Source organism: Adhaeribacter sp. (assembly GCF_057359045.1).
This window is the reverse complement of the sequence record NZ_JBMQUD010000083.1, coordinates 1-57,671: the sequence shown is the minus strand read 5'-3', so window position 1 is coordinate 57,671 and position 57,671 is coordinate 1. Positions and strand designations below refer to the sequence as shown.

Sequence of the window (57,671 nt, the reverse complement as noted above, 5' to 3'; positions counted from 1 at the left end):
TAAATTATCCTGGGGCGTGAGCAAAGTCAGGAAATCTTTGGTAGGGTCCATGTGGCGTAAACCGGTTGCGGTAATAATTACCGGGTAATTTACTTTGCCTTCCCGGAAATTTACCCGCGCCGCAGCGGGACCTTGCTGGGCATAAGCCGTATTAAGCGCGTTGGCCTGAATGGCCGTTAAACTAAATGGGATAGGTGCATTAGCCCCACCAGCGGTAAGCCCGGCATTTACTACCTGAAAAAAAGGCAATCTGGCTACATTCGGAATATTGGCAATAGCCCCTTTTGTATTATTACCCGTAGAGAGCAAGGCATCGATTGATGATTTAAGCGTAGCGGCAAATACGGCGGTGGGCGTAATATCATTGGTACCGTACAGCAACGGGTTTGTTCCAGGATTAGGGTTGCCGCTGCCCCCGGAAATGGCATAAGCTAATATATCGTTATTACCCAGCCAGTAGGTAAAAAAAGTACCTTTAGCGGCTACCGCATCGGAGAGCATACTGGCCGTAGTACCCGAAGCAAAACGGCCAAAAAATGGATTGAGTTGCCCGTACCCGGCTACTAGGGCATGGAAACTTTTGGCTCCGGTAACCCCAAAATTATTTAGCTCGGCTTTATTGCCACCAAATGCCGCCAGGGCTTCGCCGGGAATGGTGGGCCCGGGTGTCATGCCCAGCTTTTTGGTTTGAGCCGGGTCGGTAGCACAGGTGGGTAAAATAAATTTATACCGGCCAAGAGGAATTCCCGCTACCACAGTACCACTATACCCATTGCCACCGGCGGTACCAAATGCCGGAATATTAAAAGGCGCATTGTTGTTTACAAATTTCATCCGCTCGCCCAATATAACCGGGTAGGCATTTTGCTGCCCTTCCAGGTACAAGGCGTTGTCCATAAAGCCAGCCGTAATAGAGTTACCTACCGCTACGTATTTCGAGAAATCGGCATTGCCGGCCACGGGCGGTGTACGCGGATTGGTTGGGTCTTCGGGCGGTTCGGGAGGTGTATAAGTACAGGCATTTAAGGTTCCGGCAATGGCTAAAGCCGATAATATTAACCTAATATTTTTCATGGAGATATTCTTATGGGCAACTATCATGATTATTGTGGTTCCGGCTTGTTATAATAATTCATCGAAGGTAAGCGACACGTAGTAAATGGCCCCCACGGTAGGCCCGCCGTAAATTTGCCGGTACCGCTGGTTGGTAATATTAGAGCCACCTACTTTTAACATAGATTTAAGCTTCGGCATTTTAAGGCTTACCTGGGCATCAAGGGTAGAGAAGGATGGTACAATTGCATCGTTAATACCCGAAATAAAAGATTGCTGCCAATTATAATCATCGGACCAGCGGTAGGCAACGCTAAAGCCTAGGTTATGGTAAACATTGCGGTTACCGGCGGTTAAGTTAAACTTCCATTCGGGCGTATTAAACGCGGCAATCTGGTCGGGCTCGCTTACATCTTCCAAGGCTAATTTATTCCAGTTGGCATTGCCCCCCACGGTAAAACCTTTGGGCAAAGAGTAAGTTAAACCCAGACTGGCGCCTTGTGCCGATACTTCTTCGGTTGCGTTGGAGTAAAGCTGGTACGGCTGAAAGCGGCTGGTGGCGATATCAAAGGCAGCCCCTGGTAAATTAGTACGGGCATCGCTGGGGGTTTGCACTACGGTAGCATTTAAAATAAAATTTTTGTAGGTGCTGTAGTAATAATTGGCATCAAATAATAATTTTTTATCGGCAGTAAGGCCGCGGTAGCCTATTTCGTAAGACTTTACCTGCTCTGGTTTTACGTAAGCAACATTGCCGGCTTTTAATAAACCGGCGTTTTCAACTACCGCCCGCGACGAATTGGTACCAGTGGCCACATCGGCCGCTACTTTGGCGCCAAAAGCCTGCACCGACGACAACAACAGCGTATTAGATTCCGGTCCGTAGAGCCTTAAGCCGCGGCTGTTTTCGGGTACCCCGCCCACCAAAATAGCTTGCCCAATATTCAGAAAAATAAATTGGTCCTGTGTGGCCGGGTTACGGAAGCCAGTTTGGAAAGAAGCCCGCAAGTGGTGGTTTTCGGCAACGGTAAATACCGCCGAAGCCCGGGGCGTAATCCTGCCTTTAAAATTCTCGTTTTTATCGTAGCGCAACGAACCTGTAATTTTTAACCGCTCGTCCATCAGGTTTTTAATGGCCTGCACATAAGCCCCGTATTCGTAAATGGTAATATCGTTGCCGGTGGTATCGCTAAAAATAGTACCGTTAGAATTTAAATCGTATAAACGGTAGTTACCACCCACCTGCACATCTACCCATTTGCCCGTCCATTTGCTAAAATCGTACTGGCCCTCGGTATGGTACATTTTGGTTTCATCTACAAAAAGGGCGCCTCTCCTGGAAATAGGAACAGCTGTTATCGAATCTTTTGCCCTGTCGAAAGCAGCACTGCCGGGTAAAAACCGGTTGCGGTCGGCAAAGGTACGGGCTACACTGTGGTTACCCCCGTTAACGCCAGGCACCTGCCCCGTGTAAGCACCGGCATACTCCTGAAACCACTGGGCATCGCTTTTCCAGGTCCGGTTCAGGTTAAGTCCCAGAAAGCGCGAATCGTAAGATTCGCCGGCATCTTCGAGGGTTGCGTACGCGCGCAGGAAAAAGTTGGCTCCTCTTAGCTCTGCTTTATGCTGCTGCAACACAAAATCTTTAAGCGAATACCGGTTGCCAGCCTGGTAAACCGCCGTGCCCTGGCCGTATTTGTAGTGGTAAATGGCCTCTATGCCTTCGGTTATCCGGTAATGCAGGGCTACATCGCCTTTAACGCTATAAGTATTGTAGTCCACAAGATCTTTTTCGAGGTAACCGGTGCGGGCTACCCGTACCGGGGCACCGCCTGCGCCAATGGGTAAGCTGGTTACAGCCTCATCGCCGTATATATTCAGGGCATTGTAAGCCGGGTTGTTGGGGTCGTTGCGCAAAGATGCGTAGGTTAAGGGATCCACGTTTTCGGTGCTCGAAGCATGCCAATCCAACGCTTTGGTATAAGCCAGGTTTACTTTAAAAGCAAACCGGTTCCGGAAAGCTTTGGCGTAACGGACCTGGAAATCATACATGGGGCTAACATCTGCATCCGAACTGTTAATGTGGTTTACACCTATTTTGGCCATGGCACTTAATCCCTGAAACTCAAACGGACTTTTGCTGGTCATGGAAATAACGCCGTTAAACGCATTGGGGCCATACAATGCCGATGCTGCCCCCGGCACTATTTCTACACTATGGGCATCTAAATCTGATAAGCCAGTCATGTTACCGGTCGGGAAATTTAGCCCCGGAGCCTGGTTATCTACACCATCGATAAACTGCACCATGCGCGGATTGTTGGTACCGTTAAAACCGCGGGTATTAATCACTTTAAAACCCATGCTGCTGGCTACCACGTCTACTTGTTTCAGGTTCTGTAAACCATCGTAAAAACTAGCCGAAGGCGTTTCCCGGATTGCCAGAATATCCATTTTTTCAATACTTACCGGCGACCGCATAATATTTTCTTCTACCCGCGAGGCGGTTACCACTACTTCCTGCCCCAAAGCCGATATTTCGCTTATGGTTACATTCAGGTCGGAGCGGCTGCCGGTTATGTTAAATTCCTGCGTTTGGAAACCCACGTAAGAAAATACCAGGTTAAACGGTGGGGCAGTAACTGTGGTAAGCGAATAATTTCCGCGGTTGTCGGTCGTGGTGCCAATTACCTTGCCCTTAACGTAAATATTTACGCCGGTTAATGGCTCATTGGTTTGGGCATCTATTACCCGACCAGCAACGGTAACGCCGGTTTGGGCAAAACCCGGTAAACCCGCTAACAGTAACCAGGCAAATAAAAGGTAAAAAATTTGTGGTGGTTTTGGTAATTTTTTCAACATAAAAGCCTAATCATTAAATTTAATTTTTTCCGGAATCAGTTTTACTAATTTAAGGATAAAGATAAAGAAAAGATAATCCTGCACCATTTTATTTTATTTAAGTCTGCTTGGTATATCCGGCTTTCTGACTTTAAATAAATATTTCTGTTTGCCAATATTGCTGCTCTTTAAAAAAATGAAAGCTAAATATATAATTTAGAACTATACCGTGAATAGACAAATAAAATATCAGTTCTGTTAAGTCAAAAAAGATATTCTTCTCATAGATGTATTTTAGCCCGCGTGCCGGCGGTTAAAAACTTGCCCCAAAACTGCCGCCTTTATTAAGACTCAATCTTAAAAGCCTGCTTCCCTCATAGCCTCGCCAACCGGGCTCAACCACTAATTAAATGTTTAATATACAACAGTTTACATACGCACATTTATTTACATTAAGTTTGTTCTTACCTAAAGGCTTTGTGCACCCCGCTGTAAAAAATCATTATTCTGCTGGTTACTGCACATCCAATACAAAACCCAGCGAACCACATACCAGCCCATTAAAGGCAAAAGTGCCGAGATTATTAAAAATTATTTTATCAAAATCCGGAGAATAACGTTAAGTCATAGCATTAATTTAGAAGACAATGTACGACGTAACGATAGTGGGTGGCGGCCCGGCCGGTTTAAGTGCAGCTTTACTGCTGGGCCGGTGCATGCGCAAAATTCTTTTATTCGATAGTGGTGTTTACCGCAATGCCTGGTCCGATGCCATGCACGCTTACTTATCGCGCGATGGGGTAAACCCCCGCGAATTTATTAAGCTGGCGCACCAGGATTTAGAAAAGTATGATTTTGAACTAAAGCAAAAAGAAGTGGTGAGTGCCCGCTGTAGCGGTAGTTTTTTTGAAGTAACCGACAGCGACAACCAGGTTTATTTATCGCGAAAGTTACTTTTGGCTACGGGTATAAAAGATCGCTGGCCTCAGATTCCGGGGGCCGAGGCTTTTAACGGCAAAAGCATACACCATTGCCCCTACTGCGACGGCTGGGAACATAAAAATACCGCTTTGGGCGCGTACGGCAAAAACCGCGATGCGGTAGGCTCGTCGTTATCTTTAAAAACCTGGAGCAGCAATGTTACCTTGTTTACCGATGGTACCCGGCGCTTACGCCCCGCCGACGTGCAGTTACTCGAACGAAATAAAATTAAAATTGTAACCGCCCCTATCGAAAAGTTAGAAGGTGAGGGTTCCCGGCTGCAGCGGGTAATATTGGCTGGCGGTGCCAGTGTAGCCTGCGATGCTATTTTCTTTACCACCGGCCAAGACCAGAAAACCGATTTGGGTAAGCAACTGGCCTGTGATTTTACCAGCAAAGGCGTAATCCGGACGTATAACCAGCAACAAACCAATATTAAAGGCTTGTACGTAGCCGGCGATGCTGCCCGCGATATGCAATTGGTAATTGTGGCCGCCGCCGAAGGAACCAAAGCCGGCGTAATGATTAACAAAGAGTTGCAGGAAGAATTCAGGTTGTAAAAGCAATTCAGGTTTAGCAGAGGTTTATACTAAAGAGCTTGTAAATATTACCTAATAGTATTAACGGCTGGTCAGGCTGTGTTTATAAATATTTATCCAAAATAAAGTAGAAAAGAGAAGGCGAAAAACAGTACTGGTATGGTAAAGCGCTCCGGCTTTTTATTCCTGTTGCTTTTACTTATACCGGTAAATGTTTTTTCGTGGGGCTTTTTTGCGCACCAGCGCATAAACCGGTTGGCGGTATTTACGTTACCGCCCGAAATGATCCGTTTCTACAAACAACACCTGATTTATATAACCGAAAATGCGGTAAACCCCGACAAGCGTCGCTACGTGGTTAAAGCCGAAGGGCCGCGCCATTTTATTGATTTAGATGTTTACGGCGACAGCGTTAAATTCAAATTACCCCGCACGTGGCCTGCAGCAGTAGCCCAATACGGCGAAGACTCTCTTGCTAAGCACGGTGTGTTGCCCTGGCACCTAAGTTTGGTAAAATACCAGCTAACCGAAGCTTTTAAGCAACACAACTTACCGGCTATTTTGCGCCTTTCTGCCGACTTGGGCCATTACCTCGCCGATGCCACCGTACCGCTGCACACCACCCGCAACTATAACGGGCAGTTTAGCAATCAACACGGTATTCACGGTTTCTGGGAGTCGCGGGTGCCGGAGTTACTATCCGGAAATTACGATTTTTTTGTGGGACCAGCCGCCTATATTGCCCAACCGCAGCAAAAAGCCTGGGAAATAGTATTCCGGTCGCATGCTGCCCTTGATTCGGTGTTCCGGTTCGAGCAAGAAGTAGCGGCCCAACTCCCCGAAGACAAAAAATATACCTATGAAGAACGCAATAATATTACCATTAAAACATATTCCCGCGCCTACACCACGGCGTATCATCAGAAATTAAAAGGCCAGGTAGAACGACAAATGCGGTACGCCATCTGGCTGGTGGGCTCTTTCTGGTACACCTGCTGGGTAGATGCCGGCCAGCCAGATTTAAATAACCTGCAACCCCTTACCCCAGAACAAAAGCTGCAACTGGCAGAAGAGAAAAAACAGCTAAAACAAATCGTAACCCCCGATCGGCCCCATGAAACTGAAGACAATTAAATTGCCCTTTTCGTGGCCCATTTATTACATTAACCTATTTTATTCGTCACATCTTTTGCGGCATTCATCACATTTAGTTTTAGGTTTTAAGGCATAGCCGTAACATTGCCTTAAAATTTACTTTATGCACTACAAAAGAATAGAATTTTGGGTAGTAACTGCCGTTACAATTTTTATTATTTTCCATTTTGTACAAGAAGCTGCCAGCGTATTAAACCGGTACAGCAGCGAAGATATTTTGCAGTATTATGGTGGCCGCTTTCAGGAAAAAGGCCTTTCTTACGGCTTTTTGCAACGGCACACCTACCCTTTACTGGTGTATTACCTAACAATATATTTCTCGTTTCTGCTCGTTAATTTCTACATCTACCCCAAGCTTTATCTTAAAAAAGATTATACCGTAACGGTACTGCTCAGTTTAGTAGTGTACCTGGGCGTAGTGCTCTCTTTCTCAGTTACCGATACTTGGTTTAAAGGTTATTTGCTCGTAGGTTTTAATTACTTTTTTATGAAAAACCTGGTACTGGTAATTTTACTTTTTGGCGGCTATGTACTTTACATCATTATAAAAGAAGCGGCCATATGTACGCTTACCACCCAAAACGCCTATTTTTCCGCTTATACGCCCCAGATTAAACGCGAACTGCAGGTAATTGGCGGCATCTGGCTGGGCATATTATTAATATTTGCTTTTTCTTACGATAATGGCGGGCTGCGCGAACTTGGGGCCTTTTGGTTTACCATGATTCCTTACGCCTACTGCTTGTACGCCTTAAACCGGTATTGGCTCCTGCCCGAATACGACCAGAACGGTCAACAGTTTTGGCCCTACTTTATTAAACTACTCTCCAACTCGCTGCTACTGGCTATTCCGTTTGTGTTGGTATTTAGCGCCCTCCTGAATAATTATGAACCCGGCATTTTTCTCGCGATATGGTTAGGCCAGTTGGTGGTAGTGGGTAGTTTTTCGGCGTTGGTGTACCGGTCGGTTAAAAAAAGAACCAACCAACTGGTAACGTTAAAGCAAGAATTGGGGCAAACCACCGCTAACCTAGATTTTCTTCGCTCCCAAATTAATCCGCACTTTTTATTTAACTCCTTAAATACGCTTTACGGTACTGCGTTGCAGGAAAACAGCGATCGCACCGCCCAGGGCATTCAGATGCTCGGCGACATGATGCGGTTTATGCTGCACGAAAATAATCAGCAAAAAATATTGCTCACCCGCGAGATAGAATATATGCGCAACTACATTGAGTTACAATCGTTGCGCACGTCGGCCTCGCCGGATATTCTTATTCAAACCAAAATAGAAGACGTGCTCACCGAAAAGTTTATCGCGCCCATGTTGCTGATTCCTTTTGTAGAGAATGCGTTTAAACACGGCATCAGCCTGAAGCAAAAATCCTGGATTAGGGTTACCTTGCATTATGAGACCGATAAACTATATTTTGATGTGTACAACAGCACCCATGCCAAGCAAGAGCAAGACCCCGAGAAAGACAAATCCGGCATAGGTTTAGAGAATGTGCGGCAGCGCCTCACGTTGCTTTATGCGGGTAAACACGATTTGGTTATAAGAGAAACGTCCGAAGAATTTTTCGTTCACCTTACCTTGCAGCTATAATATTAAATGCGCTTCAGAGAAATACTTTTTTAAAGAAGCTGTTTAGAGTATATTTAAATTTTAATAATCGATTAAAAAAGCGGAATAAAATGGCCTCTTTCTCCCATTAATCGCCGTCATTCCAAAGAATCTTATGGGTTACCTAATCAGAAGATTCTTTGGGAATGACGGATTTCGGCTGATTCTACTTAAATTTAAACATACTCTTAGTTATTTTCGTTTCGAGCGGGGTTTGGCACCATTGGTGGTGTTATCACCGCTAATCTTTTAGCTTTTACCGGATTACTTGCCGATGAAAACACGCGGCAAGGACAAACACTAATATTATTTCCAAAACACCAAATATACGCTACTTAAAACAGAACAATGTGTATGAAGGCAATTGCGATTGACGATGAACCCATGGCGCTGGAGGTTGTGCGTTCTTTGGCGGCTAAAGTTCCTTACCTGGATCTGAAAGCCAGCTTTACCGATGCCTTTAAAGCCCTGGAATATTTACAGCAGGAGCCCGTAGATTTGCTTTTTCTGGATATTAAAATGCCCGATATTTCGGGATTGGAATTTGTAACCAGCCTACATAAGAAGCCGCTGGTTATTTTTACTACAGCTTACTCCGAGCACGCCGTTATTAGTTTTGAGCTGGATGCCATTGATTATTTACTTAAGCCTTTCTCGCTGGCCCGCTTTGTAAAGGCCTGCAACAAAGCCCAGGAACAACTGCAACTCCGCAGCCACACCATTGCCCCCAAAGACTATATTTTCCTGAAGACCGGCTACGAACAGGTAAAGGTTTTTTACCACGAAATTTTGTACATAGAAGCAGCCGGCAATTACATAACCTATATTCTGGAAAACAAAAAACTACTAACCCGGCAAACCATAAACGAACTAACCGAGCAACTCCCACCCGAAAAATTTACCCGGATACACCGGTCGTACATTGTGGCCAAAGATAAAATAGAGAAAATTGAGCGCCACCAGGTAAAAATTAAAAACCACTACGTGCCGGTAGGCGCTTCTTATATGCAACAGCTAAAATTAGCGTAGTATTTATAAATAATAGCTTGCCTAGGTCAAATACCGGAGTCATAAACGCTTTTGGTATTTATAGACAATTTATCTATCTAAGCTAAAGAAGAACCTCGCTCCTATTCTTTGTAAAAAGCACTATTTGTCTTTATTAATCTTCCTTTTTAAGGATATATTGCGTTAAGCAACCGGTCCAACAGGTTGTAAACGGCACGCGCACTGCCAGCCTGGCTTTAAGCTTCGGCTTAACACTTATTTTGCTGTTCCCCCCATTTATTTCTAAGGCTTGTTCCGGGTTTACAGATGAGTTTTTGTAAATTTGAATTTATTATTTACAAAAATCTTATCTGTTATGAATAAAACCAGGCGTTTATATATTTTGGGCGGTTTAGCTTTGCTGGTGGCTTGCCAATCGGCTAAAACTACTACCCCTACTGCCCAAAACACCCCAGAACCGACTACCCAAGAAATAACCCAACCTATGAAAAAAACCGGTTTTACCTATCCGGAAACCCGCAAAGTAACCCACACCGATAATTATCACGGCACTGAAATCCAGGACCCGTACCGCTGGCTCGAAAACGATACCACCAAAGCGGTAGCCAACTGGGTACAAGCCCAAAACAAACTTACTTTTGGTTACCTAAACCAGATACCTTTCCGGAACCAGATAAAAGAACGTTTAACCAAGATCTGGAATTATCCTAAATATGGTTCGCCGTTTAAGCGGGGCAGCAAATACTATTTCTACAAAAACGATGGCCTGCAAAACCAAAGCATTCTGTACGTGCAAAACAGCCTGAACGGCAGCCCGGAAGTTTTCATTGACCCAAATAAATTCTCGGCGGATGGCACCACTTCTTTAACTACTGTTAGCTTTTCTAAAAGTAATAAATACGTGGCTTACGGTACCTCCGGCGGCGGTTCTGATTGGAACGAATACCACGTGCTGGATGCTACTACCAAACAAAAGCTTAGCGATAAACTCGAGTGGATAAAATTCTCGGGAGCGGCCTGGTTTAAAGATGGATTCTTCTATAGCCGCTACAGTGCTCCTACCAACGGCAGCAAACTAGCCGCTAAAAACGAGTACCACAAAGTATACTACCACAAACTGGGCACACCGCAAGACCAGGATAAGCTAATTTACGAAGATAAAACCAAGCCGCTGCGCTATTTCTACGCCCAAACCACCGACGACGAACGCTTCTTGCTGATTACGGTTTCGGAAGGTGCCACCAGCACCAACGCTTTGTACGTAAAAGACCTCCGCGACGAGAAAAATCCGTTTATGCCGGTGGTAAGTAATTTTGAAGCGGAGTACAGCGTAATCGATAATATTGGCGATAAACTACTGGTGCAAACTACCCACCAGGCCCCGAAAAATAAACTGGTGCTCATCGACCCGAAAAAACCGCAGCCGGCCAACTGGAAGACCGTGGTCCCCCAAACCGATAACGTAATTACCGGCGCTTCTTTTATCGACAACCGCCTGATCGTAAATTACATGAAAAATGCTGCCAGCGAAATTAACGTGTTTGATATCAACGGTAAAAAGTTAAATACCATTGCCTTGCCTACCTTGGGTACGGTAGCGGGTTTTGGCGGTAAAAAAGAAGACAAAGAAGTATTTTACACGTTTAACTCTTTTACGTACCCCAGCGCCATTTACAAATATACCGTAGCCACGAATAAATCGGAGTTGTTCCGGGCCACCGAAGTAGACGTGAAAATGGACGACTACGAAACCAAACAGGTATTTTACCCGAGCAAAGACGGCACCAAAGTACCTATGTTTATTGTGCACAAAAAAGGCTTAGTGCTCGATGGCAACAACCCTACTTTCTTATATGGTTACGGTGGTTTTAATATTTCTCTTACCCCTACTTTTAGCATCTCGCGGATGCTGTGGCTCGAAAACGGCGGTATTTACGTACTGGCTAATATTAGGGGCGGCGGCGAATTTGGCGAAGACTGGCACCAGGCCGGCGTAACGCCCAAAAAGCAAAATGTTTTCGACGATTTTATCTCTGCGGCTGAATATTTAATCCAAAACAAATATACTTCTCCGGGTAAATTGGCTATTTCGGGTGGTTCTAACGGAGGGTTACTCGTAGGAGCGGTTGCTAACCAACGCCCCGATTTATTTAAAGTAGCTTTGCCAGCAGTGGGCGTTATGGATATGCTGCGGTTCCATAAATTTACCATTGGTTGGGGCTGGGTACCCGAATATGGTTCCAGCGACAATCCTGAGCAATTTAAAAACCTGCTACAATTTTCGCCGCTGCACAATATTAAAGAAGATGTAAGCTACCCGGCCACCCTGGTTACCACCGCCGACCACGACGACCGCGTAGTACCAGCCCATTCGTTTAAATATATTGCCACACTCCAGGAAAAAGGCGCCGGCCCCAATCCGTATTTAATTAGAGTGGCCGTAAACGCCGGGCACGGTGCTGGCAAATCTACAAACCAGCAAATAGAAGAGGCTACCGACATATGGGCTTTTGTGTACCACAACATGGGCGTAAACCCTTTTGCTAACGCCAAGTAGTTTTTTATTGGTTGAGCGGTTGATATAATGCGCACAACTGCCTTTTAAAATGGTAACCGGAATAAAATATTTAATTTTACGCCGGTTACCATTTTTTATTTCACCTTTTACCCGCACTTAACTAAAATGAATATTGAAATCCGGAGAGGTACTCAAACCGACTTGCCGCAAGTATATAAGCTCATTCAGGAGTTGGCCGAGTACGAAAAGGCTCCGCAGGAAGTAACCAATACCCTGGCCGATATGGCAGCCGATGGCTTTGGCGCGCAGCCGGTTTTTGAGTTTTTTGTGGCCGAAGCCGATGAGCAGGTAATTGGTATTTGTTTGTACTACATGGCTTACTCTACCTGGAAAGGCAAAATGCTATTTCTCGAAGACTTAGTCGTAACCGAAGCGTACCGCCGCTACGGTGTAGGTAAAAAGCTTTTCGATGCCTTTGCGCGCCGTGCCCAGGAACTAGGTGCCAAACGCCTGAAATGGCAGGTATTGGAATGGAACGCCCCCGCTATTGCTTTCTACCAAAAACTAAACGCCAACCTCGACCCCGAATGGATTAACTGCAACATGACCGAAGAACAAATTGCCGCTTACGTTAAACAAATTTAAAACTAAGTGCACGCTAACTTCAACTTTAAGTAAGCACCAAATAAAAATATCTAACAAACCGCAATAGAACCGGAGCAGAGGTATTAGGCGGTAGGCTCAAGCATAATAACGGGCTCGTGCACTACCCGTCCAACTTATTTAATACGCTTATATTTATATGAGCATCCTTCTATGCATATAGGATTAGTTGGAACAAGGGTAAGCTCTCCGGAAGGAAGAATTTTACCAGAAAGCTCGCTTTGTTGAACATGTCCGGTACTGCACGAAACTTTAATACTAATTTCCTGATTGGTTGCTACCGTATACTGCCCAGCGCAATTTTCACTATCGCTGATATACGTTCCATCTGCCTTAAATTCAATAACAGAAGGTTTGGCTGGGTCAGCTTTAGTCCAATAGACAGGGCCGCCAGCACTAATATAAGATCCTACCAACTGCCATTTGCCTGTTACGATGGCTTGATTTTCCGAATTAGGCACAATATCTTCTTGGTTCTGGCATTTAAAAGCCGAGAATAAAACCAAAAGAAGCAAAAAAGAAATAATGGGTTTCATGAGCTCTAGAGATAAGGTATAATTAGCAAGATTTATACGAATGACCCGGCTGATAAAGATTTGGTTGCAAGCAGATTAAAAAATTAAAAAGGACATCAAATGGCAATGCGGAAGTTCTCCTGCCGGAAGTTAAGAAAGTATTTGTTAAATTGGCCGACAGGAAAATGAGGCAGCCACAATTATTTCCAGTAAAAAACAAACCATAGAATAGACCTCCAGTAAGTCCATCTATAGGGCAAATAACCGAAATGGCGCTGTATATCCGCTAATGATAAGCAATTAAAATATAATACTAATGAAAAAGTTATTCATTACTTATCTTGTATTGACCGGTACTTTTATAGCTATTGCCTATAAGATAAAAGATGATTATTTCTATTTGCCTTATCCTAATGCCATTGAATATATTTTAGCATTTATTCTCTTTATAATCACTGCTGTTCTATTAATTGGGCAAAAGAACCGCCAAAAGAAATTACTGATTGGCTTTACATCAATTGCTGCCTTACTACTAGTTGTTAATTGTATGAATTACTTCTTTGAATGGCACCCGCTTAGTTTATCTTTGCCATTTACAAAGTCGCAATCGTTTGAAGTCAGCCACGAACCTTATACCTGGCAAGTGGCAGCGCCTGCAAGTTTTGGGTATAACGAAGAAAGCATCCAGCAATACCTAAAAGAAATTGATAACTGGAAAAGGTTAAGAGGTTTAGTTGTTATTAAAAACGGCAAGATAATAATTGAGAAGTACCAGGACGGTGCAACCAAGTATAGTGCGTTTAATGTTCATTCCGTTACCAAAAGCATTACATCGGCATTAACCGGCATATCCCTTCAAAAAAGATTTCTTCAATCTGAAAACCAATCTATAATGCCTTTCTTTTCGGAGTACAAAGAAAACACTCCTGAAAATCAATTCAAAAAAAACATAACAGTCGCCCACCTACTAGCCATGCGAGGCGGCTTTACCGGCGGGGATGGCCCCCAAAGTGCAGACCAGGTTATAACTACCGAAAGGGTGTCCAAAGATAAAATAGGGCAAGACTTTCATTATTTTACCGGCTCTCACATGGTTGCTTCCGCCATTATCACAAAAGCTTCCGGCTCTTCTACCAAAGACTTTGCCCAAAAAGAGCTATTTAAACCGCTTGGAATACAATGTGCGTTCTGGCGTAAAGTTGATGGTTATTATGCCGGAGGAGATGAAACTTATTTTACCGCCCGAGACCTGGCAAGATTTGGCTATTTATACCTGGAAAAAGGTACTGTTGATGGTGTGCAGGTATTAGATTCTTCCTGGATAAATAAAAGCTTCACCAGTTACACAAACCAATCTAACGCTTTCCGTAAGTTAGACTGCTACCAGGAAACCGGATATGGGTATTCGTGGTGGCTGTTGAACCATGGTAATAAAATTATTTATACAGCCAGAGGAAAAGGAGGGCAATATATTTTAATCATGCCCGAGCAGAAGGTGGTGGCGGTAATTCTACAAGAATGGAACCTGCAGAAAGACTTTAAGCGTGAAAATGCCCATTTATGTAAACTACTTTCCTTATTAACGGCTGAAGATGAAATAATGGCTTACAACAACCATGTGCATAAGTAAAGCTTCGATTATGCCTCGCTTGCCTCATATACAAAGCGCTCTTTAGGTCTATAAGTAGGCTTATGTTAAGTAAATACTGCGTTTGGGTTTCTTAATATTTGCTCCTGATTTAGGATTTACCATAATAACCTAATAATTCATATCTTCCTTATTCGACCAGATATCTTTTAGTCTCCATATTACTTATGCATATCGTAACCAGGTAATACATTCTGAGTGGCCCAACAAACTGGGCATATATTCCCTACTCAGTTTCACATTTATTATGTTTAAGAATTTACATTCCATTAATAAAATAACATAGGCCCTATAATTCACTTAACGTATAAAAAAATAAACCTAAAATTATAATTTATCTTTGATATTTTATAACTTTACTTTCATTAACCAACCCTCTAATAAATCTACAAAAACACTATGAAAAAAATTACTATTCTGATGGCACTGGGAGGCTTTCTCCTGGTACATCAAAACGTTTCGGCGCAGGGCGTATTAAACCGGGTACGGCAAAATATTGAGAAAAAGACCGAAGACGCCATCGATAAAGCCATGGGCGTTAACAACAAGTCTACCAATCCGGCAACCGGAACCGGAACCAGCACGAGTTCCAGCAGTTCTGGCAGCAAGGCCCGCAACAAAGGCGGCGAAGGCTTAGTTACCACCCCACCCGATGTAAAAGCTAATTTAACTAACGCTGAGGGTTCTTTTAAAGCCGGCAAGTACGGCGAAACCCGCTACGCCATTCAGCAGGCCATGTTGGGTGTAGAAATGGAGATTGGGCAGAAAATATTAAAATCTTTACCCGAAACCATTAGCGGCTTAAAGAAAAATACCGAACAAGACCAGGTAACCAGCACCGGCTGGGGTTGGGTGGGACTTACTATTCAACGGCAATACACTGGAACCAACGATAAAGAACTTTCGGTAATGGTGGCGAACAATGCCGCCCTTATGACTGGTGTAAACTTATATTTTGCGAATGGCGGTGCGGCGTCTCAAACCTCGGGCGGCAAGCAAAACTGGAAACAAACTACCGTTAAAGGCAACCGCGCCATTATTCAGTACGAAGACAACACCGGCTATACCCTCAGCGTGCCCATTGGCCAAACTTCGCTGGTTGTATACGAAGGCGTAAATTTTAAAAATGAACAGGAAATGCTTGCCGCCGCCAACACCGTGGATATAGATGGCATTAAAAAATTATTAGGCGAAAAATAATAGCTACCGCTCAAGCAAATCAATCTTAACTCCAAGATAAAAACACCAATGAAAAATATATTTAGCTTACTTTTTTTACTGGCGGTGGCGCTGCCCACCTTTGCCCAGGATTTTAATAAAAACTTAGCTGAGGCCCGCACCGCCTACACCGCCGGCAATTTAAGCAACTCGCGTTTTGCCATGGAACAAATGCTGCGCGAAATAGATGTGGCTATTGGCAAAGACATCCTGAAACTATTACCCGCCAAAATGGACGCCCTTGCGGCTAATATTAAAGATGATAATACAACCGGCAGCGGCAGTACTGGTGGCTTAGGGCTGTACGTACAACGCACCTACGGCACCGGTGCCAAAACCGCTACTATTGATGTAATCAATAATTCGCCGCTAATTACCAGCCTGAATACTTTTCTGGCTATTCCGTTTGTGGGCAACTCTGCCGACGGCAAACAAAAAGTAGTAAAAATACAGGGTTACAAAGGCGTACTCTACAAAAACGAAGACACCGATACAAAGAAAACAAATTACGACTTACAGATCCCGCTGCAAAACACTTTGGTAACTTTTAAAATGGACGATACCAAAGAAGCCGATATACTACGTTTAGCCGCCACTATTCCGCTGGAGAAAATAGCCCAAATGGCAAAGTAAAACTTTCTATTCTTATAGAACAAAAAAGAGCCCGTGGGCTCTTTTTTGTTTTTAGGTAGGTATGCACTGTCTTTCTAATTTGTACCAAATCATTGTATATTATAACTACAAGCCTTACCCGATATGGGCGTCATTGCCCTGCTCCTTCCAACCTTTTACCCGTTTATTTATTGAGCCGGCAGCATAGCATCACCGGCAAAATCGTCGATGATAGCAATGGCTTATTAAGAAATAAATACTTGGTAGATTAATACCTTCTATCGCTTTTACCCAAGCGCATTATCTATTTTCAAGGCTATAATTTAGAAAGAAGCGAATAAATCAGATTACAAAAAATATTCTTTCCCCATTAATTCTAATCCACTACTTCCAGCAGCGACTCGAACGTGACAAACTGGTTCGCGTAGCGTTTAGCGTGTTTGGCTTGCAGATCCGGGGCAAAATCTTGCTGGTACTCTTCAAAATCGGCCATGTTGCGGCAGAAAAACTGCACAGCGTAAGTAACCCCACCGTTATCAGTATCTTCGGTGAGCATACGCGCAATCTGAAATTTAACAAAATAGGTGGTAGCCATCACCTCCGGAATGTGGGTTTCCTTCATCCATTGCAGCCATTCGTCGGCCACGGCATTATCTATATTTACGGTTATGTTGTATAAAAGCATGTAATAAACGGTAATCTCTACTAAAGTACGAAGCCAGTTCGGAATATGATATTATTCTGTCTAAAAAAACGCTGTTCCTCTCCGGAACAGCGTTTAATGAACTATATTTATTTATGAATGATCAGGAAATCAATTCCCTATACTACCTGTTAAAAACTTCCTCCCAGCACCCATTACTTCCGGAACGATAACGGCACAATTACTTTCAGGCTGACGTTGCGGCCCAGGTTAAATATACCTTGCCGACCGGTAGCCTCGTTTACAGCAGCGTATTTCAGGCGGTTCAGGTGACTTTGGTAAGCTACATCAAACAAATTATTAGCCGTTAAGTACACCGAAAACAAGGTAGCATTGCGCCCGTTGGCTACATCTAAACCTGCGCCCAGATTCACCAGGGTGTAACCAGGCGTTTCGGTTTCGGTGCCGTAAGCGGCATAAAACCGGTTTTGGGTAAAATAATGCTCTACTTCCAGGCGGGCAAACCACGTACGCACCAAATTACTCTTCGGCTGAAAATCAAACCGCAACTCCGACTGCAGCCGGAGGGCCGGAATAAATGGCAAATTGCGGGTAGAATCGGGTTGATTTAACTGAATGCCCCTTACCAGCGAAAACGTATTTTCAAAGTGCAGCCAATCAAGCGGGTGCGGGTGAATATCAATACCTACTTCAAAGCCGTAGAGACGGGCATCGCCCTGCACGTATTTAAACGTAGCCGCCGGGTCTGTGGGGTCGCTGATAGAATCGCCGCCACTAACGCTGCGTAGTTTTTCCGGAAATATATATTGCTGAATGCGGTTGTTAAAACCATTGATATCAATGGTAATGTGGTCGGTATTCAGGTTCAGACCGGCATCTAATTGCAAACTGGTTTCGGGCTTTAAGTCGGGGTTGCCTACCTCATAGCGAATAGTACCTTCGTGGCGGCCATTAGACGATAGTTCTGAAATATTGGGAGCCCGGAAACCGCGGGAGATATTTACTTTAGCCGCCAACTTCTTAGAAATATCTACGGTTGCGCCAGCACTGCCCGAAATATTAGAGAAATTACGCTTAAAGCCTATAAATTTAATTTGGGTCGCTTCCGTTGGTATATCGGTCGGTTTGCCTTCATCGGTCAGGAGCAGTTCATCGGCGGTAATGGCCCGGCGGTCAAAGCGCAAGCCGCCGCTCAGGTGCAGGTGTTCGTAGTTTTTCTGGGTAAAGCCAAAGAAGCCCATATCGTTTAGGCGGTAATCCGGAATCAGAAATTCTTCGCCGCGGTTCTGGTTGCGCTGCTGCATACCGGCCAGGCCAAAAGTTGTGGTCCAGCCAGCGGCTTCGGGCAGGAAATATTTCAGATCGTAGCCAAAAGTTTGCAGGTCAAATATAAGCGAGGCTTCATCTTCGTCGTGGTCATGCTCGTGTTCGTGCTCATGGCCGGGTTCTTCGGCTTCGCCCCCGTGGGCGTGGCCAAATTCCTGCCGCAGGTTGCGCTGCCAATCTAGGTTTAAAGTAGCCCTTGAAGCGCCCAGAATAAAGTTATTTTGCGAAGCAAACCGCAAATGGTTTACTTTTTGGCGCGGGTCGTCGAGGCCGTAGCCCCGCAGATCTTTACTGGTTACGCTTACTTCATCATCGTGCCCATCGTGTTCTACGGTTTTCAGAAAATTGCCCATCGGGTCGCGTTCGCCTTCGGTTAAGCCCAGGTTTTGGTTAAACGAACTAAAGTTTAAATGCGAGAAACCCCAGCTTTTATTTACGCCCACGTAGCCATTAAAATTCAGTTCGTTAAAACCGGAGTTATAAACGGGACCGTCGTAGCGGTTGCGGTAATTGCCCGCCAGTTTCTGACTCAGGCGTGCCTGCCAGTTTAATCCGTTCAGGTTACCGGCATTCATGACAGAATTACTTATCAGTCGGTTGTTGGTTTGGTAATTACCTGCATAGGAACCAATAATTTTGCCCTCTTCTACGGGATCGGCCGGAATAAAATTGACCACGCCAGCCATGGCATCGGAGCCGTACATAATGCTGCCGGGGCCTTTTATTATTTCGGCCCGATCTACCGAAAACTCATCTATTTCTACGCCGTGTTCCTCGCCCCATTGCTGACCTTCCTGCCGGAATCCATTGTTGAGCGTTACTACCCGATTACCGCTCAGGCCCCGGATTACCGGTTTAGAAACGGCTGCTCCCGTGGTAATTTGGGAAATACCAGGTGTGTGGGCAATCGCATCTACAATATTCGTGGTGGCCCGTATCCGCAGTTCTTCGGTACCCACTACCGCCGTAGGCACCGGGTTGCGTCGCATTTCGGTAGAAGCCGATACACCCGTTACCAGTACCGTACCTAACTCCGTAGCCGAAGCATTTAACGCCAGGTTTAACGTAGTAGCCCCCGAAATATTTACCTGTCGCACAAAAGGACTATACCCAATCAAGCGGATTTGCACCAAAAAGCGCCCCTGCGGCAAGTTATTTAATTTAAAAGTACCAGCTTCGTTTGTAGCGGCACCCCGGCGTAAATCGGGCAGATACACCGATACGCCTATTAGCGGCTCTTGCGTAGCCTGGTCGGTAATAATACCGGTTAGGCTGTTTTGAGCCAGCGCCACCGATGAAGAGAAAAATAAAAGTATATACAAGAATATTTTCATGTCAGAATTGCATTTAAAACCCAATGGCCAGCACCCTGTTGTTGCGGCTACTGATATCGGGTTAAAAGAATTATATTTAAAATTTAGGCACCAGGTAACTTAAGCAGGCCCTTACTTCGGGCCGATAAAGTAAATATGGTAGTTTATATCAGGCATGTAACCGTGCCTTTTCCTTCCCAAACCCTTGCCAGCCTTGCTTTTCTAAACCCGCTTTCGGTCTGGCCTCAGGCCTCGCAAACAGATTAAGCTGCGGCATTAGCCAGAAAAAGCCTTTTTAAGCAAAGAAACAGACTACATTCCTCCGCAAAGAAAAATTTACCGGACAGGCAAAATTTGCCGCCTGAGGTTGAGGTCTAAAATTTGATGGTGGATGAGAAGGTTTAAAATAGTGGAGTTGCCCAAAATAGGTTTCAGGAAAAATCTACTTAAATCTAAACCGGAATAGAACAGATAGAAAATAAAAAGGCTAAGCCAGGAGAACTGACGGTATAGGGGGGCCGCGCAGATAAGTATTGTTGGGGAAGGTAAATTTCCAGACAGCAGCATGCTGCCGGTAAAAGGTAGCCGGAATTACCAGCGCCAAAAAGCTAAGCACCACCGGCAGCGAATAAAAAGCGCTATCAAATAAATGCTCTACCGGGCAGTGAATGTGCTTTACATCTAACTGGAATTTGCCCGTTTGGACCGGAACTTTCTTCTCAATGGTATGCGTGTGGTTATGCAGGGCCAGCACCAGACTGTCGGGCACAAGTACCCGGCAGAAAACTGCTAACAGAAAAAAAGCAAAAAATTTAGAGTAGCCCGACACGCTAAACAGTTGTTTAAACAAAAATAAACAATGGCCTTAACGTAAACAAATAACTTCTGGTACTTAAAAAGAATATTTTATCCTTTTTTCAGTTTTTCATCCAGATACTCTGTCAACCTGTCACAATTTTGCCACAAACTACCGAACTGGAATAACTTTTGAAACCAGCTTTAAACAACTAGAAAAATCTAAATAGAGATAAAAATACTATTATGGCAGAAAGAGGTAATATCTCCATCCATACCGAGAATATTTTCCCGATTATTAAAAAATTCCTGTACTCCGACCACGAAATATTTTTGCGGGAACTGGTGTCCAACGCCGTAGATGCATCGCAGAAATTAAAGCGTTTGTCGGCGATTGGGGAGTTTAAAGGCGATTTGGGCGAGCTAAAAATTAAAGTAAGCGTGGACAAAGAAGCCCGCCAGATTAAAGTAAGCGACCGCGGTATTGGTATGACCGCCGAAGAAATTAAAAAATACATTAACCAGATTGCTTTTTCGGGTGCTACGGAGTTTGTAGAGAAATACAAAGATAAACCCGAGCCCAACCAGATTATCGGGCACTTTGGTTTAGGTTTCTACTCGGCGTTTATGGTAGCCGATACCGTAGAAATTATTTCTAAATCTTACCAGGACGATACCCAAGCCGCCCACTGGATTTGCGACGGCAGCACCGAATTTACCATTGAAGAAGCCACCAAAGAAGATCGTGGTACCGATATTATTTTAAATATTTCCGCCGACTCGGAAGAATTTCTGGAAGAAGCCCGCATCCAAACTATTCTGAATAAATATTGCAAATTTTTGCCGGTTGAGGTAGAATTCAAAGACGAGGTAATCAACAATACCACGCCTATCTGGACAAAACAACCTGCTGAACTCACCGACGAAGATTACCAGAATTTCTACAAAGAGCTGTATCCGTTCTCCGAGGCACCTTTGTTCTGGATTCACCTGAACGTAGATTATCCGTTTAACCTGACCGGTATTTTGTACTTCCCGAAAGTGAAGAACGATTTTGAGCTGCAGAAAAACAAAATTCAGCTTTATAGCCGCCAGGTATTTATTACCGACGAAGTAAAAGACGTAGTGCCGGAGTTCCTGATGTTGCTGCACGGCGTTATCGACTCCCCGGATATTCCGCTAAACGTATCGCGCAGCTTCTTGCAGGCCGACGCCAACGTGAAGAAAATTAACACCTACATTACCCGCAAAGTAGCCGATAAATTAGGCGAAATATTCCGCAACGACCGCGAAGGCTTCCAGCAAAAATGGAGCGACATTGGTTTATTTGTGAAATACGGCATGCTGAGCGATGAGAAATTCTACGACAAAGCCAAAAATTTCGGGCTGTTGCAAAACGTAGAAGGCCAATATTATACGTTGGATGAATACAAAGAATACGTACAGGCCAACCAGAAAGATAAAAACGATACATTGGTGCTGCTTTACACCACCGACGAAGACAAGCAACACGCTTTTGTAGAAGCCGCCAAAGACCGCAGCTACGACGTGCTGAAGCTGGACAACATGATCGACAGCCACTTTATTGGCATGCTGGAGCAAAAACTTGAGAAAACCACCATCAAGCGCGTCGACTCCGAAACCATTGACAAGCTGATCGAAAAAGAAACGGCGCAGGACACCATCCTGACCGAAGAAGAGAAAACTTCCCTAAAAGAGGTTTATGAGAAAGCCATCAGCAACCAGCACATGCACGTGAGCATCGAGCCACTTTCGCCGCAGGATTCGCCGGTAGTAATTACCATGCCGGAGTTTATGCGCCGCATGAAAGATATGCAACGCACCGGTGGCGGCGGTATGATGTTTATGGGCAACATGCCCGATACCTACAACGTGAGCATTAACGCCAACCACCCAATTAACAGCCGCATCTTAAAAGCAAAAGAAGAGAACAAAGAAAAAATCGCGAAACAAGCTTTTGATTTGGCGCTGTTGGCCCAGAACATGCTTTCGGGAGCCGCTCTAACGGCTTTCGTGAAACGTAGCGTAGAACTGATTGAAAAAGAATAAAGTTTAGTTTTTGTTTTAGGTTAAAGAGGCAGAAGAAATTCTGCCTCTTTTTTTGTTGAAAGGCTGCCGACGGTAAAAATATTCTGTCCGTTATAGATAAAATTAACACCGAATTTTAGTACCATTACTAAAAAGATGAAATTATTTGCCCTCCTACTTATAACCTTTTCAATTGGCACCCAATTAGCAGTTGCGCAACCAGGAGCTTTGCCTAAGGCTAAGGCTAAGCAACCCGATTATAAGTTATTGCAAAAGCAACTAGAAGAAATTTACGACCTGGATCAAAATATCCGACGCGTCAACTTCGATTCTTTAAATGCCGACCCAATTAAGGCCAATGCGTTCTTCTTAAAAATGCAGAAAACCGACTCGATAAATCAAGTCCAGGTTTTTCCTATTCTGGAGCAATACGGCTGGTTACCCAAAAGTAAAATTGGTGAAAAGGCCGCCCGGGGAATTTATTACGTGGTGCAGCACTCCGGCCTGGCTAACATCGAAAAATATTTGCCTCAAATGGAAAAGCTAGCAGAACAAGGCGAAGCTAATGCCACCGATGCGGCCACCATGCGCGACCGGCTCCTGATGTTTCAGGGGAAAAAGCAGCTATATGGTACCCAGGCCAGTTCCTGGGTCCGGGAAGAAGGCGGCATGGTAATCTGGCCAATACAAAATGTGGAAACCGTGAACGAACGCCGCCAAAAGGTAGGATTTACTACTACAGTAGAAGAAAACGCCAAAAGACTAAAGGCTATTTACAATCCGGAAGAGGAGTTACCTAAAAAGAAAACCAGTTTTCAGAAGTAAGTATTTAGTGAACCGCCCCGTTTAAATATAAATATATACCTTTTATCCCGCCCATATACATTTAGTAACACCCGCTTCGTTCGTTCGTAAGACATATATCTAAATTTTGGTATTTAATTTGTCTCTAAAATATATACCTTACGAATAAAACGCTACATGACCAACCGCTCCTCCCGAATTTTCTCCCGGCTAATGTCCGTTCTGGGCACATGGCTGTTATTGTTTACTTTTTCTTGTGGTGGTGGCGATAAGAAATCCGAAACAAAATCGACGACCAGTACCCCGGCCAAAAACGCCCCAGCGGCACCTGCGGCGCCCAGCAACATTGGGCAGGTAAATGTATTTCTGGAAGTATCGGGCAGCATGAAAGGCTTTATGCCCACGAATAAAGCCGAAGGCATTACCCAGTTTCAGCAAACCATCGATCCACTGCTGGCGACGATTCAGCAAAGCAATACAATTCAGAACAAAAATTATTTTGAGGTGCGCGAAAAACCGTACCCGATTAACTACGATCAATTAGCGCGCACCGTACGCTACGGCATTCAGCAATCTGCTTCCAGCACTACTATTCCGGCTATTTTGGATTCTGTTATATCGCAAAACCCGGATGGCATCAACGTTCTAATCTCTGATTTTATTTATTCGCCGGAAAACAACCGCGCCGTGAGCTACGTGAGCACCGATATTTACCGGGTTTTATCTAAAGCCCAGCAGCAAGGTCAGGCCATTTCGGTATTTGGGGCCACCTCCGACTTCGACGGCACTTTTTACCCGGCTGATAAATCTGCTCAGAAAACGATTGCCAAATGCTGCGATACGCCCGTACCGTATTACGTGTGGGTGCTGGGTAAACCCGAACTGGTAAGTTTGTTTAACCGTCAGGTAATCAAAAATACGTTTCCGGAAGAACTGCACACCGGCTTTAGCTTTGCGGCACCGGCTTACTCCGTATTAGATAAATATTTGCCCACCGGCAGTTGGTACTGCACCGCCGAAAACAACACTTGCCGTACCGTTACCATCAGCGATTTGAAAGCGCCCGTAGAAATGGTGGTGGGTGCCGATTTTAGCCAGTTGCCGGCTGCCTTTACTAATGCCAATTATTTAAATCAAAATTTAAAGCTCCAGGCCGAAAACAGCGATGCCCAAATTACAGCTATTTACCCGGCGGCCCAGTTCCGGACTATGCCCGGCGTAAGCGGTAAAAACACCGACCCGCTCAAGCCCTATACCCATTTTGTAAAAATAAAACTAACCAAATTAAACGCTCCGCAAACCGAGCTGCACCTGCAACTGGCCCAACAACGGCCGGCCTGGGTGCAACAATGGACCACCACCAACGACAGCCAGATAAACCAGGAAGGCCCCAAAACGTTTAACCTGTCGGGCATTGTGGAGGGCGTAGAACGTGCTTTTAGCGCCGGCACCGGCGGCAATATTTTTGACCTGGCCTTAACCTTACAAAAAGAAAAATAAAACTATGCTACCTGGCTTTTTTAAATTTATTTACGAGTTATTCTTGTCGGCCCCGCAACCGCCGCAAACCCGACCAGTGTTCTGGAACGAAATATTCCCAAACGTGGGGTTGGTAAATGTAGTAACCAGTTTGCTGCTGATGTTTGTGTTTTACTACCTGATTAACCACATTTTACCGGTAGCTTTTTTCCGGAAAGCCTGGCATTGGGCCTTGTTTATGATCTTAAGTGCGGCTATTGGTTTCGGCTATGCCTTGCAGTATTGCGGCTCGAAAGAACTGGAACAAAACTCTTACGTTTGGAGCTTTGCCACAATTAATGCCTTGTACGGGGCATTATTTTACATTATTTTCTCGTTCCTATTCCGGAGATGGTCTAGGGGCGCCAGCACCACGCCGGTTAAGTTTTAATTTTAAGCTTGGTTGTAGGGGTAGAAATTTACCACCCCTAACCCCTCCTAAAATAGGCGGGGAACCCGGCTAATGCAAAACCTAGGTCTAACCAATGCATTAGCCCTAACTCTTTCCCTTGATAAAGGAAGGTGCCCGGAGGGCGGAAGGGTTAATTTATAGTATAGTAATCTCCGCTGTCATCAAAAAACAGGCAAAACAAAATACTCACAAGGATGAAAAGTAGTTAAACTAAAAATATGGTTTAGTGATTCAGCTAAAGTAAAACGAAAAACAACCTACTAAAAACTACTCCTCATCCCGCGCTAAACAGCATTAAAAACTATGGCAAAACTCTTTATATTCGGTATTGGCGGTACCGGTTCGCGTGTTATCCGGTCATTAACCATGTTGCTGGCCGCCGGAGCCGAAATTAAAAACTGCGAAAAAATTATTCCGATCATCATTGATCCGGACGCCCAGAACGGCGACATGAACCGTACGGTAGAGCTTTTAAAAGTTTACCGCCGCCTGCACAAAAACCTGGGTAGCCGCCCCAATGGCTTTTTCCGAACCGATATCAGTACCTTATCTAGCCTCGCCAACGACACCGACGGCGCGGTACAGGACACCTTTGTGTTTGACTTTGGTGGCATCAACCAGCGGTTCCGCGACTATATCCAGTACAACAACCTGACGCCCGGCACCAAGAGCGTGGTTGATTTACTCTTTACCGAAGACAACCTCGAAAGCCCACTTACCATTGGTTTCCGGGGCAGCCCCAATATTGGCAGCATCGTTCTAAACAAAGTAGTTGATTCGGCGGAGATTCAATATTTTGCCAAGAACTTCCAGAAAGGCGACCGCATCTTTTTTGTGAGTTCGATATTTGGCGGCACGGGCGCGGCAGGCTTTCCATTGCTGCTCAAAAATCTAAAAGACCCAAACTCGCCGCTAGCTAATGCCGGCTACATCCAGGATGCGCTTACCGGAGCCATTACCGTACTGCCGTATTTCGCCCTGCAAGCCGACGATGGTAGCGTAATCGACTCAAACACTTTTATTACCAAAACCCGGGCGGCCCTCTCCTATTACGAGCAGCACCTGAACGGCTTGGAAGCATTGTATTACGTTGCCGACACACCCGATGCGCCGTACCAGAACCAGCCCGGCGGCAGCGGCCAGCAAAACCGCGCCCATATTATTGAATTACTCAGCGCCCTGGCCGTACTCGATTTTATGGATTACAGCCCCGCCGACCTGAGTAGCGGCACCTTATACCACGAATTTGGCCTGACCGAAGACACCAAAGAAGTGCAGTTTGGTCATTTATCGCCGGAGTCGAAAGAGAAAATAGCCGAGAGCCTCAGCCGTTTCTTATATTTCGCTACTTATTTCAATAATTATCTCCGCGACGACAACGACTCGCCGTACTACAAAACGCTGGAATTAAATAATTTAATTGGCAAAGACAGTTTATTCAAAGATTTAGATCGGCTGATTAACAGCAACGATTTCGGCTTCCTGAATTGGCTGAAAGAACTCAACCACAACCAGCGTTCTTTCGCGCCGTTCAACCTCACCACCGACGATTTCAACCTCATGATCCGAGGCAAAGAAATTATTACCAAAGCCTGGAATCCTTTCGACAAAGGCATCAGCCACGGCTTTTTCCGGAACGAACTCGACGCCAGCGAAAAGAAAATAACCGAACCCGACCGTTTCCGCAAATTTATTATGCTCTTCGAAAACGCCACCCAAAAAGCGTATGCGGAGAAAGTAAAAGCGGTGTAATTCGTTATTCGTTGCTCGTTATTCGTTGTTCGATTTTTGTCACTGGAACATGAAAATGGAAGATAGGAAACTGACCAACAGTAACAGAAGTATGAAATTCCCGAATTGGAAACCAAGAAAAGGTAATCTAACTCCCCGCCTTGGATAAGGAAGGGCCGAGGGTGGTTTGATACGTAAACAGATGATGACCGACAAAACGCACAACGATAAAAACCTAAAAGACCTCCGGAAACAAAACCGCAACAACCTAACTCCCGCTGAAGCTGAACTATGGAAACATTTACAGAACAGCAAATTGGAGGGCCGGAAATTCAGAAGGCAACACAGCGTAGGCAACTATATTGTGGATTTTTATTGCCCACAAGAAAAACTGGGCATTGAGTTAGACGGACGAGACCATTTTACCGATAATGGCTACGAAGCCGACACTAAGCGAACAGAATATTTGAACAGTTTGAACATTAAAATTATTCGCTTCGAAAACAAAGAAGTATTTAACCAGCTAGAAGGTGTGTTAGAAGAAATCCGGCAAAATTTTACCACCCCTAACCCCTCCTAAAATAGGCGGGGAACTGCGGCTAACTAAAAGCTTAGACCGAACCCAAGCATCAGCGCCAAACTCCTTCCCTGTTTTAGGGAAGGTGCCCGGAGGGCGGAAGGGTAAAGGAACGGCGGCAGTTAATTGTTAGAGCCTGATTTAAGTATTGTGCCTTTAGAAAAATAAATTTACCTCCTGTCAGCTTACGTTGGAAGAATATGATAAACGAGATACTCGAATACTCTAAAGAGAACCAGGAACTCCTCGGAATAACGTTATATGGCGAAAGTGGCTTTTGGTGTGGGATTGTTGAAGATTACAACGAGGAGTTCATTCAATTAAGGCATTACACCAAATATGGTGAGTTAGATGGAGTGGCAATTGAAAAAATATCAGATATTGAAAGAATTGACATTAACGATGAATACATAAAGGCTATGAAAATAGTCATTGAGAACAAAGAATTAATAAAAGATATAGAAATTAAAAGTAGGATTTTTGATGATTTAAATTCTGGAAATTGGCAATATATTAGTTTAAAACCCTTTGAGAATGACAATAATGTTTTAACGAGCATACAGATTAATAATGATAATTTTTATCAAGGATTTGTAAAGGCAATCGATGAAGAATACCTAAAGTTCGAGATTATTGGTAATGAGGGAAATTCAGAAGGAACGTCTTTATTTAAATTAGAAAATGTTAATTCTATTAAAATAAATGACCTTGAATGCAGGAGGAAATTGTTGCTTTACAAGATTAAAAATCGAAGATAAAAACACTTGTTACGTGTTCTAAATATATCAAATAATCTAAATAAAAATATTAGGCTTTAAAATATTGCCTAACACTAAATATTATCTGTGGCTCAAATCCGCAGAACACTAACTAAAAATTTAGCTTATGCCAAAGGTATTTCGCTTACACGACAAAGGAAAACAGCAGATTGAAGGCTGGCAGCAATCGTCGCAAATAACGCACATTGAGATTAACGACATAACCGACCCAACCGGCGCTAAGGCCAGCAAAGTAGTAACGTCTATACCTACACCCTTTGCCCGGATGCACCTGTTCGAGACGGCTTTTGATTTTGTAAATACCGATAAAGGCCGCAACCAGGGCTCGTTGTACCACGAATTGGTCTCGCATTACTGGGATTTATTTGAGTTGCTGTTTAATTACCACCACTACCAGGAAGCCGGTAAAAAAATCAGCATCCGACGGTGGAATATTGAGAGCGAACTCCAGATATTACGCACCAACCCCGGCACCAAATTACTGGGCGATACCTTACGGTTGTTTCTGAATGATGGCCGGTTTCAGGGATTTACCGATTTGTACCTGATTTATTACGAATACACCCGGCCGAACGGCGAAACCGCCGAACGCCTGATTGGCGGCACCTCGCCGTTTACCTTGCTTTTTACCACGCCTAGTCTGCAGCCACTGGATATTGAGCGACCACAAGCCCGCGGCCATTATTTTGACAACAACATTGTGCTGCTGCACGACCGCGACCGGGCTTTCCAGGACTTTGTGTACGGTCTGTTTTTGGCCAAACCGCAACTGCGGCAGAAAAACTTCTGTGGCAGCGTATTTGCCAACCTAAACCTGGAGCGGTTTAATGCCCTGGAATTGCGCGGTGAAATTACCCCAGCCAGCTTTACCAACCAGTACAGCAACCTGGCCGATGTGCAGGGCAATTTGGTTACGGTAAAAGACATCGTGCTGCCAACCCGCTCCAATGCCATAGAAATCAGCAGCGATTTATTTGTGCGGGTAAGCCCTACCGTATCGCAGCCGGCGGTGGTACCCATTGTATTAAAACCAAATTTAAAAATTGAAGCCAATTATTTAAATGGCCAGCGCTGGGATGCCGCTACTGCGGTGCCCTGGGTAGATAAAGCAGCGCTGGAAAACCGGATTTTGCCCGGCAAAAAATACAAGTACCCGTATCTGACCATTGGCGATTTTCTGGAGGAGCATTTAATTGAGATGCCGTACGAAGTAAATACCGACCGTTTCCATACCGGCCAGGTAACGTACAGCTACGGCGCCGACACCCGCCTGAAGCACAAATTCCCGTACTTGCTGCCCATTAAACGCACATTTTTCGATTATTTTGATGTAAACGATTTGTACGAGAACCTGACCTTTACCATTGATATCAACCACATAAAAGTAAGTTTGCGCATTCCGGTGCAGGGCAACGAAGCCATTACCTACGAACGCAGTTACTACACCAATCCGCAAAACCCGAAAGATGCTTCCGGCCAGGAAATACCGGAAAAAGGCGCCATTGTAAAAGCTAAAATTGGCCTGGGCTTTTTTCCTTTTTACAAAATGCGCAGCCAGCCGCAGCACAACGACTTGTACAAAATAATGCTCGTGGATGATGATACCGCGCCCAGCCTGGTAAACAAACGCTACGATCTGAATTTTTACGTCGAGAATAAATTAATTACCCCGGAGGGCGGTAGCCGCAGCGCTAATAAAATTCAGCGCACGTCTAAAACCATGGCCTCAGCGGGCTCTACGTATTACGAGGTGCGCCATACGCATTTTGATTATTTAGAACTGGTTTGCCCGCAGGGCGAAAATATTAAAGGCCTGATTGTACCCAAATGGACCGAATTAGACCGCGGGACGCAGAACTTTACTTTCTCCGTCGATTTTGGCACCACCAACACGCACGTAGCTTACAACAGCCAGCCCAGCGCCCACCCCAAAAACTTTAATATTGGGCTGAGTGATATGCAGGTGGTGCTGCTCAACAGCCCCTCGAACGACGCCAACAAAACCGTGTACGAGCGTTACCGGGCCGGCTTTGGCGAATTATTCCCGGTATTGCTCATCCAGAACCGTGAATTTGTGCCCTCATTTATTGGCGAGCAGGGCTCTATTTTTGAATTCCCCATCCGGACGGCCACCTGCGAAACGCCTAATTTCCCGAACGAGCCTACCCAGGTACTGGGCAACATCAACATTGGTTTTGCTATTAACTCCGAAGTATCGGCGGTGCAGCAGGCGCGTTACGAAACCAACTTAAAATGGTCGATGGAGCTGGATACGCACGGCGAAGATCGCATTGCGGCTTTTTTCCGGGAGCTGCTCTGGATGATGAAACATAAAGTGGCCCTGAACAACGGCATTATCGAGAATACTCGTTTAATCTGGTTCCGGCCGCTCAGCTTCGATGCGTTCTCCCTAAACCAATTTAAAACCAAATGGGACGAAGCCTATCAGCAAACTTTTAAAACCAACCAAGCTACCATTACGCTCACCGAATCGGTAGCGCCTTATTATTACCTCACCGCCACCAACCAGGTAGTACCCAACCGCGACGAAAATGTAGTAAATATTGATATTGGCGGCGGCACCACCGATTTATTGTTCCTCAAAGGTCAGCAGCCGGCTTATAGCACCTCGTTTAGATTTGCCGGCGACGATTTGTGGAGCGAAGGCTATAGCCGGATACAGGGCGGCGGCAAGCAAAACGGATTTCTGCAATCGTACCGGCAGGAAAGCCGCGCCATGCCGACCTCTAACCAGGAGCAGGAAGCCCGCCAGGCTTTTGAACTGGCCATGAACAACGAGCAGTTCCACTCTGCCGATGTGGTAAGTTTATTGTTTAGCTACGACAACGAACTACGCTTTAGTCAGCATTTGCTTAAGTCGCGGCAGTTGCGCATTATTTTCTATTTACACTACACAGCCATTATTTACCACATTGCGCAACTGATTAAACATTTGCAGATAGATACGCCGCGCTATTTCTGTTTCAGCGGCAAAGGCAGTTTGTACGTAAAATTACTCAGTGGTGGCCCTAACCTGATGATTGTGGAGCGGTTGACCAAGGCGATTCTGAAAAAAGTTACCGGACAAGAGCCCAAAGCCAACTTTAAAATAATATTGGCCAATCACCCCAAAGAAGCTACCGCTAACGGCGGGGTGTTGTTCGATGGCTCCGCCGAGCACGGTGCTTACGATTATATCCAGGAAACCAAATTATTGGGTGGCACTGAGCCGCTCGATATCCGAACCAACTTTACTACTACCGACCAGGTTGATGCCGCCATGCGCGAATCGGTGCTGGCCAATGCGCAGGCTTACCTGAACCTGGTATTGCAGGATCCCGAAGTAATGTCGCTGCTGCCGGATTTAGGTGTGCAGGTAGATATGAACTTTATGCGGGAATATTTGCGGCAGCAGATATCTGACAGCCTCAGCATTGGTCTGAACCAAATGAGCAAACACCTGCGCCACGACGAAGTACTGCCCGAGACGCTGTTCTTCTACCCGTTAAAACAAACTTTATTTAATTTATCGAGAGAGTTGTATGAAAAGCATTATGCGCATAAAGCAACGGTTTAGAACTGATTACGCCCGTACGCTTACGCCCTTTAGAGCTGGATTACTCCTGGTTTTATGGGGCTTGGTGCACCTGACCGCGTCGGCCCAAACAGACCCGCTGGAGCAGGCCAAGCTCGATATCTGGACCGAAACTGCCTCTTTTGTGTACCGCGATGCCAAGCTGACCGAGCCGGCCAGTATTACCAATGCCAGCACTTTAAAGCAGTTTGTAACGGCTATTCAACAAGACGACCGCAAATCGCAGATATATTCTAAATTATATAAACCCATAGAGGAAACCGGTACTTACCGCAAAGGCAAAGACCCCAAAGCCCAACTTGATTTATTAATCCGGTCGATTAATACCCGGCTGCGCGACAACGAACAGCGCATGAAAGATATAAACCGCCGCCAAAGGTTAAGCGATTTATATAAGCAGCTCCAACAAATAGCTACGGATTATACCAATCCAACTGCCGCCGATCCGGGCTTGCCCCCGGACCCAAGCACCACCGGCGACGAAAGCTTTGTTGCCCCAGACAACACCCGTACCGACCCGGATACCGCCGTAGAAAGCGCTTATACCGAGAACCAATTAAGTTCCTTATCGAAAAGACAACCGCAAGACCAAAATAAAACTACTGACTGGATGACTATTGCAGCCCTAATTTTAAGCTTACTGGCCTTGGGCCTGACCTATTTTTTGTACACCAAAATTACCGCGGTAGAAAAGCGCATCGACCAACGCAAAAAAGACATTGATTTTCTGACCCAACAGGTAAACGGCCCCGGCCGTAAATCTACCGCCGATGCCAACGGTAAAATCTCACGCGAAGAAGTGGAAAGGCTGGTACAAAAAGCCGTAGCCCGCGAAACAGCCCGCCTGAAACCTGCCTCCGCTGCACCACCTGCTCCAAAAGAAACTCCGGCTGCCCCCAAAGAAACGCCGGCACCAACTCCCCGGGTAGAACTGCCTGCTGAGTCGGAGGATGCTTTGTTAAGTCCCCCGCCGGTATCGATACCCTCGGTTCCGGTGGCTATAACTCCGGAGCCAGAGCCGGAACCTACGCCTGCTCCGGCCCCGGCACCCGACAAACCCCAAAGCTTATTTGCCCGGGTACCTGTAAACGGCGGTTTCCACGAGCAGGATTTAAACCCGGCGCAGCAACACGACAGCATTTACGAAATCCGCATCAGCCGCAAAGATCCGAGCCGCGCCGCTTTCCGGATTGTACCTAACTCGCCGGTGCACCGCACGGCCATCGAAAGCGCGTACTTATCGCTTAAAGATGCCTGCGTTTACCAGTTAAATAACCAACACGCTACCAACATTATCACCGACGAACCCGGCACCCTCACCTACCAAGACGGTTTTTGGGTAATCGACAAAAAAGCTAATATTCATTTTGAGTAGGAGTCGTTTGGCTTAATTAAAAATCAGGAGTTAAGGTTCAACAATAAATTAGAAATGCAAGCCCGGGAAATATTAGATTAAAGACAAAATATCTCAATTTAAGGAAGACTTTCACACAACGGCTAAAATGAAATAATTATTTAGCCGTTGTGTGAAAGTCATTCAGAAAACCGGCTAGTGCACACACAGGTTATAGTAAATTTTGCATAAGTATTATTTAATTAAACCGGCCCTGAAATGGCCCAATCTACCAGCAATAGGTGCAAGCCCATCGTTAACAGGTAAATGGGATAAAAAGCCATGAAAGGGCGCAATACTAATTATATATCCTTTCGGAGCGGATAGTAACCCTGCTTTTTATATGGATTGTTATTGTAAAATATTGGTTATCGGATGGGAATAAAAAAAGTTCTCAACTATATTTCCGCCAATATTAAATATTTGTATGCTTTCCGACGAAATAATCAAACACAGCCAGTTACTTTCCACTTCCTTTACCAAGGCCACCGGTCAGAACTTATTAGAAGGAAACTTTATACCCGAAGAATTAGCGCGCCAATTGTACGAAGCGCCCTTTGTAGTACTCTCGCACGGCACCCAGCCCGACCCCATTTTTAATTACGCCAACTTAACCGCGCAACGTTTGTGGCAAATGGATTGGGAAAGATTTACGCAATTACCTTCACGCCTATCGGCCGAGCCCGTAGCAGTTGCCGAACGGCAGGCCATGCTGACGGAAGCAAAACAGAAAGGCTACATCTCAAACTACCACGGGGTCAGGATTTCCAGCACCGGCAGGAGATTTATTATTCAAGACGCCATTCTCTGGAATATGTACAATGCTAGTGGCCTATACCAAGGGCAGGCTGCCATGTTTAAAAACTGGCAATATTTGTAAGGCTACAACCGCAACCCTCCTACTCTATTTTACCTATTTTGGGTATCACCTGAATTAAAAAGCGTTTGTTGTCGTATTCGCGCTGGCCAGTATAGCGGCCCGTGCCGTAAAAGCCGCTGCCGGCAATAATTATTTCAAAGCGTTTATCATCGAACTTAATATTGCGGGCCTGCCACAAGTTTAAGAGTGCCAGTGCCCGGTTGTAACTTAGTTGGTAACCATAATCGCGCCTTAATACGTGAAATTGCGGGTCGTACGGATCGCGGGCGGCCATGCCTTCAATAATTACCAAATATTTTACGCCTTGGTCTTCTTTTATATCGTCAATAATTTTTTTTAGGGTAAGCCCCGCCTGATACAAAACGTCTTTGTCTTTATCTTTAATTACCCAACTGTCTTTATCGAACGTAACGTTTACTTTTAGTTCGTGGCGTTTATTCTGCGGGTCGAACCGGAAATATTTACCTTCGAGGCCTTTCAGGGCGAGTTCTATTTCCTGAATTTTCCGCAGTTGCTCTACCTGCACCAGCAACTCGTTTTGTTTATCCTGAAATAATTTATAGCTCAGCACAAACAACACCAGCATCACAATAAATAATGCCGTCATTAAATCGACGTAGCTGGGCCAGAAAAAATCTTTATTATCTTGTTTCAATTCTTAAATATTTACGCCTTAATCCGCAGCGCACTTCCGGAGCCGAAATTACTTAGCTTATAAGTTTGGGTATTCTAAAATTTATGCTTGCCCAACCAGTTACGCGTGCATAACCCGATAATCTAAATACGATTAACGACTAAAGCCCGCTTACTTGCCAATCATCCGGTTCATCATTTTCTTAAACATGCCCGGTTGGGTTAGTTTATCCAGGTTATAATTCATTACTTCCATTTGCCGGAGCAGGCGGGTTTGGGTTTCGTTGTCACGGTCTATTTTCTCGAGGAGCGTGCGTTGGGTTTGGTTTAGCTCCTGGCGCATGGTTTCCTGCTGCCGGTGCAATTGCCCAAACGGTTCTAAATAGTTTACAATGCGCTCGTAAATATTATCTTTGTTCAGGTGCTCGAAATGGTTGGCCCAGCGTTCGTAAGCATTTTGGGCATCTTTTTCTAAATAGCGCATGCGCACATCCATCAGTTCGGTTAAGCGGCCCGCCGACTGGTCGTAAAACTGCTTTATTTTGGCCGAAATATCTTCCATTTCGCGTTCGTGTTTGCCAAAGAAATCAATCTGTTTCTGAATCAGGTTATCGTGCTGGCCAATATGTTGCCCCAGGTTGTTAATACCTTTCTCAAAGTTTATCATTCTATCCAGCAGGCCGTGAATTTTATTTACCGTTTGGTCGCCCATCTCCAAAGATTTATTTAAAGATTGCTGATAACCTAAAAACTTCTGGAATTCTTCGGTGCTGCGGGTAACTTTATCAAACACCTGCACGCTGGCGTTGGCAATTTCGGTATAACCCACTTCCTGCATTTTTACCAGGAAATCGCGCTGTACCTGAATATTTTCGGTTATGCCGGCTATTATGGGCTTAAAATCGGCTACTTTATCAAAAAAGTCTTTGTTAAAAGCATCCAGTACCGATTTTAAATTACCCAAACTGGTAGCCATATCGGAATGCAGTTTGGGCAGCAGGCGGGCCTGCAAAAAAGTATAATAATTATTTTTAAGCCGGTCGCGCTCAAAACGGGCATTCTTAAACAAATGGTTGCCCCACAAAGTAAAAAGCAAACCAGCAAAGCTGCCCACCATGGCCACCACCACACCCGTAATAAACGTCTGGATTGATTCGTTGCTAACGCCGTCGCCCAGAATAATCCCCGACAAACCCAATATTACGCCCAGAAAGGTACCCAGCAAACCAATGTAAAGCGGCGTAGCTACCGTAGATTGAATTTCGGTTTCCAGCACTTCCGACTGCCGCTCCGAGATATCTTTTAAAATATTAAAATCGGCGGCCGCGCCTTTGTTGTGGCGCAAATAATCGTTGGTGTCGCCAATAATTTCCAGAAACCCCGCCGATGGTTTATCGGCCGCAATTATATCTATTTCTACTTCGGGCACCAGCGGCATCGGCGCCGGGGTAGCATTATTTTCGTTGCTTTCTAAGCCAACCAGTTGCGTTTCGGGGTTCTGGGCAATTTGCAGGAGCCGGAGGTACGGCATGGTATAGCTTTCGGCAGTAGAGGTAAAACCGGTATAAACGGTTTTTTTCATCTCAATTTCTGCTTCGCGGTTTTGCAGGTTTACCACTTGGTGCAACTCCGATGGATTACTTAAAAACAAGAACTTTTTACCACTTTCCAGCAAGGCTAATTTTTCGGTGGCGGCCGGCGGTAAACTGTTGCGGGCTTCGCTGGTGGTTTTGCCGGTAGCATCTACAAATTCTTTCGTGAGCCGCAACCGGTTCTTGGTTGGGAACAGCTGCGCCAACCGGGCTATTTTCTGGCGGTTCTGCAGGAAAATATAGGCCTGCAAAAGCACAATCCCAATAATTACTAATATTTCAAATATAACTTCAAACATACGTGGTTAGCTTGGGCTGGCAACAATATACGTAAGTAACGCTTGCCTATGTATAAATAAAACCTGAACAAAAATATGGTTGCCCGCTATAAAATGGTACCGATGGCTGCTTTTGTTTTTGCAATATCTTTTTACGGCACCGGTAATGGCAATATACGGCATAAAAGCAGATTTATTATTACCGCCACGCCAAGATGCTACGCCGCTTTTACGAATTGATACAGCAAATTTAACCAGCTTTAAACTAGCTACTGATTATTTGGTTACCATTTTGCCCGCTGCCATACTAAAATATTCGGGATAAAGCCTTAAAATTGCTCCTGCAAAAATAGCAACTAAGCGATGGCGCTTTCTTATAACCGCATTATTTTAAAAATAGGCTCTAATGTGCTGACGCAAGCCGATGGTTTGCCCGATGAAGAGCGTATTGCCCACCTGGTAGACCAGATTGCCTTCCTTAAAAAACAGGGCAAAGAAGTTATTGTGGTATCGTCGGGGGCAGTAGCATCGGGCCGGAGTTTAATTAAAATCTCAGAAAAAGCCGATGCCGTTACCAGCCGACAGTTGCTGGCGTCGGTGGGCCAGGTAAAATTAATAAATACCTACGCGGGGTTGCTGAGCCAACACGGGTTAATTTGTGCCCAGGTACTCGTTACCAAAGAAGATTTCCGGGACCGGGTGCATTATTTAAACATGAAGAACTGTTTTGGGGCCTTGCTGGAAAAAGATATTATTCCTATTGTAAACGAAAACGACGTTATTTCGGTAACCGAACTCATGTTTACCGACAACGACGAACTGGCCGGCCTCATTGCTTCTATGTTAAATGCCGATGCTTTGTTAATATTAAGCAACGTAAACGGCATTTACAACGGCGACCCCAAAGACCCTACATCTGAAGTAATTACGGAGATAAGCCCGACTACTACCAGCTTTGCTTCTTTTGTAACAACCCAACGGTCGCAGTTTGGCCGCGGCGGCATGATTACCAAGTGCCACATGGCCCAGAAAGTAGCACAATTGGGTATAGCCGTACACATTGCCAACGGCAAAACCGAAAATATTCTGCTCCAGTTGTTAAACGAAGCGGTGGTGAATACCCGTTTTGTACCCAGCAAGACTGCCTCGGGCAAAAAGAAATGGCTGGCCCACGCCGAGAGCGCCGCTAAAGGTGGCGTACAAATAAATGTGGGGGCTAAAACGGCGCTTACTTCGGCCAAAGCTACCAGTCTGTTGCCCATTGGCGTTATTAAAATTATTGGCGATTTCCAGAAAGGCGATATTATTAAACTTGTTGACGAAAACGAAAAGCCCGTAGGGCAAGGTATTGCCGAGTACGGCGCCGACAAAGCCCGCGAGCGCCTGGGCCAGAAAAACCAAAAGCCCTTGGTGCATTACGATTATTTATTTTTAAATCCCGAAATAACTTAACCCATGGATTTACAAGCTACCTTCCGGAATGTCCGGAAAGCCAGTCGCCAATTAGGCTTGTTAAAACCCGAACAGGTAAACGCAGTGCTGGAAGATTTAGCCACTACGGCTATTAACCAAACACCCGCTATTCTGGCCGCCAACGAGCAGGATTTGGCCCGCATGGACCCTGCCGATCCCAAATACGACCGGCTGAAACTTACCGAAGCCCGCCTCCAGGATATAGCAGCCGACCTGCGCAACGTGGCTAAACTAAACTCGCCGCTAGGCAATATTTTACAACAACGCGAACTACCCAACGGCTTGCACCTATCTAAAATAAGCGTGCCCCTGGGTGTAGTGGGTATTATTTACGAGGCCCGACCCAATGTTACGTTCGATGTTTTTGCGCTTTGCTTTAAAACCGGTAATGCCTGTCTTTTAAAAGGCGGTAGCGATGCCGCCGATTCCAATGCCGCCATTATGCGGATTATCCACGAAGTACTGGCTAAGCATAACCTGGACCCCAACGTTGTAAATTTATTACCACCCGACCGTCAGGCCACGGAGGCTTTACTCCATGCTATTGGGTATGTAGATGTGTTAATTCCGCGTGGTAGCCAGGCTTTAATTGATTTTGTACGGCAAAACGCCAAAGTTCCTGTAATAGAAACCGGAGCGGGTATTGTGCATACTTATTTCGATGAGAGCGCCGATCTGGAAAAAGGCCGTACCATAATCCACAACGCCAAAACCCGCCGGGTAAGCGTGTGCAATGCCCTCGATTGCCTGATTGTGCATCGGGCCCGCTTAGCCGATTTACCCGCTTTGGTTTCGCCGCTGGTAGATAAATCAGTAGAAATTTACGCCGATGATTTGGCTTATACTGCTTTAAAAGTGGCTTACCCAACCCAATTGTTAAAGCCGGCTAGTCCTGAGCACTTTGGCACGGAGTTTTTATCGTTAAAAATGGCGCTAAAAACGGTTAGCAGTTTTGCCGAAGCCCTGGACCATATTGCCGAATACAGCTCTAAACACAGCGAGGCCATTATTTCAGAAGATCCTACGCACATCCAGGTTTTTCTGAACAGTGTAGATGCGGCAGCCGTTTACGCTAATGCGTCTACGGCTTTTACCGACGGAGCGCAGTTTGGGTTAGGGGCCGAAATTGGCATTAGTACTCAGAAATTACACGCCCGTGGCCCCATGGGCCTAGAAGAACTTACCAGCTATAAATGGCTGGTGCAGGGCAACGGACAGGTACGGGTATAAGCCGTACAAATACTATTTGGTTTTACCAGCAGCGTTTTTAAGCAGGTTTCAAACTTTAAAGTTCTAAGTATCATGGCCAAACCTTGATATTTTTCTCTTTATAGAACTAATTGAATAAAAATTTAGTATTAAATTGAACCCGCATTTAAATTATGTTTAATATTCTTTATGAAGAATACCTATTCGCCGTTGTTAAATAAACAAAAAGAATTTGTTCAGATTATTCGGTTTTTGATTGTTGGGGTGGTTAGTGCTGTTTTTGATATGCTCTTGTTTGTAGCACTCTACGAGTATTACAAAATAAATTATCTAATAGCCAATTTTGGTTCTACCTGTTTAGCCATTTTGCTGAATTACTACATCTCTAAGAAATGGGTTTTTAGCACCGGCAAATATTCGGCCCGGGCCGAGTTTATTGCTTTTATGGTTTTTTCGGGCTTAGGGGTAGTCTTAAACCAAATTTTAATCTGGGCCTTTGTAGAGCACTTATTCCTCGACCCCAAAATAAGCAAGTTTCTGGCTATTGGTATTGTGGCCTTTTTTAACTTTGTAACCAAAAAAATGTTTGTTTTTAAAGGCTAATACCCGCTGTTAAATATTTAATTACGCAAGCAATTACCCTAGATAAGTTTGGTTTTGTGTAAGGCCTGAAGCATAACTCTTTCTGATTTACTATTTACCAGATAAAAAGGCCCCGGTTGTTTTAACAACCGGGGCCTTTTTTTAGGGCAAGCTTATCTTAAACCACTATTCCCCCGACGACATATCGTACAAGTTTACCTGCATATCTGTTGCTTCGTAACTATCAAGTTCTTTGCCCATAGCAGCAAAATAATCACGAATCATTTGTAAGGTTTTGGCTTTATCGTTAAAATACCAGACGGGCTGGCCCTCAATATCGCCAATGGCGTTCATGGCAAATTTATTATAGGTTACCCATACCCGCTTTTTACCGGCCAAAGAGGCTACATTGGAGCGTAAGTTGTTAAAATATTGAGTGTAGTTGTCGGAGGCGGCCCGCACATCCTGCCCCTGAATAGCATTGTACTTTAGGTTATAAGCCGCTTTGTAAAAATTATAAGCCGGTAGGTTATTCCAGTAAACATACACCACATCGCCGGGCTGGTAATGCTCGTTTATGTAAAGCAACCCTTCGCGCTGGTACGATTTTTTATAATCGCCAAAGAAAGCCGGGTTGGCAACTTGCCGGATGGAGTTACCCAAGGGACCTATGAGCAACAAGGCCGGCACTATATATTGCCAAAACCGCTGCTTTTTGGGCAAAAAGGCCACAAGCCGTTCACAACCCAGCGCAATAAACAAAATAAACACCGGTGCCAGGTAAACAGTAAGCCGATCGAAGAACGGGTATAACTCTAGCCCGGAGGCCAGCAAATTCAACAAGACCGGGAATGTAAGCACCAGAAAGCTTTTTTTGTCTTTCTTGGAAAAACCATACAGGCCAATAAATAAAATAAGGGCCGGCAGCCAGGCCATGCGCAGTAAAATACGCAGCAAAGCATTGTACTCAAAGTGCAGCGAAACCCAGGAAAGCCCCAGCGGGTAATGCAGCGTCGAAAATAACTTTTGCACAAACCATCCAAATTCGGCGGGCGATGTTGGCGGAAAAGGCATAAAGCCGTTGTAGGTTCTAAACCAGATTTGCAACCACTCTGATCCCGCGTGCTTATACGTAAATATAAAATAATTAACCGCGAAGCTAATCAGCCACAGGCTAAACGGTATAAGCGATCGGAATAGCGTTGGCCAGTTTAAATTAAGTAAATAAATTAAGCCGCAGCCAATGGCTATGCCGGCCAGAATAAATATAGATGTATACGAAAACCAAATAATTACCGCGCCGGCCACTCCCCAAACCAATAATGCGGTAAAATCAGTTTTTTTATGGAAGCGGATATACAGGTAAAGGCATAGAATGGTGCAAAACAGCTCGAACCCGTATTGTTTAATTTCTACGGCATGATACACCAGCGGCGGCGCCAATACCAGAATACCCAACGCTACGGTTACGCCCAACGGACGCAGAAAATAACGGGCTACCGGCAAAAACAAAAACAACGCACCAATGCCACTTAAAAGCGATATGAGCCGCAAAGCCATTTCGTTTTTACCCAGCAGTAGCACACAAGCCCTTACCAGCCACAAAAAACCAATGGGCGCTTTTTGTTCGTAATCCAGCGATGGAGCCAATAACTCCCCAAAACTCATTTTAATTAAACTGGTAGCCAGGTAAATTTCATCTATCCACAGCGAGCGATTGTCCAGGAAATGAAATACACGTAAAAAAATACCAATAGCCAGTAAAATAATGATTGGCAAGCTCCAAACGTTGGTTTGCAAACTATTTTGAGCAACTGTAGTTGGTTGGCCGGCTGGGGTAATAACCGGCTTTAGTTGTAAGGTTGAGTCTTTCAATAGAAAATCAATTTTGTAAAAGCAGATTAATATAAAAGCAACTGGCTTCTACTGTATTAGTCTACTCCTTTTTTACTACTTGGGGTTACAGGTGGCCAGGCAAACCCAGCTAAAGCTGCTTAGAAAAATGCGGAAAATTTTAATTTGTGCGTTATTACCTTGCATTTGCTATAACCGGATAACCATTGCCGCATTCTATAAAAATATTGACCTATCCCGCAGCTATCGCCGTTTGCTTTTATTTTCCTTGCTTATACCAAATTGGTTTATAACCTGGTTCCCTTTTCAAAATTAAGAATTAGTAACCTAATATCTCAGTAAAGTTAAAATTTAGTTCTGTTATTTTTGCACATGCAACTGATCCGCAGGCGGCGTTTTATTATACTAATCTATAATTATTAAACAGAATTTAACTTTAAGACAATAACCCTTAATTGCAGCATATTTAATTTGTCCAATAAATAAAAGTTTAAGCTGGCCGCAGCAAATAATTATGTTGGGTATAAGCCAACAATAAATTTATTTACCAGATAAATCAAAAAGGCTTACATTAACATCCAGGGTTTTGTAGGTGTGGAGTTCTTTGCCCAGCGTCAGGAATTTCTGGTGGAGCTTTGTACCGTCAATCAGGTCGGCATAGTAATACGCGGGGGTGCCCACAATATCGCCAATTTTAATTACGTAAAATTTATTGTAAATCAACCATACCCGTTTTTTACCTTTCAGGGCATTAAAATCTGGTTCTAAATTTTGGAAATATTGGGTAGTGTTACCAGATTGATACCGTACATCCCGGCCTTCGATGGCATTAAACTTTAAGTTGTGGGTAGCTTTGTAAAACCGGTAGGTATGCTGCACATTCCAGTATACATATACCGCATCGCCGGGTTTAAAATGCTGGTTTATATACAATAAGGTTTCGCGGTGATACGCTTTTTTGTAACCGCCAAACTGGCTGGTATCGGCTACTTGCGCCGCCGAACTTAGTAAAGGTATACTTAACAACAATATTACCGGCACATACCGCCACCAGGCACGTGTGGGCAAAAAAGACGTCAGGTAATCGCAACCCCAGGCAATAAATAATATTAATGGAGGCGCTAAAAATACCAGCAACCTTTCGTAAAAGGGGTATAGTTCTAAGCCCGAGGCTAGAAGCGTGAGGAGCAAGGGCAGGCTTAATACGTAAAATAATTTTCTGTTTTGTTTGGCCATTGCCCCTAAACCAGCCGCTAAAAACAAAACCGGCAACAAGGGCAGTTTGAAAAACACCTGCAAAAAACGGCTATTTACCGTACTGGCTTGCCACAACAAACCCAGGGGGTAAAATAATACTTTGTACAGCGTACTGCCAAACCATTTAAAATCGGCTAACGATGTGGGCGGAAAAGGCATAAACCCGGCTTCGTATCTGAACCAGATTTGCAGCCATTCCGAGTCGGCGTATTTATTTGTAAATAAAAAATAATTAAGGGCAAAACTAAACAGCCAGATGGTGCCGGTTAAAACTATCTGCCAGAAAGCCACCCAATCTTTCCGGAGCAAATAATACAACCCCAAGCCCCCGGCCATTCCCATTAAAATAAAAATAGAAGCGTAAGAAAACCAGATTAGAATGGCCCCCCACAAACCCCACCACAATGCTGGTTTAAAACCTGGTTGCCGGTGGTAACCAATATACAAGTATAAAGCCAGCACGGTGGTTAATAATTCAGTACTATACTGCTTAATTTCTACCGCGTGGTATACTAAAGGTGGAGCCAAAGCCAATATACCTACCGCTACGCTTACGCCCAATGGTTTTAAAAAATAACGGCAAACCGGCACAAACAAGCATAAAGTAGCTAAACCACAAAGTAATGGCACCAGCCGCAAGGCCATATCGCTTTTACCAAATAATATAACTGCTAGCCTTACCAACCACAAAAAACCAATGGGCGCTTTTTGCTCAAAGTCTAAAGCCGGAGCGGTTAACTCCTGAAAATTCATTTTTATCAGGCTGGTGGCCAGGTAAACTTCATCAACCCACAAAGAGCGGTTATCCAGAAAATGAAAAATCCTGAAGAAAACACCGGCACCCACCAAAGCCCAGATAATTATGTTCCATTTTAAACTTTCGGCATGCGTGCTGTTTAAACCCTGTGGAGCCAAAGTTTCTCTGTTTTTTAATGGGAAAACCACCTTATTTACGTACCTGACGAGCATAATTAGTTACGGCTTATATTTAGACCGAAAAGGCTTAATTAAATAGATATTAAAGAAACTGAATATTAATCAATTTTGCTACTCTCATACTTAGTACAGAATTCATATTCAGCAGATACTAACTCAAAAATCTAAATCAGAAATAATAATTGATTTACTTCAGGGTTTAGCTACTTTAAAATTTATCCGGAACACCTGCTGCTTTTTATCATCAGCTAAAGATTATTTTCCTGCCGATAAATCGAATAGGCAAACGTTTGTATCTTGGGTAGTAAAACATTTTACTTCTTTGCCCATTTGGGCGAATTGCGCTTGTAATAACTTGCCACCTTTTACCTCGTTGCTGTACCATTGGGGCAGTTTTTCAATATCATCGCCGATATCAATATCTAAATTCTTGTTATAAATAACCCAAACCCGTTTTTTACCCGCCAAAGAAGCCCAATCAGGTGCCAGTTTTTTAAAATAATCAGCTGTATTTAAAGAGGTGTACCTGACATCGCGACCTTCTACGGCCTGATACTTTAACTGATAAGCATCCTGGTAAAAACGGTAAGTATGCAGCATGTTCCAGTAAACGTAAACCGCATCGCCGGGCTGGTACTGCTTATTTAAGTACAACAGCGCTTCGCGTTGCGTCGATTTTTTGTAATCGCCAAAAAGGGCTGGCTTTAGAAGTTGCGTAACCGATAAAATAAAGGGAACGGCTAATACTAATATGGGTAATACCAATTGCCAGAGAGGGCGTTTAGGCAAATAAGCGGTAATTTTTTGCGCTCCTGCCGCAATAAACAAGATAAGTATAGGTGCCGCAAACAAAATAAACCGCTCCATAAAAGGATAAAGCTTAAGGCCCGAAGCAAGCAGGTGTAGTAGTAACGGAAAAGCCAAAACCATAAAATTAACACTGTTTTTCCGGAAGAGATAAATCCCTCCGACTAACAGGCAAAGTATGGGTACCAGCGGCATTTTAAGGCTTTCCCGCAGAATCGGGTTTTCTACCATTTGGGCGTTCCAGAGCAAACCCAAAGGATTGTAAAGCATTTTGATACCTGCCTGCACAAACCAGTTTATATCGGTAAAACTTGTGGGCGGCAACGGCATAAAGCCATTGTAATAACTAAAAAACTTTACCAACCAGTCCGATTCGGTGTGTTCGTGGGTGAGTAAAAAATAATTAATTACAAAGCTTGCCAGCCATAGGATAAAGGGCACCATTACCCTGAAAAATTCAGCCCACGCTTTCCGGAACATATACCCTAAACTTACTGCCCCCGCTATGCCGCCCAACACAAAAATAGCCGTATAAGAAAACCACAGCAACACAGCGCCCCAGCAACCCCACCAAAGGTTAGCACGCCAATTATTTTTTTGGCCGTAAACTGTATACAACCATAAGCACGCCAACGTAACCAGCAACTCGGCGCCGTATTGTTTTATTTCGACACTATGGTAAACAATGGGCGATGCCAGCGCTAACAAGGCCAGGGCCAAGGCAACCCCAAAAGGTTTCAGGAAAAACCGGGCTACCGGTATAAACAAAAACAAAGCACCAATGCCACTTAGTAAAGGCACCAGCCTTAGGGCCATTTCGCCTTTACCAAATATTACCACGGCTAAGCGCACCATCCATAAAAACCCAATGGGCGCTTTTTGCTCGTAAGCCAGCGGGGTGGTAAGCAATTCCCAGAAATTTTTACTTATTAGGCTGGTAGCCAAATAAATTTCGTCGGTCCATAAAGAACGGTTATCAAAATAATGGAAAAGCCGCAGCAAAATGCCGGCGCCAATAATTAGCCCCAGCAGTAATTTACTGTTTAAACCAGCTAAATATCTGGGTGGGGTAACTGTATTTGGCCTTACTATACCACTATGATCTAAAGAGAGAGCATTAAAAGGAGTTGACTCTTTATGCAAAATAACTTTGTTTAAATTATTAAAACTTTTACTAAAGCCAGAAGCAAGCATTAAAATTAAGCTTTGGCCCTTCTACTACACTTTACTTAACATTTTTAATTCAGTTAACTAAGCAACGGAACTTTTCTGGATTAAATATTTGTAACTTCCTTACAAATATCTTGAAATTAATACTGAATTTTATGCAACTTTATATAAATTGCTTTAAAAAGACAGTAATCTTTTAAGATCTTTCTTTTTTTATTTTGTAAAAAATTCATAATATATATTTTTATATATATATTTGAAACATTAATTTTTACTTTAACGTTAAGCAGAAAATTTAAATCAGAATAAACAAGTCTACATTAAAAATATAATAATCCATAATTTAGATTGTTATAAAATATTTAAACTTTCATTCCTTTTATTGCGCAGAATTTAAATGTTTAAAGAACCGGGAGTAGATTGGCATAAAGTAAAAGCAGTCATATTTGATGTGGATGGCACGCTTTATACCCAATCGAAATTAAGAAAGAAAATGCTGTTTTCTTTACTGGCGTACTACGGCTTGCGGCCCTGGCGGCTTAAAGAAATGCTGATGCTGCAGCATTTTAGGCAAGAGCGCGAAAAGCGACCCGGCTTTACCGGTCCGGATTTAGAAAATGCCCAATATTTATGGTGTGCCCAACGCGGCAATTACCAGGTAGCTAAAGTAAAAAAGGTAGTAGACCACTGGATGTTTAACTACCCCAATAAATATCTGGCTTCCTGCGTGTATCCGGGCACAAAAGATTTTTTTACGGCTTTACAGCAGCAGGGTATTAAAATTGCTATTTACTCTGATTACAAAGCCCACGATAAACTTAAAGCCATGGGTTTACCGGCCGATTTAATTGTGAGTTCAACCGACCCGCACATTGACCGGTTAAAACCAGATCCGCGGGGCTTACTGTACGCTGCCCAGCAACTGCAGCTAAATCCCCAGGATTGTTTGTTTATTGGCGATCGGCCGGAATTGGACGGTGAATGCGCCATCAGGGCAAACATGCCATATCTGATTGTGCAGAAAAAACCTTTAAACGAATTTGATTTTTATAATAATTTAAAAAACGACTTAATAATATCCCTTAAAACTAAAGTTTATGAATCGGGCATCTACAATTCCTAATTCCGGTTTGCCTAATGCTGGCGCCCCTGAACAAGAAATCATTTTAAGACCAGCAGGTTTTAAAGAATATGTTACCATTATGCGGCCGGACCATTGGTTCAAAAACATATTTATGTTACCCGGCATGCTGTTTGCGTTTATGGTTTACAATACCACTTTAGATCTGGACCTGTTGATCAGAATTATAGTAGGGGTTGTGAGTACCTGTTTAATAGCATCGGCCAATTATGTTATAAATGAATTTTTAGATGCCGAATTTGACCGTTACCACCCGGAAAAAAGAAAAAGAACAGCGGTAGTAAGCGTACTTAATCCGCTTTACGTTTACACCGAATATTTCTTTTTAGCCGCTATTGGCCTTACCTTATCTTATTATATTTCTGTGCAGTTCCTGGCCCTGGAAGTTTTCTTACTTTTTATGGGTATTATGTACAACGTACGGCCTTTCCGGACCAAAGAACGGGTTTATCTGGATGTACTTTCCGAATCGGTGAATAACCCTATCCGATTAGCCTTGGGCTGGTTTATTTTTGTACCAACGGCTATACTGCCAGCCAGTATTTTAGACCCATCCTGGGTTATTATTCCGCCGTCCAGTATTATTCTGGCCTACTGGATGGGAGGCGCTTTCCTGATGGCCACCAAACGCTTTGCCGAATACCGCTTTATCAACAACCCGGAAATAGCTGGTTTGTACCGCAAATCGTTTAAATATTATACCGAGAACAGCCTGCTTATTTCTATGTTCTTTTATGCTTTAACGTCGGCCTTCTTCCTGGGTATATTCTTAATTAAAAACCGTATAGAGCTGTTAATAAGCTTCCCGTTCTTTGCTTTGCTTTTCTCGTGGTACCTGGGCATTGGCCTGCGTAAAGATTCAGTAGTACAAGGCCCGGAAAAATTACATAAAGAAAAATGGTTTATGCTGTACGTAGTATTATTTACTTTATTGCTGATGGCTTTAATGTACGTAGATATCCCAAGCTTAAACTGGTTCCTGAAACAATCGTTCTAAACAAATATTTAACAAAATAAAAGCAAAAGCCTCCCGTATATTCAAACCGGAGGCTTTTGCTTTTATAAGTATCGCCTTATTAGCCTAACTGCTTTATTTGATCTTTGCGGTAAAGCAAATGCCCGAATAGTTATTAACTGCACGCCTTACCAGGCGTTTAATTATTTGCCACTAAAAAGGGTATAAATAATTCAGGAAAAATTGTTATAATTACTATTACAAACCATCCCCTAAAAAAATATGTTTAATAAATTAAGTTTAGCGCTGGGCACCATGGCGCTGCTGGCGCTGCAATTACCTGCACAGGCACAAAAAGCCACTGCTCAGACCAAACAAGTAGAAAAAGTTACCCGCAAAGGCAGCGAACTGGTAATACCTTATGAGAAATACGTATTGCCCAACGGCCTGACGGTGATTGTACACGAAGACCACTCCGACCCCATTGTACACGTAGACGTAACGTACCACGTTGGGTCGGCGCGCGAAGAAGTAGGTAAATCGGGTTTTGCCCATTTTTTTGAGCACATGATGTTCCAGGGCTCCGACAATGTGGGCGATGAGCAGCATTTTAAAATAGTGTCGCAGGCCGGCGGCGACTTAAACGGTACTACCAGCCAGGATAGAACCAATTATTTCGAGACTATACCCAGCAACCAACTCGAAACGGCCTTGTGGCTGGAAGCCGACCGGATGGGCTTTTTGCTGGATGCAGTAACGCAGAAAAAGTTTGAGATCCAACGGTCTACGGTTAAAAACGAACGCGGCCAGAATTACGAAAACCGCCCCTACGGCCTGGCTTACGAAATGGTAAGCAAAAACCTGTACCCGTACGGTCACCCGTATTCCTGGATGCCCATCGGGTATGTAGAAGACTTGAACCGGGTAGACGTAAATGACTTGAAAAACTTCTTTTTGCGCTGGTATGGGCCCAATAATGCTACTTTAAGCGTGGGCGGCGACGTAAAACCAGCCGAAGTTGTAAAGCTGGCCGAGAAATATTTTGGCTCTATTCCGCGTGGCCCCGAAGTAAAGAAAATGAAGGTGCCGGCTGTAACCATAGCCCAGGACCGCTACGTTTCTTACGAAGATAATATCCGCTTTCCTATGCTCCGGATGGTTTACCCCACGGTACCCAATTTTCATCCCGATGAAGTAGCGCTGGATTGCTTATCCGAAATATTAGGCAGTGGCAAAAATTCTATTCTGTACAAGAATTTAATTAAAACCCAAAAGGCGGTACAAGCCAACGCCGGCCACCCTTGCTCAGAACTAGCTGGTTATTTTGATTTTACGGTACTGCCTTTTCCGGGCCAAACCTTAGCCGACATGGAAAAAGAAGTGCGGGCGGCTCTGACCGAATTTGAAAAAACCGGCGTTTCCGACGATGCCCTGGCGCGCTTTAAAGCATCTTATGAGGCCGGCATGATTAACAGTTTATCGAGTGTAGCGGGCAAAACTTCTATTCTGGCCAACTATCAAACGTTTACAGGCAACCCCAATTATTTAACGCAGCAATTAAAAGCCCACCAGGCCGTAACCAAAGCCGATGTAATGCGGGTATATAACCAATATATTAAAGGCAAAAAAGCGGTTATTTTAAGCGTAGTACCCAAAGGCCAGGCCAATGCCGTAGCCAAACCCGATAACTACCAGGTTTCTAAAGACGGCTACAAAGCCCCAACTAACCAGTACGCCGGCTTAAAATACGTAAAAGCCAAAGATAATTTCGACCGGACAAAACAACCGGCCTCCGGCAAAAACCCTGTAGTTACGGTGCCGCCTTTCTGGACGAGTAAATTAGCGAATAATTTAAAGATAATTGGCACCCAAAACAACGAAGTACCCACGGTTACCTTGCTGTTCAACATCCGGGGTGGTCACCGCCTCGAGGCCAAAGACCCAAGTAAAGCCGGTATAGCTTCACTTATGGCAGCAATGCTGAACGAAGATTCCGAAAAATATTCCGCCGAAGAACTAAACAGCGAACTGGAAAAACTGGGCAGTTCTATCTCTTTTGGCAGCAACTCCGATTATACAACCGTTTCGGTGCAATCATTAACCAAAAACCTGGATGCTACTTTGGCTTTACTGGAGGAACGTATGTTCCGCCCCAAGTTTGCCCAAGACGATTTTGACCGGCTGAAAAAACAACGCTTGGAAGCTATTGCCAACCAAAGCACCCAGCCTGGCGTAGTGGCCAATAACGTTTATAACAAATTGCTTTACGGCGAAGGGAACATTATGGCCATACCGGTAATAGGCACTACAGCGAGTGTAAGCAATATTTCTTTGGATGATGTAAAGAAATTCTACGCTGATAACTTCTCGCCGTCGGTAACCAATTTGGTAGTAGTAGGCGATACCGAAGAAAACAAAATCATACCCAAACTGGCTTTCCTGAATAAATGGGAAGCCAAACCGGTGCAAATTCCTACTGAAAGCAAAACCGCCGGTATCGATAAAACCAAAATATTCCTGGTGGATAAAGAAAAAGCAGCTCAGTCTGAAATCCGCATTGGCTATATGGCCTTGCCTTATGATGCCACCGGTGATTATTACAAGTCGTCGATTATGAATTATATTTTGGGTGGCGCTTTTAACAGCCGCATAAACTTAAATCTGCGCGAAGACAAAGGTTATACCTACGGTGCCGGCTCTTATTTCTCGGGCAACGAATTTGCCGGACCTTACACTGCTTACTCCGGGGTGCGGGCCAATGCTTCGGATAGCTCGGTTGTAGAGTTTATGAAAGAAATTAAGCGTATGCGCGACGAAGGCATTACCGATGAGGAACTGGCTTTTGTAAAAAGTGCCATGGGCCAGAGCGATGCCCGCAAATACGAAACCTCTTTCCAGAAGGCCGCTTTCCTGAATAATATTTTGCGCTACAACCTGGACAAAGACTACGTAAAACGGCAAAACGAAATTTTGCAAAATATTAGCAAACCCGAAATAGATGCCTTAGCCAAAAAATATTTGCCCGCCGAAAAAATGCACATTACGCTGGTCGGCGACAAAGCCTTAATTAAACCGGGATTAGAAAAGCTGGGCTACGAAGTAGTGGAGCTGGATACCGAAGGTAATCCGGTTAAAGTTGTTGCCGATACCACGCCTCCCGTTAAAGAAGCGCCGCAACCCACCGATACCAAAACGAAAAAGCAAAAGAAAAAAGCCGTGAATTCTGAGAAAACCGGCCCAGCCGTTATCCGGACTTTTTAATCTCTTTCTACATATAAACGCCTGTTAAAGCCCTTGCGTGTGCAAGGGCTTTTCTGTTTTAAATATTTGTGTTTAAAGGCCAGTATAGTTTCAATTATTTTTACCCGTAAAGCAACCCGCCATATTATAACCACTCGCCCTTACTTTTACGTAGCATAGCTAAATTTTCTGGTTTATTTACCACCCATGACTAATAACCACACCCTCCTTATCCATTGCGCCGACCGCAAAGGTTTGATTTATGCCGTTACGCAGGTTTTGTTTCAGAACAATTTAAATATTATCAGCAACGGCGAATTTGTTGATAAAGAAAATAATCACTTTTTTATGCGGGCTGAAGTAGCCGGCGAAATAAATCGGGAAAAAATATTGCAAGAACTCCACGACGCTTTGCCCGAAAAAATTGTTTTTGACCTGTTGCCGCAACAAAAAAAGAACATTGTTATTCTGGTAACCAAAGAGCACCATTGCCTCGGCGATTTATTACTGCGCGAAAAATTCAATGACTTAAATGCCAATATTCTGGCGGTAATTGGCAACTACAATACGCTGGAATCGCTAACGCAAAAGTTTGATATTCCTTTTCATTATATCTCGCACGAGAATAAAACCCGCGAAGCGCACGATGCCGAAATCTGGGAGACGGTAAAAAGCTACAATCCGGATTATTTGGTGCTGGCTAAATATATGCGGGTACTAAATCCTGAGTTTGTAAACCGGTTTCCTAATCGCATAATAAATATTCACCACTCGTTTTTACCGGCTTTTGTGGGTGCCAAACCTTACCACCAGGCGTATACCCGCGGCGTAAAAATTATTGGAGCAACGGCTCACTTCGTTAACGCCAACCTCGACGAAGGCCCTATTATTGCCCAGAACGTTATACAGGTAAACCACACGCACAATGCCCAGGATATGGCGCAATCGGGCCGCGACGTAGAAAAAATTGTATTGGCCCAGGCCCTAAAACTGGTATTTGCCGATAAGGTATTTGTGAGCAACAACAAAACCATTATTTTCGACTAAGTAATCACAACCAGAAGCTGTCGGCTGCTTTTACAGAATTTTAGGGCAGACACAAGCCTTTTAGTTCCTGCCGGCTCCCGTAAAAAACATTACAATCTACCCGGCCTTTAATACCGGCTACTTTGCCCCTGTCGGTGTGTTGCCAGAATTTGATCTTGCGGTTGGCACTGGGCTTAATTCGCAGGCGGGGTACCTGGTAATGGGCAATCCAAAGCGGGTATTCATCGAAATGCCCCGCTAAATAGCGTTCGTAAAAATTATAATTGGTGTAAATAATAGGTTTAGTGGCGTATTTCTTCTCTACTAATTTAAGCCAGGTTTTTATGCCGGCCCTAATCTCTTCAGCCGATTCGCTGCCCATTTCTTCTATATCCAGCACCGGGGGCAAATCGCCGGGTGCCAGGCTTACTACCCTAATAAAATTAAGTGCCTGTAACAAAGCCGGCTGCCCGGGCCGGTAATAATGGTAAGCGCCGCGGAGCAAACCTACCTGGCAGCTTTCCTGCCAATGAAAATCAAAAAGCTGATCTTGCCGGTAAAAACCTTCGGTGGCTTTTATAAAAGCAAAAGCAATCTGGTCTTGCCGCACCTCGGGCCAGTTAACGTGGGTTTGGTACCGCGATACGTCTATGCCGCGCACCGTGTGCCCTTTGGGCCAGCTTACCCGCTCGCCGGGCAAACCATAATAATAAACCTGGCCTTTTTTAATCATAGATTTAATGCCGGCCAGGTGTCCATAGCGGTTTATCAGGATGGGTGCTAAAAAATACAGCAACACCCCCAGCCCAACAAAAACAAGCAACTTAATCCGCCATCTAGATTTGGACTTTATCCTACGCATCCGAAAAAAATTAACCCTAACTCAGGCACTGTATTTTGAATATTTACCGGTAGCACAACATTTACCAGTTTAAAAATACAGAATTTTTATATTCTATATTTTATTTATCCAGAAAAAACGCTTAAACATTTGTCTTTTATATTTAAATATATTAAATTTAAAAGGTAATAATCGAGGTGTTATTTAACTATTTTGAATAAAGCTGCCATTAATATCCAAGTTTCTAAATAACTAACTAATCACACCAACTCTCTAATTTCTTTTTGTGTTATGGAAAGACTTTCTTCAACCGTTATTCAGACCCGTTGTGGTAAACGTTTTGACTTATCCCGTGCTTTTCCGTTTGCCCGCAACTTATCTGCCCCTTATGGCGCGCATAATTATGCTGTTTACAAAGCCAACGGCAGTTATTACATTAAAGGTTATAATACCGGCACCAACGACAAAGTACTGGATGCTTATGAGCTTATTTCGGAAAACGAAGCCTTTAAATATTTAAGACCCTAAATCCGAAACCGCACAATATTTACTATCTATACCGCTCGCTGAAGTCTGGTACCGCTTATCTGCCACTAATTATCCAGGGTAAAACCTGCCCCCTCAAGGTTTACCCTGGCCGGATTGTATTGGCCTTCTCCAGGCAAATAAATACGTTATAACTAAACAAACCGGCAATTATAAATACCTGCAAAAAAATATATTGGGTTAAAATAACAGCATTTCTGCCGTTAAAGCTTAAATAATTTACCTAGATATGGGCAGGCAGCCGGTTAAATTATTTACCAGTACATTAACGCTTTCCTATTCCGGATTATAAAAACGATTATACTTTAAAATAATCGCGGCACCCTATCTCCTGCCCTCACGGCAGCATAAACCAATAACTTAATCTGCCGGAATAATATCTTTTCTTACGTACAGATTTGTATCTAAATGGCTTATTTACGCCCAAAATAAAATATAACACTCTGTAAATGTTATAATTAAAACTTTTCTTTAAAAAGATGATCGATTATTTGAACAAAATAGATTAATTTTGGCTTTAGAATACTACCTGCTTCCGTAGTTCAATGGATAGAATGTTGGTTTCCGGTACCAATGATAGGGGTTCGAATCCCTTCGGGAGCACTACAAATTAGCAAAAAGCCTGCTGGAATTAACCGGCAGGCTTTTTTATTTTCTGTAGGCTGCCTTATAAACTTAGCTTTGCTTTTTGCAGCAATTTTAACCGGCTTTATTCCGGTAATTGTAAATTTAATTTGCAACGCAAGCTGGTTGCTGGTATTTAATATTTATTCTCTACCCGTTCTAAATTATTCTGGCTCTAGCCAAGCAACAGAACCCATAATGGCCCGTAGAATAGCCAACCTTTTAAACGGCTAATCAACTTATATGACCATATCTTTTTACGGCGCCGCCCAAACAGTTACGGGTAGCAAGCATTTAATTACTTTAGAAAACGGCAAACGCATTTTACTCGATTGCGGCCTCCAGCAAGGCAAAGGCGAAAAAGACGACCAGCAAAACCGGGATTTTGATTTTGAACCCACTAACATCAATTATCTGATCCTCTCCCATGCCCATATAGACCATTCGGGCTTAATTCCACGACTGGTAAAGTTTGGCTATAACGGCCCCATTTATTGCACACCCCCTACCCTGGAACTCTGCGAACTACTCCTGCGCGATAGCGCCCGCATTCACGAAAACAACGAAAACAGTTCTACTGCTGAGGCGGCTCTTTACACCGAAGAAGACGTAGAACAAACCTTGAAACTTTTTGAAACCATTCCTTACAACCAGCCCTACGCCATAGATCCCGACATAGAATTATTGTTTACCGATACCGGCCACGTGTTAGGCAGTGCCGCTATTAACCTAAAACTGCAGGACAATGGCCAGGAACGCACCCTATGCTTTAGCGGCGATATTGGACGCTTTGCTAACCGCATACTCAATGCACCGCAGCCTTGCCCGCCAGCCCAGGTAATTTTGTGTGAATCTACGTATGGAGATAAACTGCACAGCAGCCTGGAGAACACCGAAGAGCGGCTGGAACAATTGGTACAACAGGTTTGTGTAGAGCGCCAGGGCAAACTCTTAATTCCGGCTTTTAGCATTGGCCGCACCCAGGAACTTATTTATTCCTTAAACTACCTCGCCGAAGAAGGCCGTTTGCCAGGGCACGTTAAGGTTTTTGTGGATAGCCCGCTATCAGTATACGCTACTGAAATTATGCGCAACAACCCCGAGCATTTTAACCAAACCATGCAGGAATATATTAAAACTGATCCCGACCCGTTTGGTTTTCCGCAGCTCAATTTTATTACTGAAACAGAAGATTCTAAAAACCTGATGAACCTGGAAGAACCTTGCGTTATTATTTCTTCGTCGGGCATGATGGAAGCAGGCCGCATCCGGCATCACCTGAAAAACAACCTGGCCGATGCGAACAGCGCCGTACTGATTACCGGTTATTGCGAGCCATCTACCCTGGGCGGCCAATTACTAAACGGTGCCCAACAAGTAAAAATAATGGGCGAAGAAATTCCGGTAAACGCCGAAATTATTTTAATGAAAGAATACAGTGCCCATGCCGACTACAGCGACATTGCTAAATTTTTACATTGCCAAAATAAAGAACAGATTCAGAAGATATATTTAGTCCACGGCGAAAAGCCGGTTATGCAAAAGTTAAAAGCCGACCTGGAAGATTTGGGCTACCAGAACATAGAGATACCGGATCCGCGATTATCTTATGTAATTTAACAAAAACTTATTCTATGTATTACACCTGCTCTGCACAGATATTGCAGAGCAGGTGTAATACATAGAATTTAATTCAGCAACTATTTATTTCAATTCATCCGGGCTATAATTAAAATAGGCGTAATTTATACCTGATTATTGCTTTACCCGATTACTCATTTAAATGCCAGTTAATCAGTAAAGGTTAATAACCATCTGCTCCATTCTGTCTCCGAAAAAAATATTTAAGAGGTCAGAATTATTAATATTTTAAGATAAACAACCTCCCTGTATAAAATAAAATTCTTTCTTTTTAGGTTTATACTAGAATTTTATAAGTTAATATGAGCATTGTTTAAACCCAGAAGCCATTTTTTAAGATTTTCTGTTTATAATATTAACCTACTTACTTTTTCCACTTTCTGGATTTTACTTTCCATTTTCCGGATTATACACGTGGTTAAATCTTCCCAATTATTGTCAAAATGAGGCAAAACATAGAAATACACCTATATTCAAAATTTGGCATTTAATTAGATTACTATTATATGCAGTCCTATTAAAAAGGGCTTAAATGAAATTTTGCAAGTAGTAAATATAGATATCTAAGTAAGCAGAAGATTAAGAGATATTATGTGATCTTAATTTCTTTATTAAGTTTTAAAAAACAATATATAAAAATTAAAAATGTAATTAATTGAACAATTACTATTCTAATCTAAAGATGTAAAATTTAAGTAAAGAGATAATTTAGTTAGAAAAAGCCAGAAAGCATTATAACAAATATTCATAAATAAATTTTTTTTTTACTTTTTTCCATATAATTTTAGAACCGCCTTAATAAAGGCTTATTTTTTATTGCAATGTTTACATATTCATTTAAAGCTATAAACCTAAACTATCTAATCGCGCAAAGTTTAAGCATCTTATCTCACTTTTTAGTTAATCTCATTTATACTCGCTCTTTATCTAAATAAATTTTATTACTATAACCTAAGCATTTAGCTAAGACATAGTCATTTAACTTCCGACCTCGCCCCCCTGCTAAACAACTACCGGCTCGCCGAATCTTGTTTAAACTTTATTAAAAACACCAAAAAATTACGCACTACTATTTTAACCCTAATTTTATGCAAAAAAATTTTACCTATCTTATCGAAGCGGTAGCCCGAGCCCGAAACCACTCGGCAATTGCAACAACCTTATTTATCTTTCTGTCTTTACTGCTGGTACAAACAGCTTCGGCACAGGCAGTAAACCCAACGCCAGCTACCCAAAGTGTTTGTGTAGGGGGAACGATTTCATTTACTTCATCTTATAGCGGAAGTGGAAATACCAAAGCTGCTACACTACTATGGCAATACAGTCCTTCTGGATTAGAAAATAGCTATCAAACAGTAAAAACAGAAATTGACTTTCCAGACGCCTATACTACTACATACACGATTGCAGGTGCATCTGTTAATAACACTGGATACTACAGAGTTCGTTATTTGAGACCTAATAGCAGCATCATAGCTACAACGAATCCTGCTACTCTAACAGTTAATCCTTTTCCAACGGCTACTATTACTTACGATACACCATTAACTTTTTGCTCAGAGGGTTCGGTAATTTTAAAGGCTAATACTGGTATTGGCTTAGCTTACCAATGGCGCAATGGCAACAATAATATTCAGGGAGCAACCGCCGCTACC

At 43.8% G+C, this 57,671-nt stretch carries 40 protein-coding genes, 1 tRNA gene and 1 pseudogene (1 of these 42 running past the window's edge); 30 read left to right on the top strand and 12 right to left on the bottom strand.

Annotated features, from left to right (window positions below; translation table 11 throughout):
* A protein-coding gene (locus ACO1R6_RS13340; protein ID WP_486265357.1) for an SGNH/GDSL hydrolase family protein crosses the window boundary here: on the bottom strand, positions 1-1,074 show its 5' portion. 396 nt of this gene lie to the left of the window's left edge; the window shows 1,074 of its 1,470 coding nt (coding positions 1-1,074); the start codon lies at positions 1,072-1,074; its stop codon lies beyond the left edge, outside the window.
* Between the two features lie 48 nt (positions 1,075-1,122).
* Complete coding sequence (locus tag ACO1R6_RS13335; RefSeq protein WP_486265356.1) at positions 1,123-3,915, bottom strand: TonB-dependent receptor; 2,793 nt, start codon at positions 3,913-3,915, stop codon at positions 1,123-1,125.
* Between the two features lie 626 nt (positions 3,916-4,541).
* Here ACO1R6_RS13335 and ACO1R6_RS13330 point away from each other — a divergent pair.
* From ACO1R6_RS13330 to ACO1R6_RS13305, 6 genes are all read left to right on the top strand, one after another.
* The gene (locus ACO1R6_RS13330; protein WP_486265355.1) at positions 4,542-5,435 is read left to right on the top strand and encodes an NAD(P)/FAD-dependent oxidoreductase; all 894 of its coding nucleotides are present in this window, start codon (positions 4,542-4,544) and stop codon (positions 5,433-5,435) included.
* Between the two features lie 138 nt (positions 5,436-5,573).
* Entirely contained in the window at positions 5,574-6,548 is a 975-nt protein-coding gene (locus tag ACO1R6_RS13325; RefSeq protein ID WP_486265354.1) for a zinc dependent phospholipase C family protein, read from the top strand.
* 124 nt (positions 6,549-6,672) lie between these two features.
* Positions 6,673-8,175, top strand: a complete 1,503-nt coding sequence (locus tag ACO1R6_RS13320) for a sensor histidine kinase (RefSeq protein ID WP_486265353.1) — start codon at positions 6,673-6,675, stop codon at positions 8,173-8,175.
* 372 nt (positions 8,176-8,547) lie between these two features.
* Positions 8,548-9,222 (top strand): LytR/AlgR family response regulator transcription factor, encoded by a 675-nt coding sequence (locus ACO1R6_RS13315; protein ID WP_486265352.1) that lies wholly within the window; start codon positions 8,548-8,550, stop codon positions 9,220-9,222.
* Positions 9,223-9,556: 334 nt separating this feature from the next.
* Positions 9,557-11,758, top strand: a complete 2,202-nt coding sequence (locus tag ACO1R6_RS13310; protein WP_486265351.1) for a prolyl oligopeptidase family serine peptidase — start codon at positions 9,557-9,559, stop codon at positions 11,756-11,758.
* Positions 11,759-11,884: 126 nt separating this feature from the next.
* Positions 11,885-12,364, top strand: coding sequence for a GNAT family N-acetyltransferase (locus tag ACO1R6_RS13305; RefSeq protein ID WP_486265350.1), 480 nt, complete (start codon positions 11,885-11,887; stop codon positions 12,362-12,364).
* A gap of 134 nt (positions 12,365-12,498) precedes the next feature.
* On the opposite strand, the gene ACO1R6_RS13300 is transcribed toward ACO1R6_RS13305, so the two are convergent.
* Positions 12,499-12,918 carry a hypothetical protein gene (locus ACO1R6_RS13300; protein ID WP_486265349.1) on the bottom strand — a complete coding sequence of 140 codons (420 nt, stop codon included), beginning with the start codon at positions 12,916-12,918 and terminating at the stop codon, positions 12,499-12,501.
* Between the two features lie 295 nt (positions 12,919-13,213).
* Here ACO1R6_RS13300 and ACO1R6_RS13295 point away from each other — a divergent pair, with 295 nt between their 5' ends.
* From ACO1R6_RS13295 to ACO1R6_RS13285, 3 genes are all read left to right on the top strand, one after another.
* On the top strand, positions 13,214-14,527 hold the full coding sequence (locus ACO1R6_RS13295) for a serine hydrolase domain-containing protein (RefSeq protein WP_486265348.1): 1,314 nt from the start codon (positions 13,214-13,216) through the stop codon (positions 14,525-14,527).
* A gap of 417 nt (positions 14,528-14,944) precedes the next feature.
* Positions 14,945-15,745, top strand: a complete 801-nt coding sequence (locus ACO1R6_RS13290; protein WP_486265347.1) for a hypothetical protein — start codon at positions 14,945-14,947, stop codon at positions 15,743-15,745.
* Between the two features lie 48 nt (positions 15,746-15,793).
* Positions 15,794-16,396 (top strand): hypothetical protein, encoded by a 603-nt coding sequence (locus tag ACO1R6_RS13285; protein ID WP_486265346.1) that lies wholly within the window; start codon positions 15,794-15,796, stop codon positions 16,394-16,396.
* Positions 16,397-16,751: 355 nt separating this feature from the next.
* Here ACO1R6_RS13285 and ACO1R6_RS13280 read toward each other — a convergent pair whose 3' ends face one another.
* From ACO1R6_RS13280 to ACO1R6_RS13270, 3 genes are all read right to left on the bottom strand, one after another.
* On the bottom strand, positions 16,752-17,060 hold the full coding sequence (locus ACO1R6_RS13280; protein ID WP_486265345.1) for a DUF4286 family protein: 309 nt from the start codon (positions 17,058-17,060) through the stop codon (positions 16,752-16,754).
* 173 nt (positions 17,061-17,233) lie between these two features.
* Positions 17,234-19,699 carry a TonB-dependent receptor gene (locus ACO1R6_RS13275; protein WP_486265344.1) on the bottom strand — a complete coding sequence of 822 codons (2,466 nt, stop codon included), beginning with the start codon at positions 19,697-19,699 and terminating at the stop codon, positions 17,234-17,236.
* A gap of 466 nt (positions 19,700-20,165) precedes the next feature.
* Positions 20,166-20,528 carry a hypothetical protein gene (locus ACO1R6_RS13270; protein WP_486265343.1) on the bottom strand — a complete coding sequence of 121 codons (363 nt, stop codon included), beginning with the start codon at positions 20,526-20,528 and terminating at the stop codon, positions 20,166-20,168.
* Positions 20,529-20,719: 191 nt separating this feature from the next.
* On the opposite strand from ACO1R6_RS13270, the gene htpG reads away from it, so the two are divergent.
* The 10 genes from htpG (at position 20,720) to ACO1R6_RS13220 (ending at position 34,211) form a co-directional block, all read left to right on the top strand.
* Positions 20,720-22,543: a molecular chaperone HtpG gene (gene htpG, locus ACO1R6_RS13265; RefSeq protein ID WP_486265342.1), complete on the top strand. Its 1,824-nt coding sequence runs from the start codon at positions 20,720-20,722 to the stop codon at positions 22,541-22,543.
* A gap of 135 nt (positions 22,544-22,678) precedes the next feature.
* The gene (locus tag ACO1R6_RS13260) at positions 22,679-23,347 is read left to right on the top strand and encodes a DUF6624 domain-containing protein (RefSeq protein WP_486265341.1); all 669 of its coding nucleotides are present in this window, start codon (positions 22,679-22,681) and stop codon (positions 23,345-23,347) included.
* A gap of 156 nt (positions 23,348-23,503) precedes the next feature.
* A complete protein-coding gene (locus ACO1R6_RS13255; RefSeq protein WP_486265340.1) occupies positions 23,504-24,826 on the top strand; it encodes a hypothetical protein in 1,323 nt (440 codons plus the stop codon).
* Positions 24,827-24,830: 4 nt separating this feature from the next.
* On the top strand, positions 24,831-25,235 hold the full coding sequence (locus ACO1R6_RS13250; RefSeq protein ID WP_486265339.1) for a hypothetical protein: 405 nt from the start codon (positions 24,831-24,833) through the stop codon (positions 25,233-25,235).
* A gap of 324 nt (positions 25,236-25,559) precedes the next feature.
* On the top strand, positions 25,560-27,008 hold the full coding sequence (locus ACO1R6_RS13245) for a hypothetical protein (RefSeq protein WP_486265338.1): 1,449 nt from the start codon (positions 25,560-25,562) through the stop codon (positions 27,006-27,008).
* A 181-nt stretch (positions 27,009-27,189) separates the two neighbouring features.
* Complete coding sequence (locus tag ACO1R6_RS13240; protein WP_486265337.1) at positions 27,190-27,567, top strand: endonuclease domain-containing protein; 378 nt, start codon at positions 27,190-27,192, stop codon at positions 27,565-27,567.
* Between the two features lie 197 nt (positions 27,568-27,764).
* Complete coding sequence (locus tag ACO1R6_RS13235; protein ID WP_486265336.1) at positions 27,765-28,322, top strand: hypothetical protein; 558 nt, start codon at positions 27,765-27,767, stop codon at positions 28,320-28,322.
* 127 nt (positions 28,323-28,449) lie between these two features.
* On the top strand, positions 28,450-31,920 hold the full coding sequence (locus tag ACO1R6_RS13230) for a hypothetical protein (RefSeq protein ID WP_486265335.1): 3,471 nt from the start codon (positions 28,450-28,452) through the stop codon (positions 31,918-31,920).
* Positions 31,886-33,313 carry a hypothetical protein gene (locus ACO1R6_RS13225; protein ID WP_486265334.1) on the top strand — a complete coding sequence of 476 codons (1,428 nt, stop codon included), beginning with the start codon at positions 31,886-31,888 and terminating at the stop codon, positions 33,311-33,313. Before ACO1R6_RS13230 ends, ACO1R6_RS13225 begins: the two co-directional genes overlap by 35 nt.
* A 445-nt stretch (positions 33,314-33,758) precedes the next feature.
* Positions 33,759-34,211 carry an MEKHLA domain-containing protein gene (locus ACO1R6_RS13220; RefSeq protein WP_486265333.1) on the top strand — a complete coding sequence of 151 codons (453 nt, stop codon included), beginning with the start codon at positions 33,759-33,761 and terminating at the stop codon, positions 34,209-34,211.
* Between the two features lie 19 nt (positions 34,212-34,230).
* Here the strand turns inward: ACO1R6_RS13220 and ACO1R6_RS13215 are convergent, their stop codons facing one another.
* A complete protein-coding gene (locus ACO1R6_RS13215; RefSeq protein ID WP_486265332.1) occupies positions 34,231-34,866 on the bottom strand; it encodes a hypothetical protein in 636 nt (211 codons plus the stop codon).
* 150 nt (positions 34,867-35,016) lie between these two features.
* Complete coding sequence (locus tag ACO1R6_RS13210) at positions 35,017-36,735, bottom strand: hypothetical protein (RefSeq protein ID WP_486265331.1); 1,719 nt, start codon at positions 36,733-36,735, stop codon at positions 35,017-35,019.
* Between the two features lie 342 nt (positions 36,736-37,077).
* On the opposite strand from ACO1R6_RS13210, the gene proB reads away from it, so the two are divergent.
* The 3 genes from proB to ACO1R6_RS13195 all read left to right on the top strand — a co-directional run bounded on the left by proB (position 37,078) and on the right by ACO1R6_RS13195 (position 39,999).
* Entirely contained in the window at positions 37,078-38,166 is a 1,089-nt protein-coding gene (gene proB / locus ACO1R6_RS13205; protein WP_486265330.1) for a glutamate 5-kinase, read from the top strand.
* Between the two features lie 3 nt (positions 38,167-38,169).
* Positions 38,170-39,417 (top strand): glutamate-5-semialdehyde dehydrogenase, encoded by a 1,248-nt coding sequence (locus tag ACO1R6_RS13200; RefSeq protein ID WP_486265329.1) that lies wholly within the window; start codon positions 38,170-38,172, stop codon positions 39,415-39,417.
* Positions 39,418-39,585: 168 nt separating this feature from the next.
* A complete protein-coding gene (locus ACO1R6_RS13195; protein ID WP_486265328.1) occupies positions 39,586-39,999 on the top strand; it encodes a GtrA family protein in 414 nt (137 codons plus the stop codon).
* Positions 40,000-40,164: 165 nt separating this feature from the next.
* Here the strand turns inward: ACO1R6_RS13195 and ACO1R6_RS13190 are convergent, their stop codons facing one another.
* The 3 genes from ACO1R6_RS13190 to ACO1R6_RS13180 form a co-directional block, all read right to left on the bottom strand.
* A complete protein-coding gene (locus tag ACO1R6_RS13190) occupies positions 40,165-41,853 on the bottom strand; it encodes a glycosyltransferase family 39 protein (protein ID WP_486265327.1) in 1,689 nt (562 codons plus the stop codon).
* Positions 41,854-42,372: 519 nt separating this feature from the next.
* Entirely contained in the window at positions 42,373-44,004 is a 1,632-nt protein-coding gene (locus ACO1R6_RS13185) for a hypothetical protein (RefSeq protein ID WP_486265326.1), read from the bottom strand.
* A gap of 276 nt (positions 44,005-44,280) precedes the next feature.
* Entirely contained in the window at positions 44,281-45,975 is a 1,695-nt protein-coding gene (locus ACO1R6_RS13180; protein ID WP_486265325.1) for a glycosyltransferase family 39 protein, read from the bottom strand.
* Between the two features lie 424 nt (positions 45,976-46,399).
* On the opposite strand from ACO1R6_RS13180, the gene ACO1R6_RS13175 reads away from it, so the two are divergent.
* From ACO1R6_RS13175 to purU, 4 genes are all read left to right on the top strand, one after another.
* A complete protein-coding gene (locus ACO1R6_RS13175; protein WP_486265324.1) occupies positions 46,400-47,125 on the top strand; it encodes an HAD family hydrolase in 726 nt (241 codons plus the stop codon).
* Positions 47,100-48,140, top strand: a complete 1,041-nt coding sequence (locus ACO1R6_RS13170; protein WP_486265323.1) for a UbiA prenyltransferase family protein — start codon at positions 47,100-47,102, stop codon at positions 48,138-48,140. Before ACO1R6_RS13175 ends, ACO1R6_RS13170 begins: the two co-directional genes overlap by 26 nt.
* 240 nt (positions 48,141-48,380) lie before the next feature.
* A complete protein-coding gene (locus tag ACO1R6_RS13165) occupies positions 48,381-51,359 on the top strand; it encodes a M16 family metallopeptidase (RefSeq protein ID WP_486265322.1) in 2,979 nt (992 codons plus the stop codon).
* A 186-nt stretch (positions 51,360-51,545) separates the two neighbouring features.
* A complete protein-coding gene (gene purU, locus ACO1R6_RS13160; RefSeq protein ID WP_486265321.1) occupies positions 51,546-52,385 on the top strand; it encodes a formyltetrahydrofolate deformylase in 840 nt (279 codons plus the stop codon).
* 40 nt (positions 52,386-52,425) lie between these two features.
* On the opposite strand, the gene ACO1R6_RS13155 is transcribed toward purU, so the two are convergent.
* A complete protein-coding gene (locus ACO1R6_RS13155; RefSeq protein WP_486265320.1) occupies positions 52,426-53,187 on the bottom strand; it encodes a glycoside hydrolase family 25 protein in 762 nt (253 codons plus the stop codon).
* A gap of 309 nt (positions 53,188-53,496) precedes the next feature.
* On the opposite strand from ACO1R6_RS13155, the gene ACO1R6_RS13150 reads away from it, so the two are divergent.
* The 4 genes and pseudogenes from ACO1R6_RS13150 to ACO1R6_RS13135 form a co-directional block, all read left to right on the top strand.
* Positions 53,497-53,733 (top strand): hypothetical protein, encoded by a 237-nt coding sequence (locus tag ACO1R6_RS13150; protein WP_486265319.1) that lies wholly within the window; start codon positions 53,497-53,499, stop codon positions 53,731-53,733.
* 549 nt (positions 53,734-54,282) lie between these two features.
* Positions 54,283-54,354: transfer RNA gene (locus ACO1R6_RS13145), tRNA-Arg, on the top strand.
* 264 nt (positions 54,355-54,618) lie between these two features.
* Entirely contained in the window at positions 54,619-55,995 is a 1,377-nt protein-coding gene (locus ACO1R6_RS13140) for an MBL fold metallo-hydrolase RNA specificity domain-containing protein (RefSeq protein ID WP_486265318.1), read from the top strand.
* A 1,109-nt stretch (positions 55,996-57,104) separates the two neighbouring features.
* A pseudogene (locus ACO1R6_RS13135) lies at positions 57,105-57,671 on the top strand (hypothetical protein); the annotation flags it as partial.

What these genes read in the sequence shown, in the direction of transcription:
- ACO1R6_RS13335 (WP_486265356.1), bottom strand. Translation starts at nt 3,915, where the DNA reads ATGTTGAAAAAATTACCAAAACCACCACAAATTTTTTACCTTTTATTT.
- ACO1R6_RS13330 (WP_486265355.1), top strand. Translation starts at nt 4,542, where the DNA reads ATGTACGACGTAACGATAGTGGGTGGCGGCCCGGCCGGTTTAAGTGCA.
- ACO1R6_RS13325 (WP_486265354.1), top strand. Translation starts at nt 5,574, where the DNA reads ATGGTAAAGCGCTCCGGCTTTTTATTCCTGTTGCTTTTACTTATACCG.
- ACO1R6_RS13320 (WP_486265353.1), top strand. Translation starts at nt 6,673, where the DNA reads ATGCACTACAAAAGAATAGAATTTTGGGTAGTAACTGCCGTTACAATT.
- ACO1R6_RS13315 (WP_486265352.1), top strand. Translation starts at nt 8,548, where the DNA reads ATGAAGGCAATTGCGATTGACGATGAACCCATGGCGCTGGAGGTTGTG.
- ACO1R6_RS13310 (WP_486265351.1), top strand. Translation starts at nt 9,557, where the DNA reads ATGAATAAAACCAGGCGTTTATATATTTTGGGCGGTTTAGCTTTGCTG.
- ACO1R6_RS13305 (WP_486265350.1), top strand. Translation starts at nt 11,885, where the DNA reads ATGAATATTGAAATCCGGAGAGGTACTCAAACCGACTTGCCGCAAGTA.
- ACO1R6_RS13300 (WP_486265349.1), bottom strand. Translation starts at nt 12,918, where the DNA reads ATGAAACCCATTATTTCTTTTTTGCTTCTTTTGGTTTTATTCTCGGCT.
- ACO1R6_RS13295 (WP_486265348.1), top strand. Translation starts at nt 13,214, where the DNA reads ATGAAAAAGTTATTCATTACTTATCTTGTATTGACCGGTACTTTTATA.
- ACO1R6_RS13290 (WP_486265347.1), top strand. Translation starts at nt 14,945, where the DNA reads ATGAAAAAAATTACTATTCTGATGGCACTGGGAGGCTTTCTCCTGGTA.
- ACO1R6_RS13285 (WP_486265346.1), top strand. Translation starts at nt 15,794, where the DNA reads ATGAAAAATATATTTAGCTTACTTTTTTTACTGGCGGTGGCGCTGCCC.
- ACO1R6_RS13280 (WP_486265345.1), bottom strand. Translation starts at nt 17,060, where the DNA reads ATGCTTTTATACAACATAACCGTAAATATAGATAATGCCGTGGCCGAC.
- ACO1R6_RS13275 (WP_486265344.1), bottom strand. Translation starts at nt 19,699, where the DNA reads ATGAAAATATTCTTGTATATACTTTTATTTTTCTCTTCATCGGTGGCG.
- htpG (WP_486265342.1), top strand. Translation starts at nt 20,720, where the DNA reads ATGGCAGAAAGAGGTAATATCTCCATCCATACCGAGAATATTTTCCCG.
- ACO1R6_RS13260 (WP_486265341.1), top strand. Translation starts at nt 22,679, where the DNA reads ATGAAATTATTTGCCCTCCTACTTATAACCTTTTCAATTGGCACCCAA.
- ACO1R6_RS13255 (WP_486265340.1), top strand. Translation starts at nt 23,504, where the DNA reads ATGACCAACCGCTCCTCCCGAATTTTCTCCCGGCTAATGTCCGTTCTG.
- ACO1R6_RS13250 (WP_486265339.1), top strand. Translation starts at nt 24,831, where the DNA reads ATGCTACCTGGCTTTTTTAAATTTATTTACGAGTTATTCTTGTCGGCC.
- ACO1R6_RS13245 (WP_486265338.1), top strand. Translation starts at nt 25,560, where the DNA reads ATGGCAAAACTCTTTATATTCGGTATTGGCGGTACCGGTTCGCGTGTT.
- ACO1R6_RS13240 (WP_486265337.1), top strand. Translation starts at nt 27,190, where the DNA reads ATGATGACCGACAAAACGCACAACGATAAAAACCTAAAAGACCTCCGG.
- ACO1R6_RS13235 (WP_486265336.1), top strand. Translation starts at nt 27,765, where the DNA reads ATGATAAACGAGATACTCGAATACTCTAAAGAGAACCAGGAACTCCTC.
- ACO1R6_RS13230 (WP_486265335.1), top strand. Translation starts at nt 28,450, where the DNA reads ATGCCAAAGGTATTTCGCTTACACGACAAAGGAAAACAGCAGATTGAA.
- ACO1R6_RS13225 (WP_486265334.1), top strand. Translation starts at nt 31,886, where the DNA reads ATGAAAAGCATTATGCGCATAAAGCAACGGTTTAGAACTGATTACGCC.
- ACO1R6_RS13220 (WP_486265333.1), top strand. Translation starts at nt 33,759, where the DNA reads ATGCTTTCCGACGAAATAATCAAACACAGCCAGTTACTTTCCACTTCC.
- ACO1R6_RS13210 (WP_486265331.1), bottom strand. Translation starts at nt 36,735, where the DNA reads ATGTTTGAAGTTATATTTGAAATATTAGTAATTATTGGGATTGTGCTT.
- proB (WP_486265330.1), top strand. Translation starts at nt 37,078, where the DNA reads ATGGCGCTTTCTTATAACCGCATTATTTTAAAAATAGGCTCTAATGTG.
- ACO1R6_RS13200 (WP_486265329.1), top strand. Translation starts at nt 38,170, where the DNA reads ATGGATTTACAAGCTACCTTCCGGAATGTCCGGAAAGCCAGTCGCCAA.
- ACO1R6_RS13195 (WP_486265328.1), top strand. Translation starts at nt 39,586, where the DNA reads ATGAAGAATACCTATTCGCCGTTGTTAAATAAACAAAAAGAATTTGTT.
- ACO1R6_RS13175 (WP_486265324.1), top strand. Translation starts at nt 46,400, where the DNA reads ATGTTTAAAGAACCGGGAGTAGATTGGCATAAAGTAAAAGCAGTCATA.
- ACO1R6_RS13170 (WP_486265323.1), top strand. Translation starts at nt 47,100, where the DNA reads ATGAATCGGGCATCTACAATTCCTAATTCCGGTTTGCCTAATGCTGGC.
- ACO1R6_RS13165 (WP_486265322.1), top strand. Translation starts at nt 48,381, where the DNA reads ATGTTTAATAAATTAAGTTTAGCGCTGGGCACCATGGCGCTGCTGGCG.
- purU (WP_486265321.1), top strand. Translation starts at nt 51,546, where the DNA reads ATGACTAATAACCACACCCTCCTTATCCATTGCGCCGACCGCAAAGGT.
- ACO1R6_RS13150 (WP_486265319.1), top strand. Translation starts at nt 53,497, where the DNA reads ATGGAAAGACTTTCTTCAACCGTTATTCAGACCCGTTGTGGTAAACGT.
- ACO1R6_RS13140 (WP_486265318.1), top strand. Translation starts at nt 54,619, where the DNA reads ATGACCATATCTTTTTACGGCGCCGCCCAAACAGTTACGGGTAGCAAG.